This window comes from Streptomyces sp. NPDC053560 (genome assembly GCF_044544605.1).
Classification (GTDB): Bacteria; Actinomycetota; Actinomycetes; order Streptomycetales; family Streptomycetaceae; genus Streptomyces.
Genome location: NZ_JBITXI010000013.1, coordinates 110,848 through 160,242 on the forward strand (window position 1 = coordinate 110,848; position 49,395 = coordinate 160,242).

Annotated in this window: 43 protein-coding genes and 3 pseudogenes (1 of these 46 only partly in view); 26 read left to right on the forward strand and 20 right to left on the reverse strand. The window is 71.7% G+C overall.

The annotated features are described in order from the left end of the window. The 4 genes in view from ACIGQF_RS28905 to sbnA are tightly spaced (at most 52 nt apart) and all read left to right on the forward strand, a layout consistent with a single transcriptional unit that may run on beyond the window. Positions 1-2,713 carry the 3' portion of an amino acid adenylation domain-containing protein gene (locus tag ACIGQF_RS28905; protein WP_399716045.1) on the forward strand. Its footprint begins 539 nt before the window's first position, so only the last 2,713 of its 3,252 coding nucleotides appear in the window; its start codon lies off the left edge, out of view; its stop codon occupies positions 2,711-2,713. A gap of 26 nt (positions 2,714-2,739) precedes the next feature. Beyond that, a complete protein-coding gene (locus tag ACIGQF_RS28910) occupies positions 2,740-3,741 on the forward strand; it encodes a TauD/TfdA family dioxygenase (RefSeq protein ID WP_399716047.1) in 1,002 nt (333 codons plus the stop codon). Continuing rightward, positions 3,738-4,808: a 2,3-diaminopropionate biosynthesis protein SbnB gene (sbnB, locus tag ACIGQF_RS28915; RefSeq protein ID WP_399716050.1), complete on the forward strand. Its 1,071-nt coding sequence runs from the start codon at positions 3,738-3,740 to the stop codon at positions 4,806-4,808. The genes ACIGQF_RS28910 and sbnB overlap by 4 nt, the downstream gene beginning before the upstream one ends. A 52-nt stretch (positions 4,809-4,860) precedes the next feature. After that, positions 4,861-5,847, forward strand: a complete 987-nt coding sequence (gene sbnA, locus ACIGQF_RS28920) for a 2,3-diaminopropionate biosynthesis protein SbnA (protein ID WP_399716053.1) — start codon at positions 4,861-4,863, stop codon at positions 5,845-5,847. 11 nt (positions 5,848-5,858) lie between these two features. Here the strand turns inward: sbnA and ACIGQF_RS28925 are convergent, their stop codons facing one another. Next, entirely contained in the window at positions 5,859-6,824 is a 966-nt protein-coding gene (locus ACIGQF_RS28925; RefSeq protein ID WP_399716057.1) for an EamA family transporter, read from the reverse strand. A 69-nt stretch (positions 6,825-6,893) separates the two neighbouring features. On the opposite strand from ACIGQF_RS28925, the gene ACIGQF_RS28930 reads away from it, so the two are divergent. Continuing rightward, on the forward strand, positions 6,894-7,775 hold the full coding sequence (locus ACIGQF_RS28930) for a LysR family transcriptional regulator (protein WP_399716060.1): 882 nt from the start codon (positions 6,894-6,896) through the stop codon (positions 7,773-7,775). Here ACIGQF_RS28930 and ACIGQF_RS28935 read toward each other — a convergent pair. Together ACIGQF_RS28935 and ACIGQF_RS28940 are read right to left on the reverse strand one after the other, a co-directional pair. Beyond that, entirely contained in the window at positions 7,772-10,906 is a 3,135-nt protein-coding gene (locus ACIGQF_RS28935) for a glycoside hydrolase family 2 TIM barrel-domain containing protein (protein WP_399716062.1), read from the reverse strand. The genes ACIGQF_RS28930 and ACIGQF_RS28935 overlap by 4 nt on opposite strands. A gap of 282 nt (positions 10,907-11,188) precedes the next feature. Next, the gene (locus ACIGQF_RS28940) at positions 11,189-11,728 is read right to left on the reverse strand and encodes a MarR family winged helix-turn-helix transcriptional regulator (protein ID WP_399716065.1); all 540 of its coding nucleotides are present in this window, start codon (positions 11,726-11,728) and stop codon (positions 11,189-11,191) included. Between the two features lie 77 nt (positions 11,729-11,805). On the opposite strand from ACIGQF_RS28940, the gene ACIGQF_RS28945 reads away from it, so the two are divergent. Continuing rightward, positions 11,806-13,113: a multidrug effflux MFS transporter gene (locus ACIGQF_RS28945; protein ID WP_399716067.1), complete on the forward strand. Its 1,308-nt coding sequence runs from the start codon at positions 11,806-11,808 to the stop codon at positions 13,111-13,113. Between the two features lie 52 nt (positions 13,114-13,165). On the opposite strand, the pseudogene ACIGQF_RS28950 reads toward ACIGQF_RS28945, so the two are convergent. After that, a pseudogene (locus ACIGQF_RS28950) lies at positions 13,166-13,525 on the reverse strand (capsule biosynthesis protein CapD); the annotation flags it as partial. A gap of 29 nt (positions 13,526-13,554) precedes the next feature. Next, positions 13,555-14,136: an ankyrin repeat domain-containing protein gene (locus ACIGQF_RS28955; RefSeq protein ID WP_399716493.1), complete on the reverse strand. Its 582-nt coding sequence runs from the start codon at positions 14,134-14,136 to the stop codon at positions 13,555-13,557. Positions 14,137-14,677: 541 nt separating this feature from the next. Here ACIGQF_RS28955 and ACIGQF_RS28960 point away from each other — a divergent pair. Continuing rightward, the gene (locus tag ACIGQF_RS28960) at positions 14,678-15,379 is read left to right on the forward strand and encodes a GntR family transcriptional regulator (protein WP_399716069.1); all 702 of its coding nucleotides are present in this window, start codon (positions 14,678-14,680) and stop codon (positions 15,377-15,379) included. Between the two features lie 58 nt (positions 15,380-15,437). After that, entirely contained in the window at positions 15,438-15,806 is a 369-nt protein-coding gene (locus ACIGQF_RS28965; RefSeq protein ID WP_399716071.1) for a hypothetical protein, read from the forward strand. A gap of 16 nt (positions 15,807-15,822) precedes the next feature. Here ACIGQF_RS28965 and ACIGQF_RS28970 read toward each other — a convergent pair whose 3' ends face one another. Next, positions 15,823-16,380: a heme-binding protein gene (locus ACIGQF_RS28970; protein WP_399716496.1), complete on the reverse strand. Its 558-nt coding sequence runs from the start codon at positions 16,378-16,380 to the stop codon at positions 15,823-15,825. A gap of 291 nt (positions 16,381-16,671) precedes the next feature. On the opposite strand from ACIGQF_RS28970, the gene ACIGQF_RS28975 reads away from it, so the two are divergent. The 3 genes from ACIGQF_RS28975 to ACIGQF_RS28985 all read left to right on the forward strand — a co-directional run bounded on the left by ACIGQF_RS28975 (position 16,672) and on the right by ACIGQF_RS28985 (position 19,989). Beyond that, entirely contained in the window at positions 16,672-17,826 is a 1,155-nt protein-coding gene (locus tag ACIGQF_RS28975) for a sensor histidine kinase (RefSeq protein WP_399716499.1), read from the forward strand. 78 nt (positions 17,827-17,904) lie between these two features. After that, positions 17,905-18,558: a response regulator gene (locus tag ACIGQF_RS28980; protein ID WP_399716074.1), complete on the forward strand. Its 654-nt coding sequence runs from the start codon at positions 17,905-17,907 to the stop codon at positions 18,556-18,558. Positions 18,559-18,717: 159 nt separating this feature from the next. Then, entirely contained in the window at positions 18,718-19,989 is a 1,272-nt protein-coding gene (locus tag ACIGQF_RS28985) for an aminotransferase class I/II-fold pyridoxal phosphate-dependent enzyme (RefSeq protein ID WP_399716076.1), read from the forward strand. Positions 19,990-20,108: 119 nt separating this feature from the next. Here ACIGQF_RS28985 and ACIGQF_RS28990 read toward each other — a convergent pair whose 3' ends face one another. Beyond that, entirely contained in the window at positions 20,109-20,531 is a 423-nt protein-coding gene (locus tag ACIGQF_RS28990) for a MarR family winged helix-turn-helix transcriptional regulator (protein ID WP_399716079.1), read from the reverse strand. Between the two features lie 166 nt (positions 20,532-20,697). Here ACIGQF_RS28990 and eno point away from each other — a divergent pair, with 166 nt between their 5' ends. Further along, positions 20,698-21,981 (forward strand): phosphopyruvate hydratase, encoded by a 1,284-nt coding sequence (gene eno, locus ACIGQF_RS28995; protein WP_399716082.1) that lies wholly within the window; start codon positions 20,698-20,700, stop codon positions 21,979-21,981. A gap of 82 nt (positions 21,982-22,063) precedes the next feature. On the opposite strand, the gene ACIGQF_RS29000 is transcribed toward eno, so the two are convergent. Beyond that, positions 22,064-23,332: an MFS transporter gene (locus ACIGQF_RS29000; RefSeq protein ID WP_399716084.1), complete on the reverse strand. Its 1,269-nt coding sequence runs from the start codon at positions 23,330-23,332 to the stop codon at positions 22,064-22,066. Positions 23,333-23,404: 72 nt separating this feature from the next. Here ACIGQF_RS29000 and ACIGQF_RS29005 point away from each other — a divergent pair, with 72 nt between their 5' ends. After that, the gene (locus ACIGQF_RS29005; protein ID WP_399716087.1) at positions 23,405-24,172 is read left to right on the forward strand and encodes a DeoR/GlpR family DNA-binding transcription regulator; all 768 of its coding nucleotides are present in this window, start codon (positions 23,405-23,407) and stop codon (positions 24,170-24,172) included. Here the strand turns inward: ACIGQF_RS29005 and ACIGQF_RS29010 are convergent. Then, positions 24,099-24,857 carry a YitT family protein gene (locus ACIGQF_RS29010; RefSeq protein ID WP_399716090.1) on the reverse strand — a complete coding sequence of 253 codons (759 nt, stop codon included), beginning with the start codon at positions 24,855-24,857 and terminating at the stop codon, positions 24,099-24,101. The genes ACIGQF_RS29005 and ACIGQF_RS29010 overlap by 74 nt on opposite strands. Positions 24,858-24,967: 110 nt before the next feature. Between ACIGQF_RS29010 and ACIGQF_RS29015 the strand changes: the two genes are divergently transcribed. Beyond that, complete coding sequence (locus ACIGQF_RS29015; RefSeq protein ID WP_399716093.1) at positions 24,968-26,566, forward strand: PLP-dependent aminotransferase family protein; 1,599 nt, start codon at positions 24,968-24,970, stop codon at positions 26,564-26,566. A gap of 67 nt (positions 26,567-26,633) precedes the next feature. On the opposite strand, the gene gndA is transcribed toward ACIGQF_RS29015, so the two are convergent. From gndA to ACIGQF_RS29030, 3 genes are all read right to left on the reverse strand, one after another. Further along, a complete protein-coding gene (gndA, locus tag ACIGQF_RS29020; protein ID WP_399716095.1) occupies positions 26,634-28,088 on the reverse strand; it encodes an NADP-dependent phosphogluconate dehydrogenase in 1,455 nt (484 codons plus the stop codon). Positions 28,089-28,586: 498 nt separating this feature from the next. Further along, positions 28,587-29,840: an SLC13 family permease gene (locus ACIGQF_RS29025; protein WP_399716097.1), complete on the reverse strand. Its 1,254-nt coding sequence runs from the start codon at positions 29,838-29,840 to the stop codon at positions 28,587-28,589. 105 nt (positions 29,841-29,945) lie between these two features. After that, positions 29,946-31,067 (reverse strand): PrpF domain-containing protein, encoded by a 1,122-nt coding sequence (locus ACIGQF_RS29030; RefSeq protein ID WP_399716100.1) that lies wholly within the window; start codon positions 31,065-31,067, stop codon positions 29,946-29,948. A 172-nt stretch (positions 31,068-31,239) separates the two neighbouring features. Here ACIGQF_RS29030 and ACIGQF_RS29035 point away from each other — a divergent pair, with 172 nt between their 5' ends. The 3 genes from ACIGQF_RS29035 to ACIGQF_RS29045 all read left to right on the forward strand — a co-directional run bounded on the left by ACIGQF_RS29035 (position 31,240) and on the right by ACIGQF_RS29045 (position 34,189). Beyond that, positions 31,240-32,193 (forward strand): LysR family transcriptional regulator, encoded by a 954-nt coding sequence (locus tag ACIGQF_RS29035; RefSeq protein ID WP_399716104.1) that lies wholly within the window; start codon positions 31,240-31,242, stop codon positions 32,191-32,193. A gap of 228 nt (positions 32,194-32,421) precedes the next feature. Continuing rightward, entirely contained in the window at positions 32,422-33,216 is a 795-nt protein-coding gene (locus tag ACIGQF_RS29040; RefSeq protein WP_399716107.1) for an SDR family NAD(P)-dependent oxidoreductase, read from the forward strand. 139 nt (positions 33,217-33,355) lie between these two features. Continuing rightward, positions 33,356-34,189, forward strand: a complete 834-nt coding sequence (locus ACIGQF_RS29045) for an aldo/keto reductase (RefSeq protein WP_399716109.1) — start codon at positions 33,356-33,358, stop codon at positions 34,187-34,189. Between the two features lie 29 nt (positions 34,190-34,218). Here ACIGQF_RS29045 and ACIGQF_RS29050 read toward each other — a convergent pair whose 3' ends face one another. Beyond that, positions 34,219-34,734: a hypothetical protein gene (locus ACIGQF_RS29050; protein WP_399716112.1), complete on the reverse strand. Its 516-nt coding sequence runs from the start codon at positions 34,732-34,734 to the stop codon at positions 34,219-34,221. A 122-nt stretch (positions 34,735-34,856) separates the two neighbouring features. Between ACIGQF_RS29050 and ACIGQF_RS29055 the strand changes: the two genes are divergently transcribed. Beyond that, positions 34,857-35,624: a class I SAM-dependent methyltransferase gene (locus tag ACIGQF_RS29055; protein ID WP_399716115.1), complete on the forward strand. Its 768-nt coding sequence runs from the start codon at positions 34,857-34,859 to the stop codon at positions 35,622-35,624. Between the two features lie 42 nt (positions 35,625-35,666). Here the strand turns inward: ACIGQF_RS29055 and ACIGQF_RS29060 are convergent. Then, positions 35,667-36,032, reverse strand: a pseudogene (locus ACIGQF_RS29060) (dihydrofolate reductase family protein); the annotation flags it as partial. Positions 36,033-36,200: 168 nt separating this feature from the next. Continuing rightward, positions 36,201-37,088, reverse strand: a complete 888-nt coding sequence (locus ACIGQF_RS29065) for an MBL fold metallo-hydrolase (protein WP_399716118.1) — start codon at positions 37,086-37,088, stop codon at positions 36,201-36,203. Between the two features lie 278 nt (positions 37,089-37,366). On the opposite strand from ACIGQF_RS29065, the gene ACIGQF_RS29070 reads away from it, so the two are divergent. Genes ACIGQF_RS29070 through ACIGQF_RS29080 form a run of 3 tightly spaced genes read left to right on the forward strand, consistent with a single transcriptional unit; the run spans position 37,367 to position 39,633 of the window. Beyond that, positions 37,367-37,558 (forward strand): hypothetical protein, encoded by a 192-nt coding sequence (locus tag ACIGQF_RS29070; protein ID WP_399716120.1) that lies wholly within the window; start codon positions 37,367-37,369, stop codon positions 37,556-37,558. 5 nt (positions 37,559-37,563) lie between these two features. Beyond that, positions 37,564-39,000 carry an amidase gene (locus tag ACIGQF_RS29075; RefSeq protein ID WP_399716123.1) on the forward strand — a complete coding sequence of 479 codons (1,437 nt, stop codon included), beginning with the start codon at positions 37,564-37,566 and terminating at the stop codon, positions 38,998-39,000. Positions 39,001-39,054: 54 nt separating this feature from the next. Beyond that, positions 39,055-39,633 (forward strand): TetR/AcrR family transcriptional regulator C-terminal ligand-binding domain-containing protein, encoded by a 579-nt coding sequence (locus ACIGQF_RS29080; RefSeq protein ID WP_399716127.1) that lies wholly within the window; start codon positions 39,055-39,057, stop codon positions 39,631-39,633. Positions 39,634-39,711: 78 nt separating this feature from the next. On the opposite strand, the gene ACIGQF_RS29085 is transcribed toward ACIGQF_RS29080, so the two are convergent. Then, complete coding sequence (locus ACIGQF_RS29085; protein ID WP_399716502.1) at positions 39,712-40,365, reverse strand: type III effector protein; 654 nt, start codon at positions 40,363-40,365, stop codon at positions 39,712-39,714. 188 nt (positions 40,366-40,553) lie between these two features. On the opposite strand from ACIGQF_RS29085, the gene ACIGQF_RS29090 reads away from it, so the two are divergent. Next, positions 40,554-40,985 (forward strand): Hsp20/alpha crystallin family protein, encoded by a 432-nt coding sequence (locus ACIGQF_RS29090; protein ID WP_399716132.1) that lies wholly within the window; start codon positions 40,554-40,556, stop codon positions 40,983-40,985. 173 nt (positions 40,986-41,158) lie between these two features. Next, on the forward strand, positions 41,159-41,638 hold the full coding sequence (locus ACIGQF_RS29095) for a DUF2267 domain-containing protein (protein WP_399716505.1): 480 nt from the start codon (positions 41,159-41,161) through the stop codon (positions 41,636-41,638). 48 nt (positions 41,639-41,686) lie between these two features. Here the strand turns inward: ACIGQF_RS29095 and ACIGQF_RS29100 are convergent, their stop codons facing one another. After that, a complete protein-coding gene (locus tag ACIGQF_RS29100) occupies positions 41,687-42,358 on the reverse strand; it encodes a hypothetical protein (RefSeq protein ID WP_399716134.1) in 672 nt (223 codons plus the stop codon). Positions 42,359-42,719: 361 nt separating this feature from the next. Between ACIGQF_RS29100 and ACIGQF_RS29105 the strand changes: the two genes are divergently transcribed. After that, entirely contained in the window at positions 42,720-43,493 is a 774-nt protein-coding gene (locus ACIGQF_RS29105) for a formylglycine-generating enzyme family protein (RefSeq protein ID WP_399716137.1), read from the forward strand. A 7-nt stretch (positions 43,494-43,500) separates the two neighbouring features. Here ACIGQF_RS29105 and ACIGQF_RS29110 read toward each other — a convergent pair whose 3' ends face one another. Then, entirely contained in the window at positions 43,501-44,895 is a 1,395-nt protein-coding gene (locus ACIGQF_RS29110) for an MFS transporter (protein ID WP_399716140.1), read from the reverse strand. A 167-nt stretch (positions 44,896-45,062) separates the two neighbouring features. Here ACIGQF_RS29110 and ACIGQF_RS29115 point away from each other — a divergent pair, with 167 nt between their 5' ends. Then, a complete protein-coding gene (locus ACIGQF_RS29115) occupies positions 45,063-46,526 on the forward strand; it encodes an aromatic amino acid ammonia-lyase (protein WP_399716143.1) in 1,464 nt (487 codons plus the stop codon). A gap of 34 nt (positions 46,527-46,560) precedes the next feature. On the opposite strand, the pseudogene ACIGQF_RS29120 reads toward ACIGQF_RS29115, so the two are convergent. Beyond that, positions 46,561-46,726, reverse strand: a pseudogene (locus ACIGQF_RS29120) (AraC family transcriptional regulator); the annotation flags it as partial. Positions 46,727-46,897: 171 nt separating this feature from the next. Further along, a complete protein-coding gene (locus ACIGQF_RS29125; protein WP_399716146.1) occupies positions 46,898-47,623 on the reverse strand; it encodes a L,D-transpeptidase family protein in 726 nt (241 codons plus the stop codon). A 353-nt stretch (positions 47,624-47,976) separates the two neighbouring features. Here ACIGQF_RS29125 and ACIGQF_RS29130 point away from each other — a divergent pair, with 353 nt between their 5' ends. Continuing rightward, entirely contained in the window at positions 47,977-49,260 is a 1,284-nt protein-coding gene (locus ACIGQF_RS29130; RefSeq protein WP_399716508.1) for an aromatic acid exporter family protein, read from the forward strand. Positions 49,261-49,395: the final 135 nt, after the last annotated feature.

Below are 49,395 nucleotides of genomic sequence, written 5' to 3' on the forward strand. Positions count from 1 at the left end.
CGAGGCGCTGGACGCCGAGTGCGCCACGCGGATCGCCGGCTACCACCGCCGCGCGCTGGCGCTGCTGGCTGCCGGGCCCGACGCCGAGCACGAGCGGCAGAGCCTGCTGTCGGCCGACGAACTCCGCCACCAGATCGACGGGCTCGCCGGTCCGCACCGCGAGCTGCCCGACGCCCGCTTCCACGAGCTGTTCGAGCAGCGAGTCGTCGCTCACCCGGACGCCGTCGCCGCCGTACAGGGCACCCGGCAGTGGACGTACCGCGAGCTGAACGCCCACGCCAACCGGCTGGGCCGTGCCCTGCTGGCCCGCGGGCTGCGCCGCGAGGACGTCGTCGCGGTGGTCACCGAACGCAACCTGGACTGGATGGCCGCCGTTCTGGCGGTCTTCAAGGCCGGCGGCGTCTACCTGCCCATCGAGCCGCACTTCCCGGCGGACCGTATCGCCACCACGCTCACCCGCGCCGAGTGCGGCCTGGTACTGACCGAGCAGGCCAGCACCGGCACCCTCGACGAGGCCCTGACCTCCGTACCCGGCGCCCGCAAAATCTTCATCGACGCCGCGTACGAGGAGGGCCACGCCGAGGACGACCTCGGCATCGCCGTGACACCCGATCAGCTTGCGTACATCTACTTCACCTCGGGCTCGACCGGCGAGCCCAAGGGCGCGATGTGCGAGCACGCCGGCATGCTCAACCACCTGTACGCCAAGATCCATGACCTGGGCGTCGAAGAAGGCCAGGTGGTCGCCCAGACGGCGCCCCAGTGCTTCGACATCTCGCTGTGGCAGCTGGTCTCCGCGCTGCTGGTCGGCGGCCGGACCCTGTTGATCGGGCAGGACGCGGTGCTGGACGTCCAGCGGTTCGTGGAGACCGTCGTCGACAACCGGGTGGGCGTCCTCCAGGTCGTCCCTTCCTACCTCGAAGTGGTGCTCTCCGCGCTGGAGGCGGCGCCCCGCGACCTGCCGGACCTGCGGTGCGTGTCGGTCACCGGCGAGGCACTGAAGAAGGAGCTGGCCCAGCGCTGGTTCACCGCCCAGCCCGGAATCAAGCTGGTCAACGCCTACGGCCTCACCGAGACCTCCGACGACACCAACCACGAGGTGATGGTCGAGGCGCCCGAGGGCGACCGGGTGCCGCTCGGCCCGGCCGTGCACAACGTCCGCGTCTACGTCGTCGACGACCACCTCGCCCCGGTACCGCTCGGCGCCCCAGGCGAGATCGTCTTCTCCGGCGTCTGCGTCGGCCGCGGCTACATCAACGACCCGGAGCGGACCCGCAAGGCGTTCCTGCCCGACCCGCACCGCGCCGGCGAACGGCTCTACCGGAGCGGTGACCGGGGCCGCTGGCAGGCCGAGGGCAAGCTGGAGTTCCTCGGCCGCCGGGACACCCAGGTCAAGATCCGCGGCTTCCGCATCGAGATCGGCGAGATCGAGAACACCCTGCTGCGCACGGACGGCGTACGCGACGGAGCCGTGGTGGTCGCCGAGCGGGCCGACCGCAGCAAGCACCTGGTCGCGTTCTACTCCGGGCGCGAGCTGGCGGTCACGACGCTGCGCCAGGCGCTGGGGGAGTCACTGCCCGGCTACATGGTGCCCGCCGCCTTCCACTGGCTGGAGGCCCTGCCGCTGACCGCCAACAGCAAGATCGACCGGAAGGCGCTCACCGCGCTGGCCGGCCGGCTGGGCGCGGTCGAGGAGGAGTACCACGCGCCGCGCACCGCGACCGAACACAAGCTGGCTGCCGCCTGGTCGGCGGTCCTGGGCATCCCGCAGGACCGGATCGGCCGCCGCGACCACTTCTTCGACCGGGGCGGCACCAGCCTGTCGGCGGTGAAGCTGGCGGTCACCCTCAAGCGCGCCGTCTCCCTGAAGGACGTCACCCGGCACCCCGTCCTGGCCGACCTGGCCGACGTGGTCGACGGCCGCTCCGTACGCCGCGACGGACTGCTGCACGCGCTCGCCGAGCCGAGTGGCGGCACGGCCGGAGCGCTGGTCTGCTTCCCGTACGCCGGCGGCAACGCGGTGAACTTCCAGCCGCTGGCCCGCGCGCTGCGCGACAGCGGACGCGCGGTGTACGCCGTGGAACTGCCCGGACACGACCTGACCGCGACCACCGAGCCGTTCGTACCGCTGGCAGAGGTGGTCGAGCAGACCGTCGGCGAGATCGTCCGGCGCGGCCTGAGCGACGTACTGCTGTGGGGCCACTCCTCGGGCACCGCCTTCGCCGCCGAGACGGCGCGCCGGCTGGAGCGGCGCGGGGTGACCGTACAGCGGCTCTTCCTCGCGGCGCAGCTGCCCGGCGACGCCGCCGTCCGGCAGGCCGCCATGGCCGAACTGACGGCGCTCGGCGACGCGGAGATCGCCGCACGGCTGAGCGCGGAGGGCGGCTACACCGAACTGGAGGAGCTGGACGAACGGCGCGCCGAACACGTCGGCGCCTCCTACCGTCACGACTGCCTCGCCGCGCACCGGTACTTCGCCGGCCTGCTGACCGAACCGCCCGCGGAGAAGCTGGCCGCACCGGTCACCGTGGTGGTGGCCGCCGACGACCCGGTCACGGCCGATGCCCGGGACCGCCACCTCGACTGGCAGCTGCTGGCCGACGATGTCCAGCTGCACGAACTGACCGAGGGGGGCCACTACTTCCTGCGCACCCGCCCGGACCGGGCGGCAGAGGCCGTACAGGCCGCCGCCGCTTTGTTGGCTTCTTCTTGAGAACCGTAACGAAGGGAAAACCTGAAATGTCGTCATTCCCGGCGTCCCTGCTCGACGTGGAGCGGCAGCCAGGAGGGCCCCCGATGCTGTGGGCCGAGACCGAAGGTGACGCGACGAACTGGGTGGCCGAGCACCGCGAGGCGCTGCGCGCCGCCGTTGCCCAGCACGGCTCCCTGCTCGTCCGCGGCCTGGGCTTACGGGACGCTCCCGGGGCCGGAGCCGTCTTTCACCGGCTGGCCGACGGCCTGCTGAGCGAGCGGGAGTCGTTCGCGCCGCGGCGGAAGTACGCCGACGGGGTGTACTCCTCCACCAAATGGCCGCCGCACCAGCAGATGTGCATGCACCACGAGCTCAGTTACACCCTCACCTTCCCCGGCCTGATGATGTTCGCCTGTCTCACCGCGCCCGAGAAGGGCGGGGCAACCGGCGTGGCCGACGCGGCCGCCGTGCTCAAGGCGCTGCCCCGCAAGCTGGTGAAGCGGTTCGAGAAGGAGGGCTGGCTGCTCACCCGCAGTTACAACGAAGAGATCGGCGCGCCCTGGCGGGAGGCCTTCGGTACCGAGGACCGCGCGGAGGTCGAGCGGTACTGCCGTGCGAACGCCATCAGCTTCGCGTGGCAGCAGGACGACGGCCTGCGCACCAGCCAGCGGCGCAGCGCCGTGGTACGCCACCCGGTCACCGGCGAGCGCTGCTGGTTCAACCAGGTCGCCTTCCTGAACGAATGGACCATGGACCCGGACGTGCACGAGTACCTGGTGGGGGACTACGGCGTCGAAGGACTGCCGTTCAACACCCGCTTCGGCGGCGGGGATCCGATCGGAAAGGACATCGTGGAACTGCTCACCGCCCTGTACGAGGAGCACACCGCACGGGAGCCGTGGCAGGCCGGCGATCTGCTGCTGGTGGACAACGTCCGCACCGCGCACAGCCGGGACCCCTTCGAGGGGCCGCGCGAGGTGCTGGTGGCGATGGCCGACGCGGTGCAGCTCGCCGACTGCAAGCCCACGGTCGAGGTGACGGCCCGATGACGACCATCGACTCCGCCGCCGCGCGGTCCGAAGGGAAGGGGCCGACGGGTGTGCCGCCGTTCGCGGTGATCTCCGGTTCCCAGGTCCAGCACGCCCTGCAGGGGCGCGAGCGGCAGATCGTCGACCTGGTGGAGGCCACCTACCGGCTGCACGACGCCGGCGAAACGGTCAACCCGCCCTCGTACTTCCTGCGGTTCCCGGACCGCCCGTCCTCCCGGATCATCGCGCTGCCGGCCTCGGTGGGCGGCCCGGAGCGGGTGGACGGCCTGAAGTGGATCTCCAGCTTCCCCGAGAACGTGGCGGCCGGCATCCCGCGGGCCTCGGCGGTCCTGATCCTGAACGACCACGACACCGGCTACCCGTTCGCATGCCTGGAGAGCTCCATCATCTCCGCCACCCGGACGGCCGCCTCGGCGGCGTCGGCCGCCGACTGGCTCAGCCGCGGCCGGCCGCGTCCGGTACGCGTCGGGTTCTTCGGTACCGGCCTGATCGCCCGCTACATCCACACGTTCCTGGCCGCCACCGGCTGGGACTTCGAGGAGATCGGCGTGCACGACGTGTCCGCCGACAGCGCGGCGGGCTTCCGTACGTATCTGGAACAGTCCGGCACCACCGGTCACATCACCATCCACGACAGCGCCGAGCAGCTGATCCGCCTGAGCGACCTGGTCATCTTCGCCACGGTCGCCGGCCAGCCGCACATCACGGACGTGTCGTGGTTCGCACATCATCCATTGGTGCTGCACGTCTCGCTGCGCGACCTCGCGCCGCAGATCGTGCTCGCCTCTGCAAACATCGTCGACGACGTCGAGCACTGCCTGAAGGCCGACACCTCACCGCACCTGGCCGAACAGCTCTCCGGCAGCAGGGACTTCCTGCACGGGACGCTGGCCGAGGTGATGACGGGGAAGGCGCGGCCGCCGGCGGGCCGCCCGCTGGTCTTCTCGCCGTTCGGACTGGGGGTCCTGGACCTGGCGGTCGGCAAGTACGTCTACGACGAGGTGGTCCGCTCGGGGGAGCTGCACGTCATCGACGGCTTCTTCCACGAGCTGCGCCGGTACGGATGAGCGGCCGGTTCCTACGGCCGCACATGGGGGGTCATCAAATGAGGGGGTCATCGTGCCAGTCATATCCGTTCCCCTGGAGTTCAATGAGGAAGAGCTCTACGTCGACCTGCGGTCGACCTTCGGACAGCCACTGTTCCTGAAGTGCGAGGGCTTCAACTTCGCCGGGTCGATCAAGCTGAAGGCCGCGGCGGAAATGGTCGAGGCCGCGGAGCGCGAGGGTGCGCTGATGCCGGGGTCGGTCCTGGTGGAGTCCTCGTCCGGCAATCTGGGCGTGGCGCTCAGCATGATCGCGGCGAGCAAGGGCTACGGGTTCGTGTGCGTCACCGACCCGCGGTGCAATCTGTCGTCACGGCGGATGATGGAGGCCCTGGGCAGCCAGGTGCACCTCATCGCCGAGCCGGACGCCCACGGCGGCTGGCTGGGCGCGCGGATCGACTACGTACGTGCTCTGTGCGCTTCCGACGAGCGGTACGTCTGGCTGAACCAGTACACCAACCCGGGCAACTGGCGGGCGCACTACCGCACCACCGCACCCGCCATCGCCCGGCAGTTCCCCGATCTGGACGTACTGTTCGTCGGGGCCGGTACCACCGGCACCCTGATGGGCTGCGCGCGCTACTTCTGGGAGTGGCGCCGCAAGGTGCGGGTGATCGCCGTCGACAGCGTCGGCTCGGTCACCTTCGGCGGCCCTCCGGGCCGGCGGATGATCCCGGGCCTGGGCACCAGTGTCCGCCCGGCGCTGCTGGACGAGTCCTACGTGGACGAGGTGATCCAGGTGGAGGAGGCGGACACCGTCCGCGCCTGCCACCGCCTCGCCCGCGCCGGATTCCTGTTCGGCGGCTCCACCGGCACGGTGGTCAGCGGCGCGACCGACTGGCTGGCGCGCCAGGACGACCGTGACCTGACCGCGGTGGCCATCGCCCCTGACCTCGGCGAGCGCTACCTCGACACCATCTATCAGACCAACTGGCTGCAGGACCTCTACGGTGAGGACGTCCTCAGCCCCGACGAGCTGACGGCCGGTACCCGCTCGGCCTGACCACAGCGCCGTCAGGCGCTGACACCGCGATCGCCGGCCCCGCTGCCGCAGGGGGCCGGTGACCGGGTTTCCGGCCGCGGCGAGGTGAGCACACTGATGCCGTTCGCCGCCACGATCGCCCCGATGGCCAGCCAGTCGATCCAGTGCAGTGCCTGGCCCAGCATCACCCAGCCGACCAGTGCGGCGAGCACCGGATTGACACTCATGAAGATTCCGAAGAACCGGGTCGTGACCCGGCGCAGCGCGAACAGGTCGGCCAGCATCGGCACGGCCGAGGAGAGCACTCCGGCCGCCGCCGCGTACGCCACCGCGCCCGCCGTGGGCGGCCGGTGCGCGAGTACGGTGACCCCGACCGGCACGTACAGCAGGGCGGACACGCCCGCCGCCACCGCCGACCCCTCCGTACCCGGCAGCCGGGCACCCACCGTCCGGTTGAGCAGGATGTAGGAGGCCCAGCACACCGCCGCGAGCAGGCCGAGCCCGATGCCCGCGTAGTCCGTAGTCGGCTGGGGGCGGGTCAGCGCGACCACGGCGGCCCCCGCGGCCAGTGCGCACGCGCCGTCGGTGAGGCGGCGGGACGCGGACAGTGCCACCGCCAGCGGGCCGCAGAACTCCAGCGTCACCGCCAGGCCCAGCCCGATCCGGTCGATCGCGGTGTAGAGGGACAGATTCATCGTGGCGAAGGCCACCGCCAGACAGAGCACCGGCCACCACTGCCGCCAGGCGAAGGCCCGCAGCTTCGGCCGGCCCACCGCCAGCAGCAGCACACCGGCCACCCACTGCCGTACGGCCACCACACCGGCCGGGCCGATGACGGGGAAGGCCATGGCGGCGGTCGCGGCGCCGACCTGGTTGGCCAGCCCGCTGCCGGTCATCAGCGCCGCTCCCACCAGGCGGTCCGGCCCGGAGGGCGACGGCGCCGCACCGCTCCCGGCGGTGGCGCGTGACAGCTCCTCTGCACTGCGGCTCAGCGTCATGCACCGCAGCATGAGCCGCCCGCCCGCATACGCAAAATGCATGCGAGGAGTCATCTATACGCTGGGCTCATGGATATGGAACTGCGCCACCTGCGGTGCCTCGTGGCCATCGTCGACGCCGGGAGCTTCACCGACGCCGCCATCGACCTCGGGATCTCCCAGGCCGCCGTGTCCCGCAACCTCAGCGCGCTCGAAGGCGTCCTCGGGGTGCAACTGCTCCACCGCACCAGCCGGAACGTCACCCCCACCACCGCCGGCGTGCAGGTGCTGGCCCGCGCACGCCAGCTGCTCGCCGACGCCGACAACCTCCTGCGCGAGGCCACCACCGGCCACACCCGGCTGCGCATCGGCCACGCCTGGTCGGCGATGGGCCGGCACACCACCGCGTACCAGCGCCGCTGGGCCGCCCTGCACCCCGACATCGAGCTGCACCTCATCCGCACCAATTCGCCCACCGGCGGCCTGGCCGAAGGGTTGTGCGACCTGGCGGTGGTACGCAAGCCCCTCGACGCCGACCGCTTCGCCAGTGCCGCCGTCGGCGAGGAGCGGCGCTACTGCGCGCTGGCGGCGGACGATCCATGGGCGGCCCGCCGCTCCGTCCCGCTGGCCGACGCCGCCACGCGCACCGTGCTCGCCGACCGGCGTACCGGCACCACGACCGCCGAGCTGTGGCCGGCGGACGGCCGTCCCGTCATCGAGTACACCCGGGACGTCGACGACTGGCTCGCGGCGATCGCCGCCGGGCGGGGCATCGGCATCACCCCGGAGAGCACGGCCGGCCAGTACCGCCGCGACGGCGTCGTCTTCCGCCCGCTGCGGCACGCCCCGCCCGTCACCGTCCACCTCATATGGCGGCGCCACGACCCTCACCCGGCCACGCACGCCGCGGTCGCCCTGCTGGCGGACCTCTACCGGGAGGGGCGGACCCGCAGGGCGCGGCGCGCCGGCTAGGGCGCGCCGGTGGCGGTGAGGCGGACGATGCGCAGGGATCCGTTCTCCTTCCCGGGGTGACGGCTCGTCAGGTCGAGTCTGATCCGCGTCGTCCGCACCGCATCGAACGTGACACGGGTGGGGGAGTCCGAGGCGTCCGCCCAGTCGATACGGACGCGGTCCGCCGGCACGTACTCCCTGCCGTCCCAGTAGCTGACGGTGAGCGAGGCGGGCAGTGCGTAGGTGTCGTCGTCCGTCGTGAACGACACCTCGACGCCGGCCACCTCGCGGCGGCGCGACCAGGTCACCGCCACCCAGTCCGCGGCGCGCGCGGCACTGACGGCCGGCAGCAGGCCGGTCGCCGCCATGAGGTAGTGGTTCGACCAGCCGCTGCCCGGGTCACCGTCGAGCATCCGCGCGGGCACGGTGTCCGGCGCGCCGGAGAAGCTCGCGTCCGCGGCCGGAGCGCCGGAGGCGGCCTCGCGTACACCGGTCACCGCGGCCGCTGTCGGCACCGTGACCCCGGCCGCGCCCGCCCGCCGTCCCGTGACGGAGATCCGGGCCGAGGCGGAGTGCAGCCCGTCCGCCCGCGCGGTGACCGTGACCGCGGAGGCGCCGTCGGCCGGCCGTACGATCGCGAGGGCCTTGCCATGGAAGGCGGTCCGTACGGCCGAGCCGTAGTTCTCGGCGCTCTCCTGCTGCCCGTTGTCGACGCCCAGCAGATGGCCGCCGGTCACCCGGAAGGTCAGGGCGTGGTCGGCGCCGGGTACGAGGACGCCCCGGGAGTCGGTCACCTCGGCCGTGACGAAGACCAGGCCGCTCCCGTCGGCGGCCACCTCCTTGTGGTCCGGCGTCAGCCGCACCGCCGCGGGCTCGCCCGCGGTGCGCAGCGTGTCGCGGGCGACCTCACGCCCGTCGCGCCGTGCCACCGCCACGAGCTTGCCCGGCTCGAAAGGCACCCGCCAGGTGAGGTGGAGCCGGCCCGCGCTGCCGTTGGGGCTGGTGTAGCTGCCCGGGTACGGGCCCGAGGTGACGGTCTTGTCGTCCCCGGTGGCCTCGGTCGTCTCCAGGTACTCGCGCCCGTCCGCCGTCTTCTTGCGGTCGAAGCGGCGGGCACCCACCGAGCGGCCGTTGAGGAACAGTTCCACGCTGTCCGCGTTGGTGTAAGCCCACACCGTCACCACGTCCTTGGGGTGGTGCCCGGTCCAGTCCATGGGGACCAGATGCACCATCGGCGTCCGGCTCCACTGGCTGCGGAACAGCGAGAACTGGTCCTTGGGGAACCCCGCGGTGTCGACGGCGCCGAAGAACGAGGACTTCACGGGGAAGACATCGTCGTACGGCGTCGGCTCACCGATGTAGTCGATGCCGGTCCACAGGAACTGACCGCCGAAGAACTCCCGGTCGCGGTCCTTCTTCAGGGCGTACTCGCCGCTCATCGTCCACGACTCCAGGTTGTTGTCGTACGACGAGGCACCGCGGCGGCCGGGCGTGTAGTTCTCCCCGGTGTTGAGCTGTCCCGGGCTCTCGTACACCCCGCGGGTCGACGTGCTCGACGAGCTCTCGGACTCGAAGAAGAAGGTGTCCGGGTACTTCGCGTGCAGCGCGTCGAGGGAGGCGGCCGTGTTGTAGTTGAGCCCGACGCCGTCCAGCATGCGCAGGATGCGGTCCTGCGGTGAACCGTCCTTCGGCACACTGCGGTACTTGTCCGAGCCGATCACCACGGCCCGTGTGGTGTCGACCGACCGCACGGCCGCGATCAGCCGCTCGGCCATCCCCACCCCGGCCTCGCTCGTACTGTCCGGGATCTCGTTGCCGATCGACCACATCACCACGGCGGGCGAGTTCTTGGCCGCGTGCACCATCTCCTTGATGTCGGCGTCGCTGTGCTCGTCGAAGAAGCGGCCGTAGTCGTACGGGTTCTTCGGCGTGCGCCAGCAGTCGAACGCCTCGACCTGCAGCATGATCCCCAGCTCCGCGCAGAGCGCGACCACCTGGGGTGCCGGCGGATTGTGCGAGGTCCGCAGCGCGTTGACGCCCATCTCGCGCATCAGCTCCAACTGCCGTCGGGCCGCGGCCGGATGGAAGGCGGCGCCCAGCGCCCCCAGGTCGTGGTGGAGATTGACGCCCTGGAGCTTCATCCGCTCCCCGTTGAGCGCGAAGCCGTGTTCGGGGTCGAAGGTGGTCCACCGCAGCCCGAACGGCGTGCTCGTCTCGTCGACGGTCCGGCCGCCGACGCTGATCCGGGTGTCCACGGTGTAGAGGTAAGGCCGCCGCACCGACCAGAGCCGGGGCTTGTCGATGCGCAGATCCAGCGAGGTCGTCGACGGGTCACCGCCGAGCGTGGCGGGGGCCGACGCCGACGTGATCCGCCGCCCGTCCGCGTCCCGAACCGTCGCCGTGACCTCCGCACGTACGGTCTTCCCCGCCGCGCCGACGGCGGCCACCGCCACGTGGACCGCTCCACGGCCCGCCGCGACGTGCCGCGCCAGGTCCGGGGTGGTGACCGTGACCCCGTGCCGGACGATGTGCACGGGATCGGTGACGACCAGCCGTACGTCCCGGTGGATGCCGCTGCCGGAGTACCAACGGCTGCTGGGCACCTGGTTGCGCGCCCGCACGGAGAGGGTGTTCGCCGTTTTGCCGTCGGTGTGCGCCAGGTCGGTGACGTCCACGGCGAACCCGGTGTAGCCGTACGGGTGGGTGGCGGCCCGCCGGCCGTTGAAGTGCACCTGCGCGTCCATGTACACGCCGTCGAATTCGACGGAGATCCGCTTCCCCGCCGTCCTCGCGGGCAGCGTGAAGGACTTGGTGTACCAGCCGAGCCCGCCGGGGAGGTAGCCGGAACCGGCGGTGGTGCGGTCGTCCTTGACGGGGTCCAGGCCGATGCTCCAGTCGTGCGGCACGTCCACCTCGTGCCAGGCCGGATCGTCGTCGGCGGGCCGGGGCGCCTCCTCGCCGGTGGTGTTGACGAGCGCGAACCGCCACCCGTGGCGGAGGCCGGTCTCCCGCCGCGCGCCCAGCGCCTCGTCCGCCACCGGTTCCGCCCGGCCGGCCGCCGAGGCCGTGGGACCCATCGCCAGTTGTGCACCGAGGACTCCGCCGAAGGAGGCGCCGGCTCCGCCCAGAACCGCGCGTCGTGAGATGGCCATGTGTGCCTTCCGGTGATCCGTGAGAGTGACGGGGCAGCCGAACGCGCTGAGTCTGTCGACTCCTGTTGATATATGTCAATGAACAAAACAAAACTGTTCAACTAGCCGCAGGCGGAAGCGGTTCACGCCGGTCTCGGACTCCTCCCGCGGGAACCCACCGCAACAACTCCGCCCGCCGGGTGAAGTCGAAGGAGGCCGCCACGCCGACCCGCTGCCGCCCGGCCGTGCTCGCTTCTTCCGCGCCGTCTCGCATGACATCGAGGCCAGGGAGGGCGGCGCCGATCACTCGGGGGGAGCGGTCCCGGTGTCGTTCGCCGGGGCGATGGGGCCCTCGGACAGCCGGCGCTCCATGACCCCGGCGAGCAGCGCCAGCGCGTCCACGACCCGGGCCCGGTCCTCGCCGAGCCCCGTGAGCAGCTCGGCCTCCACGGCGAGCTGGCGCGGGAAGAGGCCGTCGATGGCTTCCTTGCCCGCGGGGGTGACGGTGACGAGCGCGGCCCGGCGGTCGGCCGGGTTGGGCGCGCGCTCGATGAAGCCGCGCTTCTCCAGCTTGGCGAGGGCCTTGCTCATGCCGGCCCGGGAGATGCCCATGTTGTCGGCGAGGCGGCGGGCGATGGCCGGCTCGTCCGCGTACCGCAGCGGCACCAGCACGTCCAGCTCGGGGTTGGTGAGCGGGGCCCCGTCGTAGAGCGGCTCCACCGCCTCGTCGAAGAGGGCGACGATCCGCTTGAGCAGCGCCACCACCTCCATGGGAGAGGTGTCCAGGCCGGGGTTGTGCGCGGACCACTGCTCGCGGACCACGGACGGGGGGAGGGGCAGCACGGACGCACTCCTTTGGGGACGGGCTTGGTAAGCCGGAGAACTTTGTAAACCGGTGAACTATTGGTTACCTTTCTTGAATGGTATCCCCGGCTCCCCCTTCCCGTACCTCCGGCGCGCCCCCGCGCGCTGCCGACGCGGCCGCTGCCGCCGATCTCGACGGGCCGCCGCGCAAGCGCGCGGGCGCACTGATCGCGGTCCTCGGCGCGCTCACCGGCATCGCCCCGCTCGCCACCGACATGTACGTACCGGGCTTCCCGTCCATGGGCGAGTCCCTGCACGCGAGCAGCTCCGCCGTCCAGCTCACCATGACCGCGTTCCTCGCCGGCCTCGTCGTCGGGCAGGTGCTGGTGGGCCCGATCAGCGACGGCCTCGGGCGGCGCGGACTCCTCATCCGGGGCGGCATTGGCTTCACCGTGCTCTCCCTGGCCTGCGCCGTCGCACCCAACGTCGAGGTGCTGACCGCGGCCCGGTTCCTGCAAGGAGTGTGCGGCGCCGCGGGCATGGTGCTGGCCCGCGCGGTCCTCACCGACCGCTTCCACGGCCCGGACATACCGCGGTACTTCGCCCTGCTCTCCCAGATCCTCGGCGTCGCACCCGTCGCGGCGCCCGTCGTCGGCGGCGCCATCCTGTCCGTCTCCACCTGGCGCGCCGTCTTCGTCGTCCTGGCCGTCATCGGCGCGGTCCTGCTGCTCTCCGTGCTGGCCAAGGTCCCGGAGTCGCTGCCGCCCGAGCGCCGCCACAGCGGCGGCATCGGCGGCACCTTCCGCGCGATGGGCACGCTGCTGGGCAACCGCGCGTTCATGGGGTACGTGCTCGTCCTCGGCTTCAGCGCGGCGGCCCTGTTCGCCTACATCAGCGGGTCGAGCTTCGTCTTCGAGAACCTCTACGGCGTCTCCGCCACGGTCTACTCGCTGATCTTCGCGTGCAACGCCATCGCCATGCTGATCGCCGGCGCGGTCTTCGGGAAGCTGGCCCGCCGCCACGTCCCCCTGAACACCCTGCTCACCGCGGGAGTCTGCCTCTCGGTACTGGGCGCCCTGGCGCAGGTCCTGCTGCTGGCCACGGTAGGCGGCACCCTGGCCGGCACCTGGATCTGCCTCTTCCTGACGCTGGGCGGCGTCGGTATGACGTTCCCCGCGACGATGAGCCTCGGCCAGACGCTGGGCCGCGCGGCACCCGGCGCGGCCTCCGCCCTCCTCGGCGGCCTGCAGTTCCTCTTCGGCGCGGCGGCCTCGCCGCTGGTGGGCGCCTTCGGCGAGGGCAGCTCCGCCCCGATGGCCGTCATCATGCTGAGCGCCCTGGCCGCGGCGGCCCTCTGCCTGATCGCCCTCGTCCGCCCGTGGCAACGCCACGGCGAAGCCACGGGCGGCGAGCCCACGGGCTGAGCCGGCCGATTCCGGGTGCCCCGCCGCAAGCCGGTACGGCGTCGCCGGTGCCTCAGCGGAAGGCGTCGGCGTTCTCCGCGACCCACTGGCGGAACGTCCTGGCCGGGGCCCCGGTGACCCGCGACACCGTGTCGCGCACCCGCAGCAACTCCTCGTTCATGTCCCCACCGGTCACGTCGAGCACCGCATCCGCCGACTCGTCGCCCATGAACGCGGCCAGCTGTCGGTGCGCCTCGGCCCGGCCGGCCTCGACGACCGGCACCTCCCGCCCCAGCACCGCGCCGGTCGCCGCCACCTGCTGCCGGGCCGTCACCCGCTCGGGACCGGTCAGCGCGTACGTCCGGCCGCGGTGCCCCGGCTCGGCCAGCGCCACCCGTGCCACCGACGCGATGTCCGCCGGTGTGACCGGCGGACCGTCGCGCGCATGGTGCCCGCACCGTGTCAGCCGTGCGCGGGCAGCAGGCGCGCGAGGGCCGTGAAGCCACGGTCCTCGGCATGCTGCCGGGCGGTCACTCCCTTCTTGTCGGCGAGGCCGGGATCGGCTCCCGCGTCCAGGAGCAGCTCGACCACCCGCTGGTGGTTCCGGCCGCCGTCACCGAGGATGACCGCTTCCAGCAGGGCGGTCCAGCCGAGGCTGTTGACGTGGTCGACGTCGATACGGATGTCGGGGTTGGTCAGCACTTCGCGCACGTAGTCGGCATGACCGCGTTCGGACGCCGGTATCAGGGAGGTGCCGCCGTAGCGATTGACCAGGGTGTAATCGGGCTCGGCCGCCGCCAGCACCCGTGCCATCTTCACACTGCCGGTCACCCCCGTCACCAGCCACGGGGTGTCGTGCCGCCAGTCCAGTGCGTCGGGGTCCGCGCCCGCCTCGACCAGCGCCTCGGCCGCTTCGATGTGATCCCCGGTCGCGGCGAGCAGCAGTGGTGTGCGGCGCTTGGCGTCGCGCGCTTCCACGCGGGCACCGCGGTCGAGGGCCGCGCGTACGGCCGGCGCGTCGCCCGCCCGGGCGGCCTTGAGCAGCGCGCGGTCGGCGGCCGGGCCGGGAGACCGCCGGGGCGAAGCGGAGTCGCCGGACGACGGAGAGGTGCCCGCGGCCGTCGGCTTGTGATGCCCCGCCGTGTCGTCCTCGGGCGGCGACGCGCACCCCGCGAGCAGCGCCAACCCACTGAGCAGGACGCCGGCAGCGACGGCGGAACGGCGCTTGCGCTCTCCCCCTGCGATGCGCTTTGTCATCCCTGTCCCAGTCCCAGTCCCAGTCCCTGTCCCTCGGTGCATGGTGCGGTGCGCCTCCTTGGCGGTGGTCTTGGCGGTGGATCGATCCGGATCGATGCGGATCGTTTCGGTGTGGTGCGGTGCGGTCATCCTTGATCCCTCCGCCCTTGTCGTGGATCGGCGGAGCGGCTGGTCGTGCCTCGCGTAGGGAGGACGGCCGGGTCGGCCGATCGGCTGATGTGCACAGGGGCCCGTACGCTCACGGTGTGCCGCGGGCGGCATATCGTTGCGGGGTGACCGGCTCGGGGGAAGAGGCAGCCGGGTACCGCGAAGGGCGAGGGATACGAACGTGGCGGCACGAACCGGCCGGCGGGCCGACGACGAACGGCCGGCAGCGGCGGAGCCCGAACGCGTCCCCTTGAGCGAACGCGCGCGCGACGCCATCCGCGAGCGTGTCATCGACGGCCGTTACCCGCAGGGTGCCCGTGTGGTGGAGCGTGAAGTGGCGGAGGAACTGCGCATGTCGCGGGTCCCGGTGCGGGAGGCGCTGCGCGGGCTGGTCGCCGAGGGCCTGCTGGAGCTGCTGCCGCACAGCGGCGTACGGGTGCGGCGGCTGGACCGTACGGACGTGGAGCATCTCTACGAGGTGTGGGAGCCGCTGGCCATTCAGGCGTCGCGGCTGGCTGCCCGCCGGGTGGCGAGCGCGGCACCGGACGAGCCGCCGCCGCTGGCGGGGCTGCGGTCAGCTCTGGAACGGGCGGAGACGGCGGCGGCCGGCGGGGAACCGGGGCTGGAGGTGGTGGCCAACACCGCGTTCCACGACGGGATCGTGGCGCTGTCGGGCAATCCTTTGCTGGCGCGCACGATGGCGCGGCTCAGCTGGCAGCTGCGGCTGCTGTTCGGGCTCAACTCGGAGCCGGACCATATGCGCGTGCAGCACCGCGCCATGTACGAGCGGATCGCCGCCGGAGATGCGGACGCCGCGGCGGCGCTGACGCTCGTCCACGTACGGGACAGCCGGACGGCCGCCCTCCGCGCCGTCTCGGTGTGAGCGGCCTCCCCGCGACGATGTCCGCCATCCGGCAGCCGATGCCCGCACCGCGTCAGCCATGGATGCCATCGATGACGCCACCAAGCACCCGGCAATCGAGCTGCCGCACTGGGCGCGGGCCCACCTCACGCCGCAGCAGCGTGCCGCGGCCACGGTCTGCGCCTCAGGGGAACACTGCCCCATGCGTTCCGCCGCGCACGGCCGACTCGGCCTGGGCCGCATCGGTTACGTCCACTCCGCGGCCCAACTCGCCGACTGGCTGGCGGAGTTGAATGTACCGGCCGGCCCGGTACGGTGCCTCCCCATCGAGGACGTCGTACCCGCCCTGCCGGTCCAGGGGCCCGCACCCGGCCTGGCCGACCGGATGCGCGAACTGCATCACCGCTTCCAGGCCATGCGGCGTACGGGCCCGCAGGCCGCCGGCTGACGCCGACGGCGTCCGCCTACTTGGCGATGGCGGCGGCTCCGGCCTTGGCGAACTTCTCGTCCAGGTCGCCGCTGGGCGCCCCCGCGACACCGATGCCCGCCACCGGGGCGCCCTTCGCGGCGACGGGGGCGCCGCCCGCGAGGAACAGCGTCCCGGGGATGTCCTTGAGCGTCGGCGCGGACTCCAGGCGCTTGGCCAGCTCGGAGGTGGGCGCGTTCCAGGAGACCGCGGTGAAGGCCTTCTTTTCGGCCGCCTCGTAGGACTGCGGGCCCGCACCGTCACCGCGCAGGGTGACCAGGGTGTTGCCGTTGCGGTCGACGACCGCGACGGACACCCGCTGGTTCTCCTTCTTCGCGGCCTTCAGCGCGCCCTGCGCCGCCTGCACGGCGGTGTCGATGCCCAGGTGGGTGGAGTTGACCAGCCCACCGCTGTTCGCCTCGGTCTTCGCGGCGGCACCGGCCTGGTCGGCGGCGGGGGAGGCCTGGGCCGAGACGGCACCGGCCGTACCGGCGACCAGCGCGGCGGCGACGGCCGTACCGGCGACCAGACGGGTGCGCTTCGAGACCTTCTTCACGTGCTTCATGAGAACGACTCCAGAGTGTGGTGTGTGATGTCCGGTGACGTGATCCATCCTGGTTCCGGGACCGGCGGCAGGGCGTCGGCCCACCGGCTCCACACACCGGGCGGACCGGACGACGCCGGGGTCATCCGATCGGTTGACCCCGCAGCCGCCCCCGCGGGGTCACCCTGGACGTACGGCACGTCCGCGCGGGCGTGGAACCTGCTGGAAGGAGACCCGGAGGTGGCGGTACCGCACCGGCAGCACACCGTGGCCGATCCCGACGCGGGCTGGCTCGGCACCGTCATGCACGCCGCGTTCTTCGTGCTGCTCGGCGCCTCGCTGGTCCGGTTCCTGGTCCGGCACCCGGGAGAGCCGCGCACGCCGTGGATCATCGCGCTGTCGGCCGTACTGGCCGTGCTGTACGTCCTCGTACCGGCGCTGCGGGGCCGGTTCACGCCCCGCCGCCCGACTCGGCTGACCTGGCTGACCCTGGTCGTCGGGGTCTGGGTGGTACTGGTGGTGCTCGCGCCGAGCTTCGCGTGGTGCGCGGTGCCGCTGCTGTACACGGGGCTGCGTACGCTGCCGCCGCGCGCCGCAGTCGCCCTGGTCGCGCTGCTCACCGTCTTCGTCGTCGCTGCCCAGTTGAAGCTGGCCGGCTGGGCCGACCCGAACCTGCTGCTCGCGCCGCCGGCCGTGGCCGCTGTCGCCACCGCCGTCTTCGTCCACATGCAGCGGCAGTCGGCCCGCCAGCGCGCCCTGATCGACGATCTCGTCCGTACGCGGCGCGACCTGGCCGCCACCGAACGCCGCGAAGGCACCCTCGCCGAGCGTCAGCGGCTCGCCATGGAGATCCACGACACGCTCGCCCAGGGCCTCTCCAGCCAGCGCATGCTCCTCCAGGCCGCCGACCGGATCTGGCTCTCGGACACGGAACAGGCCCGCGGTCATGTCCGTTCGGCCGCCGCTGTGGCCGAACGGAACCTCGCCGAGGCCCGGCGCTTCGTCCACGACCTGGCACCGGCCGACCTGGCCGACGGCGGTTCCCTCACCGAAGCGCTGCGCACGCTCGCCACCCGGGAGAGCACGGACGCGCTGACCGTACGCTGCCACATCGAAGGCACGCCCACCGCGCTGTCCGACCGGGTCGAGGCGACCGTGCTGCGCATCGCCCAGGGCGCCCTGGCCAACGTCCGCGAGCATGCCCGTGCGACGACCGCCACTCTCACCCTGACCTGCCTGGACGACCAGATCGTGCTCGACATCGCGGACGACGGCCGCGGCTTCGACCCCGGCACCACCCCCGAGTCCGCCGCAGGCCGCCACGACCTGCGGGGGCACGGCCTGCCCGCCATCCGCGCCCGGCTGCGCCAGGCGGGCGGCACCCTGACCATCGAGTCGGCCCCCGGCGAGGGCACCGTCCTCTCCGCCTCGATCCCGCTGAACCCCGTGGCCCCCTGACCCCTGCCCCCTGCCCCCTGCCCCCTGCCCCCTGGCCCTTGGCCCTTGGCCCTTGGCACCTGAACCTCCGGAGCACCCGTGAGTACGTCGCCCTCCGCCATCCCGGCCCCCGTACGGTTGCTGATCTGCGACGACCACGCCGTCGTACGCGCCGGGCTGCTCGCGCTCCTGGGCAGCGCGCCGGACATCGAGGTCGTCGGCGAGGCCGGGAGCGGCGAGGAGGCGGTCGCGCTGGCCGCGAAGCTCGTACCGGACGTGGTCCTCATGGACCTCCAGCTCAGGCCCGGCATCGACGGCGTCGAGGCCACCCGTCGCATCACGGCCCTGCAGGACGGCGCCCCGTACGTGCTGGTGCTCACCACCTACGACACCGACGCGGACATCACCCGCGCCATCGAGGCCGGGGCCACCGGCTATCTGCTCAAGGCCGAGCGGCCCGAGGAACTGTTCGCGGCGATCCACTCCGCCGCGCAGGGCCGCACCGCGCTGTCGCCGCCCGTCGCGGGCCGGGTCATGGCCCGCATGCGCAGCCCGCGCCCCACCCTCACCGCACGCGAGCTGGACATCCTCGGCCAGCTCGCCCACGGCCTGGGCAATCGCGACATCGCACGCACCTTGTTCATCAGCGAGGCCACGGTGAAGACGCATCTGGGCCGCATCTACGACAAGCTCGGCGTCGACACCCGGGCCGGTGCGGTCGCGGTCGCCAAGGAACAGCGCCTGCTGCCCTGAGCCGCGGGAGCGCCCCGGCACTCCGATTGCCGGTCACCGGACATCGTGCGGGTGACGGCCGCCACGGCCGCCCGCCGTCCGGCTTTGTATCCTCGGCAGGCGTCATCCGCCGAAGATCACGCACCGTGAGCAAGCGCGCCACCCGGGAGAGGACACCGTATGACCACCGAGCTCAGCCCCGACGCCCTGACCGGACTTCTCGACCGGGCCCGACAGGACTACCAGGACCTCGTCGGACGCGGGCTCTCGCTCGACCTCACCCGCGGCAAGCCCGCGCCGGAGCAGCTCGACCTCGCCGAGGGCCTGCTCAGCCTGCCCGGCAGCGGACGGCACACCGCGGCCGACGGCACGGACGTACGCAACTACGGCGGCCTGCAGGGCCTGCCGGAGCTGCGTGAGATATTCGCCGAGGTGCTGCGGGTGCCGGCCGCGCAGCTGCTCGCGCTCGGCAACTCCAGCCTGGAACTGATGCACGACTGCCTCGTGCACGCCCTGCTGGGTGTGGTCCCCGGTGCGGAGTCGCGGTGGGCGGACCAGGAGCGCATCGCGTTCCTGTGCCCGGTGCCCGGTTACGACCGGCACTTCTCGCTCTGCGAGCGGTTCGGGATCGACATGATCACGGTGCCGATGACGCCCGAGGGCCCGGACATGGACGTCGTGGAGCGGCTCGTCGCCGAGGACCCGGCGGTCAAGGGCATCTGGTGCGTACCGAAGTACAGCAACCCCACCGGTGACAGCTACAGCGACGCGACCGTGGCCCGGCTCGCCGCCATGCCGACCGCGGCCCCCGACTTCCGGATCTTCTGGGACAACGCGTACGCCGCGCACCACCTCACCGACGAACCCGTCGAGATCGCCGACCTGCTCGCGGCCTGCGCCGAGGCCGGCAACCCCGACCGGGCCTTCGTCTTCGGCTCCACCTCGAAGATCACCGCGGCGGGCGCGGGCGTCGCCTTCTTCGGCTCGTCGCCGGAGAACGTGCGGTGGCTCCTGGCCAACAACTCCAAGCGGTCGATCGGCCCGGACAAGATCAACCAGCTGCGCCATGTGCTGTTCCTGCGCGACGCCGACGGGGTGCGGGCCCACATGGAGCGCCAGCGCGCGCTGCTCCAGCCCAAGTTCGAGGCGGTCGCGCGGATCCTGGAAGCCGAGCTCGGCGGCACGGGCCTCGCGACCTGGACGTCCCCCAAGGGCGGCTACTTCGTGACCCTCGAAGTCCCGGACGGCTGCGCCAAGGAAATCGTACGCCGCGCCGCCGAGGCCGGCATCGTGCTGACCCCGGCCGGCGCCACTCACCCGTACGGGAATGACCCGCGCGACGCGGTCATCCGGATCGCTCCCAGCTACCCGAGCCCGGCCGAACTGGAGCAGGCGATCGAAGGTCTCGCCACCTGCGTCCGCCTGGTCGGCTACGAGCAGCGCGCAGCCTGAGCCGTTCCCACCACTGGCGGCGGTCCTGCGGGGCTGCGTCCTCCACAGTCCTGCGGGGCTGCGTCCTTCGGAGGACGCAGCCCCGCAGCTCATTTCGGCCAGGGAGCGTGACCGGCGCGCTAGTGCGCCGCGAGCCTCTCCACCAGCCCGATTCCCCGGGCGAGCAACTCCCGCTCTTCGCCGGTGAGCTCCGCGTCAATGGCGCGCGCAAGCCAGTCCGCCCGGCGTCCCCGCTCCTCCTCCAGCAGTGTCCGCCCCGCCGGGGAGAGCTCGACCAGGCTCTTGCGGCCGTCGGTCGGATGCGCCCGGCGCGTGATCAGCCCCTGCTCCATGAGCAGTCCAACGGCTCGGGCCATGGACTGCGGGCGTACCCGCTGATCGGCCGCCAGTTCGCTCGTCGTCATCGCACCGCTGCGGTCCAGCGCGCCCAGGACGGCCACCTGGCCGAGCGGCATCTGGTCCTCCAGCTTCACGCGCCGGGTGAGCTTTCCCATCGCGGTGCGCAGTTCGGCCGCGACGGCGGCGGATTCCGGAAGAGGCATACCGAATTTTAACGCAGCACGGCTGCACAGCAGAACTGCGCAGCAAGACTGAACAGCATAACTAAACAGCACAACTGCACAGCATTGCTGTAGAGTGCGCTGCGCCGGGTTCCGCGCCACCGTCGCCGCAGCCGAATTCCGGCATGCGACAACGGGAAGGGCTCCCATGACAGCCATCACCTCCGTCACCGGCCGCAGCGTCCTCGACAGCAGGGGCAACCCCACCGTCGAAGTGGATGTGGAACTGGCGGACGGATCCATCGGCCGGGCCGCGGTCCCCTCCGGCGCTTCGACCGGCGCCCGCGAGGCCGTCGAACTCCGCGACGGCGACCCCGCCCGCTGGCACGGCAAGGGCGTCGACCAGGCGGTACGCCACGTCAACACGGAGCTCGCAGCCGCCGTCACCGGTCGCGAGGCCGAGGACCAGGCCGACCTCGACGCCGTGCTCGTCGCCGCGGACGGCACCCCTACCAAGTCCCGGCTCGGCGCCAACGCGATCCTCGGGGTCTCCCTGGCCACCGCCAAGGCCGCGGCCGCAGCCCACCGCCTGCCGCTCTACCGTTACCTCGGCGGCTCCGGCGCCCGGCTGCTGCCCGTACCGATGATGAACATCGTCAACGGGGGCGCGCACGCCGACAATCCCCTGGACTTCCAGGAATTCATGATCGTCCCGATCGGCGCGGAGACCTTCGCCGAGGCCGTGCGGATGGGGTCCGAGATCTTCCACACCCTGCGCCGCGACCTCCTCGCCGCCGGGCACTCCACGGGCGTGGGCGACGAGGGCGGCTTCGCACCCGCCCTGCGTACCGCCGAGGAGGCCCTCGACTTCGTGGTGGCCGCAGTCGAGCGCACGGGCTACCGGCCGGGCACGGACATCGGTCTGGTCATGGACCCGGCGTCGTCCGAGTTCTTCCGCGAGGGCGTGTACGACTACAGCGGGGAAGGAGTACGGCGCACGCCCGCCGAGAACGCCGACTACCTGGCCAAGCTGATCGACGCGTACCCCATCGTGTCGATCGAGGACCCGATGGCCGAGGACGACCTGACGGGGTGGCGGGACCTGACCGCACGGGTCGGCGCGCGCTGCCAGCTCACCGGCGACGACGTGTTCTGCACGAACGAGACCCTCCTGCGTGAGGGCATAGGCTCCGGCGTCGCCAACTCGGTCCTGGTGAAGGTCAATCAGATCGGCACCCTGACGGAGGCCCTGGCCACCGTCAACACCGCCCACCGCGCCGGCTACACCGTCGTCATGTCGCACCGCTCGGGAGAGACGGAGGACACGACGATCGCGGACCTGGCGGTGGCCACGGGCTGCGGCCAGATCAAGACCGGATCACTGTCTCGCTCCGACCGCACCGCCAAGTACAACCAACTCATCCGTATCGAGGAGCAGTTGGGTTACAGTGCCCAGTACGCGGGTGCGGAGGCACTGCGACTGCGCCGCTAGCGCCTGTCCGGCGGCGGAGTGCGCGAATCCGTGCTTCGTCATCTCCGTGCTTCGCCGTTGACGGAGGCCGACGCGGTGGTGGTCACGCCGCGTCGGCCTGCGCGTGGACGGCTGCCGGGGTCTGGGCCGGAGTGCGCAGTACGGTGGCCGTGCAGGCGGCGACCGCGCACAGGGCGGCGGGCAGCAGGAACGTGAGGTTGAGCGGGGCGAGATGGGTCAGTGGCCCGATGACCGCGGGCCCGGCGAGCATGCCGAGGTAGCCGAGTCCGGCCACGCGCGAGACGTTCACCCCGGCCGCGTCCTGGTCGGCGTGGCCCGCCGCGCTGAACAGCTGTGGGATGCAGCCGGACAGCCCGGTCCCGAAGACGGCCCAGCCCACCAGCGCGAGCGGCACCCACGGCGAGAGCGCCGCCACCGTCAGGCCGATCCCGCCGAGCGCGGCGCCGTAGCGGAGCACGGCCACCGCGCCGAACCGGCCCGCCACCCGGTCGGCGAGGAACCGGCCGACGGTCATGGCGGTGGCGAAGGCACCGTACGCGAAGGCCGCGGTGGCAGCCGGCGCGTCCAGCACGTCCTTGAGGTGCAGCACGCTCCAGTCGTTGGCCACCCCTTCGCAGAGCATCAGCATCAGCGCGAGCACGGCCATGAACCAGATGCGCCGCGGCGTCCGGGCGCGGCGTACCGTACCGGCGTTCGTAGCCGCCTCGGTGCCGGAAGCTATCCGAGCAGGGCCAGCCCCAGCGTCCGAAGTCGTCCCGGCAGGGTCCGCTCCGGCGGCGTCATGGCTGTTGCGCTCCGGCCGCAGCAGTCCGCCGGTCGCGGCGCCGGCCGCGACGACACCGAACAGTGCGGCCCCGCCGAGGGTGGCCGCGGGGCTCCAGTCCCAGCTCAGCGTGCGGGCGCCGATGAGCGCCGCGAGGACGCCGCCGATGGAGAAGGTGGCGTGGAAGGCGGACATCACGGGGCGGCCGTACCCCCGCTCGACCTGCACGGCATGCGCGTTCATGCTCACGTCGAGGCAGCCGTTGCCGAGCCCGAGCAGCAGCAGGGCGCCGGCGAGCGCCCAGGCGCTGCCGGCCAGGCCCGGCAGGACGACTGCCGCGCTGCACAGGGCGGCGCTGAGCGGTACGACCGTCCGCGCGCCGAGCCGGTCGGTGAGCGGTCCGGCTATCTGCATGCCCGCGAAGGCTCCCAGGCCGAGCAGGAGCAGGAGCCAGCCCAGCACCGCGTGGCTGATCCCCGTCCGCTGCTCGATCGTGGGGATGTGGACGATCCACATCCCCAGGAGAAAGCCGTTCAGGGCGAAGTAGACGAAGGTGGCCACTCGGCCGTACCGCAGAGATCTCTCCATGCGGCGAACATATCGAACAAACGCAATGTTCGTAAGCTTGCTTTACGAACAACTTAGTTGTTCTATCGTGGGGTGGCAACGACAGCGAGCACAGACCGGCTGAGGCGCATCACCGAGGCCGTACGCGAGGCGGGCCGGATGGGCGTCGCCGAACTGGCCGAGCTGACCGGCGCGTCGGAGATGACCATCCGCCGCGACCTGGAAGCACTGGCCGGCCAAGGCGTCCTGGAGCGCTTCCGCGGCGGCGCGCGCAGTCTGCTGCTGCGCGGCGAGGAGCCGCCGTTCGCACTACGGGCCCAGGAGGGCATCGCCGCCAAGAGGCGCATCGCCGCCGCCGTCGCCGACCTGCTCACCGATGGCGAGTCCGTCGTCCTCGACAGCGGCACCACCTGCCTGGAGGTCGCCCGCGTACTGGCATCCCGACGGCTGACCGTGCTGCCGCTGTCCCTGCATGCGGTGAACGCGCTGACCGGCGCGCCACGCCTGACCCTGCTCGTCCCCGGCGGCCGCCCCAGACCGGGCGAGCTGGCACTGACCGGCCCCCTGACCGAGGCATCACTCGCCGCCCTCCGCTTCGACACCGCGGTCATCGGCTGCTGCGGCCTGACCGTGGCGACCGGCCTGACCGCCTACGACCTGGAGGACGCCGCGGTCAAGCGCACCGCGATCGCCTCGGCCCGCCGCGTCATCGCCGTCGCCGAGGCGGACAAGCTCTCCCGCACGGCCCTCGCCCTCGTCGCACCCGCCTCCGCCCTGCACACCGTCATCACCGACGAGTCGGCACCGGACGAGGAGACGGACGCCCTGACCGCCGCGGGCGTGACGGTACAGAAGGTGTGACCGCGCCCCGGTATGCAGAAGGTGTGACCGCACCTCGGTACGCGACCCACGGCACGCAGAACTGCGTGACCGTCCCGACCACGCACGCGTACAGCACCGTCCCCGCGCCCACGGTCCCGCCGAGCAGCCAGCCCACCGCGAGCACGGTGACCTCCATCAGGGTGCGGACCAGCCGCAGGGAACGCCCGGTCATGGCGGCGGTGCCGGTCATCAGCCCGTCCCGCGGTCCCGGGCCGAGGCGCGCCCCGACGTAGACGGCCACGGACAGCCCGTTGAGGAGCACGCCGCCGACCAGCAGCGCGATCCGGGCCGGCAGCCCGAGGTGCTGGGGGAGGAGCAGGAGCCCGAGGTCGGCGGAGCCCGCCAGCACGACGATGTTGGCAACCGTGCCGAATGTCGGCCGCAGCCCGAGCGGAATCCACAACACCAGCACGAGAAAGCCCAGTACGGCACTGACCGTGCCGAAGCTCAGGGACGTACGCTCCGCCAGCCCCTCGTACAGCACGCTCCACGGATTGACGCCCAACGAGGCCCGCACCAGCACCGAGAGGCTGAAGCCGTAGAGGGCGAGGCCGACGAACAGCTGAGTCAGCCGCCGCAACGGCCGCTCGCGGAGGGAGAGATAGGTGAGCGGGGGCAGATCCCCCTGCTGTCCCCGTCCCCGTACCTGTCGCTGCCGTGCCATGCCCGTCGCCTCCGCAATGCATTCATGTGCCGCGCCCTCGTGGCCGGCCGTTGCGGGCAACTCTGTACAGTGATCGGCTCGGTTCCCATGGCCAATCCCGGAAGAATGGTATGGCTGACGCGTCTCCGCCCTCCCAGGCATCTGCTGATGCGCCCGCGCATCAGCACACCAATGGCAGCAAGCACACCAATGGCACCCATGCCACCGCGCACCGGAACACCCCTCCCCGGACGTACCCTCGCGCGGACACGGCGGGGCGCGCTGACCGCGTCCTCGGCGGCCGACGGCTCGCCGCGATGCTGCCCGACCCGGCGGGAGCCCGGCCCGTCTACCGCCACCTCGCCCGGGCGATCGGTGCGCTGATCCTGGACGGACACATCGCACTGCACGTGAGACTCCCCGCCGAACGCGAACTGGCCGCCGCCCTGAACGTCAGCCGGCCCACCGTCACCGCCGTGTACGACCTGCTGCGCGAAGACGGCTACGCACACAGTCGGCAGGGCTCCGGTACCTGGACAACACTGCCGGAAGGCCATATGCCCAGCGGTGTCACCCGCCTCCTCGGGTCGCGGGAGGCCGCGATCGACCTGGCCAGGGCCGCCCCCGGCCTGCCCGAGGAGACGATCGTCGAGGCTCTCGCCCGCGTCGCACCCCGCATGGCCGCGCATGTGCACACACCCGGCTACCACCCCTACGGGCTACCGGAACTGCGCGCCGCCATCGCCGAGCGCTACGTCCGACGGGGCCTGCCCACCCTGCCCGAACAGATCCTGGTGACCGCCGGCGCGCAGCACGCCCTCACCCTCGCCCTCGGCCTCCTCTGCCGCCCCGGCGACCGTGTCATGACCGAGAACCCCTCCTACCCGAACGCCCTGGACGCCATGGGCCGTGCCGGGCTGCGTACCGTGTCCGTCCCCGTGACCGACACCGGCTGGGACGTCGAAATCGTCGAATCGACCTTCCGCCGCACGGTCCCTCGACTCGCCTATCTGATCCCCGACTTCCACAACCCGACCGGCTGCCTCATGCCCGAGCACGAACGCGTCCGGGCCGTGCGCGCCGCGGAACGCTCCGGCGCCTGGCTGGTCATCGACGAGACCCTGACCGACCTCGCCCTGGACGGGCCGGCGCCGCCGCCTTTCGCCACGCACGCCGTACCGGGCTCCGGGGCAGGCCGGCTGATCACCATCGGCTCGATGAGCAAGACCCACTGGGCCGGCCTGCGCATCGGCTGGCTGCGCGCGCCCGCCGGGCTCGTCACCGAACTCGCCGGTCAGCGGGTCGCCACCGACATGGGCGGCTCGGTCCTGGACCAACTCCTCGCCCTGGACCTGCTCGACCGGGCCGATGGGCTTCTGCCGGACCGCCTCCAGCAGCTCCGGGACCAACGAGCCGCTCTGGCAGAGGCGTTGACCCGACACCTCCCGCAGTGGCGCTGGCACCTGCCGCCAGGTGGCCTGTCGCTCTGGGCAGACCTGGGCGACCCCATCGCCACGGCCCTCGCCGAGCAGGCGTGGGAACACGGCGTACGCATCGAGAGCGGGGCTCACTTCGCCACGGACCCAGGCCTCTTCGAACAACGCCTCCGCATTCCCTACACCGCACCGCCGGACACCCTCCGCGAGGCCGTACACCGCCTGGCCACCGCCCTCCCCGCCGCCCAGGACCGGCCTGCTTCCTCCCGCCGGCGCCCCCACTGGATCGCCTGAGACTCTGTGGGCCGCGCGCTGGGCGTTACTTCCCCCGCCCGTCGGCCGTCCGGCCGCGTACTCGACCTCAGTGGCCGGAGCCCCCGACTTCGATTTCGGTGCGGTCGCCGGACCAGAGGGTGTGGAACGTGCCGTCCTTGTCGACGCGCTTGTAGGTGTGGGCGCCGAAGAAGTCGCGCTGGGCCTGTACGAGGGCGGCGGGGAGGCGCTTGGTCGCCAGCGAGTCGTAGTAGCTGAGCGCGGCGCTGAAGCCCGGGATCGGTACGCCGGAGAGGGCGGCCGTCGCGACGACGCGACGCCAGGCGGACTCGCCGTCGGCCACGGCCCGTGCGAAGTAGGGGGCCTCGAGCAGAGTGGCGATGTCCGGGTTCTCGTCGTACGCCTCGGCGATGCGGTTGAGGAACCGGGCGCGAATGATGCAGCCGCCCCGCCAGATCTTGGCGATGCTGTCCTTGTGGATGTCCCAGCCGTACTTCTCCGCGCCGGCGATGATGGCATCGAAGCCCTGCGCGTAGGCGACGACCTTGGAGGAGTAGAGCGCCTTGGCCACGTCGTCGGCGAAGGAGGAGTCGACACTCTGCGCTTCCGGCCGCGAGGTGACGACCCGCTGCACCGCTTCGCGCTGTGCCGGCTTGGCGGAGACGGAGCGGGCGAAGACGGCTTCGGCGATGCCGCCCACCGGAATGCCCAGGTCGAGCGCGTTCTGCACCGTCCACACGCCGGTGCCTTTCGAACCGGCCTGGTCGAGCACGATGTCGACGAACGGCTTACCCGTGGCGGGGTCGACCTGACGCAGCACCTCAGCGGTGATCTCGATGAGGTACGACTCCAGCGAGCCGCTGTTCCACTCGGCGAAGACGTCCGCGATGGCGGCCGGCTGAAGGCCGCCGACCGTGCGCAGAAGGTCGTACGCCTCGGCGATCAACTGCATGTCGGCGTATTCGATGCCGTTGTGAATCATCTTCACGAAGTGGCCGGCACCGTCGGTCCCTACGTGGGTCACGCAGGGCTCGCCCTCGGCGACGGCCGCGATCGAGGCGAGGATGGGCCCGAGCGTCCGGTAGGACTCCTCCGAGCCACCTGGCATGATCGACGGGCCCTTGAGCGCGCCCTCCTCGCCACCGGAGATGCCGGCCCCGACGAAGTGAATGCCGGTGGGTGCGATCCGCTTCTCCCGGGCGATGGTGTCGTGGAAGTTCGCGTTGCCGCCGTCCACGATGATGTCGCCGGGTTCGAAGCGTTCGGCGAGCTGGTCGATCACCGCGTCCGTGCCCGCCCCGGCCTTCACCATGATGATCGCGGTGCGTGGCGTCGCCAGCGACGCGACGAAGTCGTCGATCGACTCACCGGCGACGAATCCAGCCTCAGGGTGCTCGGCGAGCAGTTCTTCGGTACGGGCGTAGGTACGGTTGTAAACTGCGACGGTGTTGCCCTCGCGGGAGGCGAGGTTGCGAGCCAGGTTCGAACCCATCACCGCCAGTCCGACGACGCCGATATTGGCTACCGATGTGTGCGTGTCCATGTGGGCCTCTCTCGTTCGGACAGTGCGCGGAGCGCCTTCCCGACGGCCCGACTGCCTGACGGCCACGTCGAGGTGCGCCGATGCCGACGGTGACACCGGGCCCATCCTTGCCGAGTGCCGTGAGCGGGTCGAGTCGGCTCGCCAGCGACGAGCTACTGGAACGGCAGCACCTCCATGGGACGAAGGACGCCGGCTCCCGAGAAGGGTTTCTGCCGGCGAGCCTTGTCGGCAGGGCTGAGGGTGAGGTCGGCCCGGATGATGCCGTACCGGGTTTCCTGCTCGCAGGCGGTGTCTCTCAGGTTGTCGGGCTGTGAGGCCGGCGTTGCCAGCTGTCACGAGGTGAGGGTGAGGCAGGGGAGGCCGACGCTCCGGTCACCGCGGAACCTGAAGCCACCAGGGGGACCTGGGCCCGCCCGAAGAACCTGAAGCCGCCTGCCCGACATACCGGCCGTCCTGCTGTCGCTCTGACCAGGGGAGGACCAGGCCCCATGACCGGCGTTATGACCAGGGAAGGACCAGCGCTCCCCACGCAACGACGGGACCGAGTGCGACGATGCCGCCGGTGTAGCTGATGATCTGGCGGTAGAAGCGGCGGGTGTCGATGCCGCGGGCGTTGCTGAGGACGAGGGCGCCGTTGGTGGAGAAGGGTGAGGTGTCGACGATCGTGGTGGACACCGCGAGCGCCGCGATCAGACCGGCCGCGCTGAGGTGGCTGGAGAGCAGCAGTGGGACGGCGAGGGGAATGATCGCGGTCAGGATTGCGGTGGAGGAGGCGAAGGCCGAGGTGATGGCCACGGTGAAACACAGCACCAGGGCCACGAGGAGGGGGGCACCGAGGCCGGCGGCGTGGTGGGAGATGTCTTCGATGATGCCGGCCTTCTCCAGCATCGCGATGTACGTCATCATGCCCGCCACCAGCAACAACGTGGACCAGCTGATGCCGTCCACGGCCTTCTCCTGCCGCTTCATGTCCACCAGTGCCAGCAGTGCGCCGGCCACCAGGGCCAGGAAGCCGATCTCCAGCCGGAAGCCGAGTGCGCCGACCACCAGGGCGAGCAGACAGCCGAGGGTGAGCCACTGACGCCAGTCGGGTCTGCCGAATACGGCGGGGGTTTCGCCGTCGGCCGTCTCGTCCGCCGTCGTGGCCATCGGGGCGGGGCGCTTGGCGAGGAGCACGTACGTGAGGAGCGACAGCAGCAGGTTGATCACGAAGCTGGCGGCGAACAGCGTCACGGGCGAGACGTGCAGCGTTGTGTTGTCGACCAGACCCAGGACGAGGGCACCGGAGACGGCGAGGGGGGAGAAGGCGCCCGCGTGCCCGCCGCTGATCACCATCATCCCGGCCACCAGCGGGTTGATTCTGTAGCGATGGGCGAAGTCCATCGCGATGGGTACGAGGAGCGCGACGGCGGCCGGGGTGAACGTGCCGAACGCCGTGAGCGTCGCGGCCACCAGGAACAACACCCACGGAATGAGCGCCACCTTGCCGCGTACCAGCCGCACGCCCGCCGCGACGAGCCAGTCGATGGTGCCGTTGCGGCGAGCGACGGAGAAGAGGTACGTGACTCCGACGATGGTCACGAAGAGTTCGACCGGGAAGCCCTCGAAGATCTCGTCCTCGGTGAGGCCGAGCGAGACGGTGCCGACGGCGAAGGTGGCGACGAAGGCGAGGATGCCCAGGTTGATCGGCAGGATGGTGCCGACCACGAACATCACCAGCAGCGCGCCTATGGAGATCACTTCAGCAGACATCATTGTCCTTGGTGCGGTGGGGACAGGATGGCGCGCCCCGAGGGCGCGAGGTTACCCCGGGGCGGAGGAGTGTGAACAGGCCCCGGAGGCGGGAGACGTCCCGGTTCAGGCTGCTTGTTGCCGTCCTGGTTCCGGTACGTAGATACGGGCGTCGGCGAGCAGGCGTGCCGCCCGCTGCACGGTGACGCGGCCCGGCAGGCCGTCCCGCAGATCCGAGCAGCGCACCGCTATCACACCGGCGGGGGTGCCCAGGCGAAGCCACTCACCGGCAGTGCGGCCCGCGGCCCGGGAGACCACGGAGTCCTCCCGCAGGCCGGCGGCCGCGACGGCGACGGCCGAGGTCAGGCCGATCGCGGGGTGCGGGGCGTTCATGGTGAGCATGCGCACGGAGACGTCGTAGTCCTGGGCAGCGACGCGTTCGCCGAGCGTGGTGGTGTACGCGACCGGCCGGCCGACCAGCCCCACCTTGGGAACCGCGTCGCCGGGTTCCTCGCCCGGCTTGAGCAGTCCCATCAGCGGTGCGGCCGCGTGCCGGACGGTGCGCAGCCAGGGCGCGTCCGTACGCATCTGCTCCAAGGTCTCTGAGCCGGTGCGTGCGGCGCTGGTGGCCTCGACGAGAACGACCGGCGCCCCGGCGTCCACCATGCTCACCAGAACCGGGTCAGCGGCCCCGACTCGCAGTTCCTGTGCGGCCAGTCCGGTGGGCAGCAGGGATCCGGTGGTACGGCCCGCCGGGTCGCGGAAGGTGAGGCCGACCGCGACACCACCGGCGCGGGTGCCCGGTACGGTCTGCTCGCCGAAGTCGTGCGCCACACCCCCAGTGGTGTCCACGAGCCCTTCGAGCACCGCGCCGGTGTTCATGTTGCGCATCACCACACGAGTCCGGTCCCCGGTGATCGGCACCAGGCCCTTCGCGACCGCGTACAGGGCGACGCCGGTCGCGCAGTTGCCGCAGTTGCTCGTCCACTCCACCGAGCCGGTGCCGATGCCGACCTGGGCGAAGAGGTAGTCGATGTCGGTTCCGGGGGCGGGCGAGGCGCTGACGATCGCGGCCTTGGAGGTGGTGGGGGTGGCCCCGCCGACCCCGTCGAGTTCCACCGGATCGGTGGCGCCGTAGGCGGCGACCAGCAGTTTCTCCAGGGCGCCGAGTTCGGCGGGGACATGGACCTGGTGGAACAGCCAGCACTTGCTGGTGCCACCGCGGACCAGGGTCGCGGGAGTGTGCACGTCTGATGCTCTTTCTCGGTCAACGCGGGCGCTGGGGAGGGCCGGAGAACGGTTACGGGCGCATTGCCAACCGGTGAACCGCTCCGGGGAATGCGAAGACCTTCGCAGAGGTGCGACTTGCGCACAATGGCAGTCAACTTCACCAGGGTTTAGCTCAGCTAAACTCAGCGCCATGCTGAACGTGCGCCATCTCCTGCTGCTCACCGAGGCCGCCGAACGCGGCTCCCTCACTGCCGCAGCCGAGGCGATGGGCATGACCACCTCCGCCGCCTCCCAGCAGATGTCCCTGCTGGAGCGCGAGGCCGGGCAGCCACTGATCGAGCGGCTGCCCCGTGGCATCCGCCCCACCCCGGCCGGCTCCGCCCTGGCCGAACGCGGGCAGGCCATCCGCCGCGAGCTGCGCGCCGCCCAGGCCGACTTGGAGTCGTTCGCCGACCTCGACCGGGGCACACTGCGGCTCGGTTCCTTCCCCACCGCGAGTGCCTCGCTCCTGCCGCTCGCACTCACCCGCTTCCGCCGCCAGTACGCCGAGGTACGCATCGAAGTGCGCGCGGGCGTTCTGTCCGAGCTGTGCGAGATGCTGCACACCGGCGAGGTGGAACAGGCGCTGCTGTGGGACTACGACTGGAACCGCCTCGAAGACCCGGCGCTCGCCCTCACTCACCTGCTCGACGACCCCACAGTGCTGGTGGTCCCCGCGGACTCGCCCCTGCGCACTCACCCTTCCGTGCGCCTGAGCGACCTGGCCGACCAGGAATGGATCATTCGGGCCGACAACCACCCTGTCGCCGACGTACTGCGCCGCAGCTGCCGCCAGGCCGGGTTCGAGCCGCGCATCGCCTACGCGTCGCACGACTACCAGGAGGCGCAGGCCATGGTGGCCGCCGGGCTGGGCATCGCACTCGCGCCCCGACTCGCCCTCACCAGCCGCCGCAGTGACGTCCGCCTGCTCCCCTTCGCCTCCGACGTGCCCGCCCCCACCCGCCGCATCCTGCTCGCCCACGCCCAGACCCGGCCCACCACCCCGCCCGCCCAGGCGATGACCCGTGTCCTGCGCGTGGTGGCACAGCGCTTCGCCTCCTCGGGCCTGCACCGTGCCCAGCTCGGAGCGGTCCGACGGGGCTGAGCGGGTCGTCAACCGCCTTCGTTTCCCGGTAACCGGGACGGTCAGGGCTGCGCTCGTCGTGGCCGCGCCCTTACTCGCGGCGCCCTTCCGCCCTTGTGCATGCCTTGTGGGCCCACGGCCAAGAGAATGCGTTAGCGTGTTACCTGCGTTCGCAATAATTGCATGCGCGTGTTAAATCTTGAGGTGGCGCATCCGAACCAGGGCGCGTGTCGAAGGAAGGGTTGTCCCATGCATATCGATCTGTCCGGCCGTACCGTGATCGTCACTGGCTCCACCGCGGGCATCGGCCGTGCCATCGCCGTGGCCGCCGCCCGCGCCGGCGCCGCGGTCGCCGTCAACGGCCGTGACGAGAGCCGCACCGCCCAGGCGGCTCAGGAGATCGCCAAGGAGACCGGCTCCGACCGGGTACGCGCGGTGGCCGCCGACGTGTCCACCGTCGAAGGCACCGATGCCCTGATCGAGGCGGTCCCCGACTGCGACGTACTGGTCAACAACACCGGCATCTTCTCCGCCACCCCCGTCTTCGAGATCCCCGACGCCGAATGGCAGCGGTTCTTCGAGGTCAACGTGCTCAGTGGCATCCGGCTGGCCCGCCACTACGCACCGCGGATGGCCGAGCGGGGCTGGGGCCGGGTGCTGTTCATCTCCAGCGAGTCGGCGGTCATGACGCCGACCGAGATGGTCCACTACGGCATGACCAAGACCGCCCAGCTCGCCGTCTCGCGCGGTATGGCGCAGGAGCTGGCTGGTACCGGCGTCACCGTCAACTCCGTCCTGCCCGGCCCCACGCTGACCCCCGGCGTCGAGGAGTTCATCGCCGACCGGGTCGGCCCCGGCACCTCCTTCGCGGAGGCCGAGGCCGCCTTCATCCGGCAGGAGCGGCCCACCTCGCTCCTCGGCCGCCTCATCCGGCCCGAGGAAGTGGCCGCGCTGGCCGTGTATGCGGCATCCGAGCACGCTTCCGCGACCACCGGCGCGGCGCTGCGCGTCGACGGCGGCGTGGCACCGACCCTGATCCCCTGACGAGCCGGCAGATTCCCTGCCGAGCCCGCACCGACGAGCCCGTAACGACGAGCCGGCCCTCCAGGGCCCGTACCGGCAAACCCGTACCGACCTGCACGGACGGCGACCGACCACCGTGCGAAAGGACTGCACCCCCCTCATGAACCCCTCGACATCGATTCCGAACGTGACGCTGAACAACGGTGTGGCCATGCCGCAGCTGGGCTTCGGTGTCTTCCAGGTCCCCGACGACGAGACCACCGCCGCCGTCACCAGCGCCCTGGAGGCCGGCTACCGCAGCATCGACACCGCCGCCGTCTACGGCAACGAAACCGGCGTCGGCCGCGCGCTGGCCTCCTCCGGCATCGCCCGCGAGGACCTCTTCGTCACCACCAAGCTGTGGAACGACGACCAGGGTTACGACGCCACGCTGGCCGCCTTCGACGCCTCGCTGGCCAAGCTGGGCCTGGACCACGTCGACCTGTACCTGATCCACTGGCCGACCCCGGCCCGCGACCGGTACCTCGACACCTGGCGCGCCTTCGAGAAGCTGCTCGCCGACGGCCGCACCCGTGCCATCGGCGTGTCGAACTTCCAGCCCGCGCACCTGCAGCGGCTGCTGGACGCCTCCGGCATCGTCCCGGTGGTCAACCAGATCGAGCTCCACCCGGGGCTGCAGCAGAGCGAACTGCGCGCCTTCCACGCCGAGCACGGCATCGCCACCGAGGCCTGGAGCCCGCTCGCGCAGGGCGCGCTGCTGAAAGACGAGGCCATCACGGCCATCGCGGAACGGCACGGCAAGACGCCCGCCCAGGTCGTGCTGCGCTGGCACCTGCAGATCGGCAACGTCGTGATCCCCAAGTCGGTCACCCCGGCCCGCATCCGCGAGAACCTCGACGTCTTCGACTTCGCCCTGAGCGACGCGGACATCGACGCCATCACCGCCCTCGACCAGGGCATGCGAACGGGCCCCGACCCCGACACCCTCAACTGACCGGGTGCCGCCGCCCCCGGGTGTCTCGTTCAGGAGGTGCCCGGTGGGCGGGTGTCCGGGGTCAGGGTGGTGATCAGGCGGCGTACCTCTCGTAGGGATACGTCGGTGTGCGGTACGTGGGCGAGGACGACTGTGAGGGCGTCCTGGAGGAGGGGTACCAGTCGCCCGGTCCGGAGGGCGGGGGCGGCGCGGTGGAGGAGGGCGCGTACCGCCGACTCCGTCCAGTGGCATCCGTTCAGGGACTCGGCGAACCGGTGCTCCTCCGGGAGCGGTACCCACTGCCCCGCGGCGAAGTCGGCCCGCAGGGCGGTGGCCCCGCGGTTCAGGCCCCGCCAGCTCCAGTCCGCACCGCCCAGCTCCGGCCGGTCGCGGCCCGGCCGCGTCTCCTGGCAGAAGCGGCACAGCCACACCGTGCGCTCGGGGCCGATCGCGGGCTGGAGCGCCACCGCGAGTTCGGGCAGGGCGGGCGTGGGCTCGGGGCAGAGGTGGCAGGGCAGCGCGACGGGTACGGGGTACCGCTGTTCATGGTCGACAGAGAGGGTCACAGCTGCTCAACGCCCGTTCGAATGGGTCGTGACGTGAGCGGGCGGAAGGTTTACGTTTTTTGCCCGATCTTTTCCGTCCGGATGGCGGGGCCTGCCTCGCGGGCCCTCGCCAGAATGAACGGATGACCGCCACCTCACGTGCCCACTCGTTCAACGCGGCCGCCGCGCAGTACGGCGAGAATCGCCCCTCCTATCCGGCCGCCCTCCTGGACACGGTGGAAGAACTCGCGGGGCGTCCCCTCGCGGGCTCTCGCGTCGCCGATGTCGGCGCGGGCACCGGCATCGCCACCGCCCTGCTGCGCGAGCGCGGCGCCGAGGTGGTGGCCGTGGAGCCCGGCGACGGCATGGCCGCCGAATTCGCCAGGATGCTCCCCGGCGTACCGATCGTCCGGGGCGACGGCAACGCACTGCCTCTCACCGAAGCCTCCCGCGACCTCATCACCTATGCGCAGTCCTGGCACTGGACCGACCCCGACCGTTCCGTCCCCGAGGCGCTGCGCGTCCTGCGGCCGGACGGCGCGCTCGCCGTCTGGTGGAACCTCGGCGATACGGACGTCCCGTGGATCGGCGAGCAGCGGGACCGTATCGCGCGCCACTGCGGAGTGGAGCCGCCCTCGGCGGCGCGCCCCGACGACAGCCGCGCCGCCCGGCTCGCCGGACTCGGCCGGCCGGGGCTCCGCTTCGCGCGCCGCCGGCTGCGGTGGACCCGCACCGTTCCGCTGGAGACCCACCTCGCCAACGTCACCAGCCACTCGGCGTTCCTCGTCCTCGGCGAGGCGGTCACCCGGGCCTTCCTCGCCGAAGAACGCACGCGTCTGCGCGAACTCTTCCCGGACGGCACGGTGGAGGAGTCCTACCTGGTCGATCTGCTGGTGGCGGCGCGCTCCTGAGCCGTACGCCGGTTCGCTCCCGCGTGGTGAGGCCGCCGGGCCCCTCAGCTCCCGGCTGCGGGCGAGGGCGTCGTCGCCCGGGATGAGCGTGGTGTTGTGCCATGTCAGTTCGTCGTCGCCGAGCGTGCGGGACACGACGTACTTCGGAATGGCGTTCATCCGGTCGGCGAACGGGTCACCGGCTCGCTCGGGCCATGCCCCGGCCATCGTCTGCCACGTACGGCGCCCGAACAGCAGCGCCTCGGCCCTGCCCATCGCCGTGTCGATCGCGCCGCCCATCACCTCCGGGTCGAAGAACGGGTGCGACCAGCCGCCGTGGGCGAACCCGCCGTCGACGTCCTCCTTCGGGCCGCCCGGCGCCTGCACGATGCCGTCCAGGCTCATGAACTCACTGACCACGATGCGCATCGGACCACTCGCTCCTCTGTCTCGCGCCGGGTGCGGTGACGGACCGGACTGTCCGCCGTACTGGCCCGGTGCGTTCTCCACCCGCCCATCATTGCGCTCTTGCGCGGCCGGGGCGTGGAGGAGGGGCGCGGAGTCCGGAGCCGTACCTTGGCGATGTCCCGCGGCGTCCTACTCCGCGGGTGCCGGGTCGAGGCGGTAGCCGGCTCCGTCGGGGCGGAGGTAGCCGGCGGTGGGCGGCGGGAAGTGGCTGCCGAGGACGAGCGTGCCGGTTCCGGCGAGCGAGGCGAGCAGGTCACGGCGGGTGGCGACGGCCCGTGCCGGGTCGATGTCGACGCAGCTGGACAGGTCGGGGCGGCCGAACTGGACGGGGTGGTGGACACAGTCACCCGTGATCAGAGCCGACTGCCCGGCGTCGCTCAGCCGGACGGCGACCTGGCCGGGAGTGTGCCCCGGGGTGGGGACGAGGGTGACGCCGGGGGCGATGCCCGCTCCGGTGGCGGGGACGTCGACCGGGTCCAGCAGGCCGTGTTCGTACACCGGATGGACGGAGTCGCGGAACATCTGGCGGCGTGCCGCGTCCAGTTCGGCGGCCGACCAGTACGCCCACTCGTCGCGCGCCACCACGTACCGGGCGTGCGGGAACGTGGGCACCCACGCCCCTTCGTCTTCGTCGTACCGGGTGTTCCAGCCCACGTGGTCGGTGTGCAGGTGGGTGAGGACGACGAGGTCGATGGAGTCGGGCGGGAAGCCCGCCGCCTCAAGCCGGGTGAGGTAGTCGGTGTTCAGGTGGTTCCAGGCGGGGTTGGCGCGGTCCTTGCCGTTGCCGATGCCGGTGTCGACGAGGATGCGCAGACCGCCCGCGCGTACCGCGAAGGAGTGGCTGGCGAGGCGCAGCCCGTGATCGGGCCGGGCGAAGTCGGGGCGCAGCCAGGGGGCCGCGGCGACCACGTCCGGGGTGGCGCCGGGGAGCAGCCAGGGGCCGGTCTCGGGCGGCAGTTCGGTCTCGTCGATGCGGTGGACGGTGATGTCGCCGATGGTCCAGACGGGGGCGGGCATGCGGCTCCTCGGGTCGGGCGCCTTAAAGCGCAAAAGTTGCGTTAACGGTAGACTCGCGGAGCCGCTAACGCAAACAGTTTGCGTTAGTGCTCCGTGGCGTCCTACTGTCCGTACGGCGGACGATCCCGGACGATCCAAGACGGACGTACCGGCACCGCTCCGTTCTCCCGTTCGCCCCGTCGGCGCTGCCCAGTTGCTGCGGCGCGATGCCCTTCTGCTCGACGCCCTTCCGTCCGACGCCCTTTCCGTACGAACCCCGAAAAGGACCCGAATCAGCCATGTCCCTTCCTCCCCACACCCCGCGGACAGCCGCCGAGGCGGCCGAGCGCGCGGGAATCCCGCTGCGTGACGACCGGCACGCCGCCGTCGCCGCCACGGCCGACCACATCCTGGCCGTGGTCGGCCGCCTCCGGGAGCTCGACCTCGCGGACGTACCGCCCGCCGCCGTCTACCGCCCCGAAGGGCGGTGAGCGCCGTGCAGCCCTACGAGCTCTCCCTCACCGAGGCGGCCGGCGCGATCGGCGACCGACGCCTCTCTCCGGTGGAACTGACCGACTCCCTCCTGGCTCGCATCGAGGCGACGGAGCCGCTGGTGAGCGCCTACGCGGCCGTCACGGCGGAGTCGGCGCGCGAGCAGGCCGCCGCCGCGGAACGCGAAATCGCCGCCGGGCGGTACCGCGGCCCGCTGCACGGCATCCCGATGGCCCTCAAGGATCTGATCGACACCGCGGGCGTGGTCACCGCCTCCGGTTCCGCGGTACGCGCCGGCCGGGTGCCGGACCGGGACGCCACCGTCGCCGCGCGGCTGAAGCAGGCGGGCGCGGTGCTGCTCGGCAAGTCGCACACGCACGAGTTCGCCTACGGGCTGACGACGCCTCAGACCCGTAACCCGTGGGCACCGGACCGGGTGCCGGGCGGCTCCAGCGGCGGATCGGCCGCCGCGGTGGCCGCGGGGTCGGCGACCTTCGCGCTGGGCACGGACACCGGCGGCTCGATCCGGGTCCCCGCCGCGCTCACCGGCGCCGTCGGGCTCAAGCCGACGTACGGAACGGTGCCCCGGGACGGGGTGGCCGCGCTGTCCTGGTCCCTGGACCACGTCGGCCCGATCACCCGCACGGTGCGGGACGCCGGGCTGGTGCTGGCGGCCATCGCCGACCCCGGCCCGGACGGGCAGGGGCGCGGGGGCGACGGCACCAACGGCCACGGCGCGCACCGCGCCCACGGCGAGCCGGATCTGCGTGGCGTCCGCGTGGGCGTCCCCGTCGACTACTTCTTCGACCGTGTGGATCCCCAGGTGGAGGCCGCCGTCCGCACCGCGCTGGACCGCATGGCCGGCCTCGGCGCGACCCTGGTGGACGTGGCCGTCCCGCTGCACCGCTACATCCAGGCCGCCCACTGGGGACTGATGGTGCCCGAGGCGACCGCCTACCACGCCACGGAGCTGGGCGGCGCACCCGAGCTGTACGGGGACGACGTACGGGTACTGCTGGAAGCGGGCGCACTGCTGCCGGCCGTCGACCACATCCGCGCGCAGCAGGCCCGCACGTTGATGCGGCGGGAGTGGGAAGGGGTGCTGCGTCAGGTGGACCTGATCGCGGCGCCGTCCGTGCCGGCCACCGCGGCGTCGGTCGGGCAGCAGGCGTTCACCTGGCCGGACGGCACGGTCGAGGGGGTGGCCGATACGTACGTACGGTTCAGCTCGCCCGCGAACGTCACCGGGCTGCCCGCACTGTCGCTGCCGGTGGGCGCCGACAGCGCAGGGCTGCCGATCGGTATGCAGCTGATCGGGCGGCCGTACGGCGAAGCGGCGCTGCTGGACGCGGCGGACGCGTACGAGCGGGCCTTCGGTCCGGCCCCGTTGGCGGACGTGGTGGGTCACGCGCTGGTCGGCGGCCCGCCCGGCCCCGCGTGAGGTGCGCCCACTCTTGAAGCAAAGATTCAGCGTTAAGGTGGTTAAGGTGAGGGGATGGGAGCAAAGCCGAAGAGCCGCCCGGGCGGGCGCAGCGCGCGCGTACAGGAGTCGGTGCACCGGGCCGTACGGGAACTGGAAGCCGAACGCGGCCGCGCCGAGCTGACCGTCCCGCTGATCGCGGCGCGCGCCGAGGTCACTCCCTCGACGATCTACCGGCGCTGGGGAGACCTCCAGGTGCTGCTGTCCGATGTGGCGGTGGAGCGGCTGCGCCCGGAAGGGCCGCCCGCCGACCACGGCAGCCTGGCGGCGGATCTGGAGACCTGGTCGGTGGAGTGGCTGGAGGAGATGTCCTCGGCGGCCGGGCGCGCCTACATCCAGGACGCGGTGGCCGGGGACCGGGAGGGCGGCAACGCGGGACAGTGCTCGGCGTACGCCGCCGAGCAGGTCGCCGTACTCCTCGACCGCGCCGCCGGTCGAGGGGAGTCCGCGCCCGATGTGGAAACGGTCCTCGACCATCTGGTGGCGCCGATGATGTACCGCATCCTCTTCCGGCCCGGCCTGTTGGACGCCGCCTACGCCCGCGGCCTGGCCCGGACTCTCCTCGCCCGTTTCAACACGGCCCCCGGGAAGTAACGACAACCGCGCGACCCCGCTTCCCGGTACGGGCGGCGGGAGCGCCGGCCTGCCGCCACAGCCGCCGCGCCGGGCTTCTCAGCCGTTGCCGCGTCGGCTGTTGCTGTCGTCGCGCAGCTGATCGGTGTGCGTGGTCAGCCTGTCGATACGGGCGGCGAGGTCGGGATGGCGCCGCTGGAGGTGTGGCCGGGCCGCGGTGAGCGGGGCGAGGAGGGCGGCCGGGTCGTCGTGCGCGAGGGCCTGGTTCAGGCGCGCCAGGGGAGCGCGGGAGGCAGCCGGGAGGCCGCTGAGGGCAGTGACCTGGCCGGCCAGGCTGCGCAGGTCGGCGGCGTGGTGGCGGGCCCAGGCGGCAACACTGCGGTCGGCCGCGCGGCGGTCGCGGGTGGCCTGGACGCGCTGTTCGCCGGTGGTGCCGGCGGGGCCGGGGCGCTGCCGCAGATAACGGCGTTCGGCGGCCTGGCGGCTGGCGACGCCGAGTGGCTCGGCGAGGTCGGCCCAGCTGGCGCCCGCCTGCCGGGCCGTCTCGATCAGTCCGGTCTCCCAGCCGGCGAGCTGTTCGCGTACCTGGCGCAGCAACAGCAGGGCGGCCAGTGCCCGTTCCGGTCCGTCGGCGGGGGAGGGGGGCGGTTCGGTGTCGTTGTGCTGGGCGGTGTGGACGGCGTCCTCGATGGCCTCCAGTGCCGCCGCGGCGGCGAGGAAGGAGGCGGGGCTGGTGTGATCGGCGGGGGACATGACCTTCTCGTTCTCCTCGGCGGCACCCTCGTCGGCTGCCCCGGCCGGCATCTTCCACGGCCGGGGCAGTTGCAGATGTCGTCCCCTAGACGACATTCACTTTGTCATCGTTCCGATGACATGCTACAACGGTGTCAGGTGAAGCGCATTGGCAGAGACTGCCTGGGCCTTCTGGAGGTGTATCCCACATGTTGATGCGCACCGATCCCTTCCGTGAGTTCGACCGGCTCGCCCAGCACCTGATGGGTTCCGGTACGTGGTCACGCCCGGCGCCGATGCCGATGGACGCGTACCGCGAGGACGGCGCGTACGTAGTGGCGTTCGATCTGCCCGGAGTGGCGCCGGAGGCCATCGATATCGACGTCGAACGCAACGTGCTGACCGTCAAGGCCGAGCGCCGGCCGGTGGCGGACGGGGACAAGGTCCGGATGGACGTATCCGAACGGCCGCTGGGCGTCTTCTCCCGCCGGCTGCTCCTGGCCGACACCCTCGACACCGCGCGCATCACGGCCGATTACGACGCGGGGGTGCTGACCCTGCGCATCCCGGTCACCGAGCGCGCCGAGCCCCGCAAGGTCACCGTCCGCAGCGGTTCGGTGGACAAGCAGCTCTCCCGCTGAGCCGCCGGGGCCCGGAGCGGCGTTCTGTGCCGGGCCGCTCCCGGCCGGGCGACCGGCGGGCGCCTCCGCACATCGAGGCGCATCAACTCGCCCACAGCGGTAACACGTCGGCAGACAACAGCAGACAACAGCAGACAACGGACGGAAACATGAGAAAGGCGCCTGCGACAGCGATGCACTCCCAGCCCGCCCCGGCCCGGCGCAACACGGTGATGACCTATCAGCTGATGCTGGAGAAGGTCCGGTACGAAGGTGCCTATCCGACCCGGGAACGCGCCGAGGAAGCCGTCCAGGCCGTACTCGCCGCACTGGGCCGGCAGCTGACCGGCGACGAACGCGTCGAACTGGCCGCGCGCCTGCCTCTGGAGGCCGCCGTCACCTTCACGGGCCAGATCCCGTCCCCGCAACCGCTCACCGGCTGGGGCTTCGTCAAGGACCTCGCCGCCCGTACCGGCGGCAGCCCGGCCACCACCCGGTGGGACACCGGGGCCGTCCTCACGACGGTGGCCGCTCTCGCGGGCCGCGATCTCCTCGCCCGCATTCTGGTCCATCTCCCCTCCGGATACGCCCCGTTGTTCGGACGCCCCGAGATTCCCCAGGCGTCCAAGGTCCCCGCGGCCGCGCCCCGTACGGCCGAGCCTCAGGCGGCCTGAGCCCCCGCCGGACCAGGGCTGCCGGCCCCCTCTCGGCAGCCCGTAGGCTCACAGGTCGGTGAGCCGGCCGTGCAGTACGGCATCGGCGGTTTCCAGCAACGACCGGTCGTGGCGGAAGGCGTGGGCGCGCAGCCGTAGCCAGGCGTGTTCGAGGGGGACGCCGCCGAGCCGTCCGGTGAGCACGTCGGCGGCCCGATGGGCCGCGCCGAAGGGCAGGTCCAACTGGTCCGAGAGCCAGGAATGCTGCCGCAGTACGGCATGTGCGGCGGCGTCGGCGAGGGCGTCGGCGCCGCTGAGCTGTTGTGGAGCCATGATGCCCGGTGCTCTCCGGTGGCCGCTGAGCGCGCCGATCCTGATGGCCCCGATGCGCAGGGGAAAGGCGAAGACCGCACCCACCCCCAGGTCGCGGATGTCGGGTGCCAGGCCGGTCCAGCGCGAGGCGGCCAGGTCGGTCAGGTCCGGAGCCAGGACCGTCATGCCGTGCTGGGCGGCGTCCGGGCTGGGCCCCTGCCCGTGTACGAGCTGAAGGTCCTCCAGTGGTTCGGTCAGCGGGCCATGGACGCGCATCGGCTCCGGCAGGCCCGTATCGGTGGTGAGCAGCAGCGCCAGACCGTCCAGCCCCAGAACGTCGGCACACGCGTGCAGCGGCAGCCGGCCGGCGCTGATCTCGTGCAGACAGTCGGCCATCGCCAGGTCCGCAACCGAGTATCCCTCTGCCACTGTTGTCTCTCCGTCGTCTGCCACCGGCCACGGTCGCCGGCGGGTGCCTGGACGGGCCGCCGGTACTGCCGGTGGATGACGACAGTCCGATGTACGGCCCGAGTGGCCTGTGACATCAAGCCGGTGCTGTGTCGGAGGGCTGCGGACGGCCGTTGGGGCCGGGCAGCGCGGTACGCGGCCTGCGGAGCGGAACGGCTCCCACAGTCCGGTACGAGGCGAGGGCCGGCTGCTTTCCCAACCGAAGTGGCCCTGCCGTGCCGGATCAGGAGATCATGACACGCGGCCGGTGGGAACACCGACGCACCGGAACGGCGGGATGCGCTCCACCGACGAGTGGAGTTCGAGCGGACGGAGTCTGTTCATGGGGGAGCAGGTGGGGGACGAGCTGGTCGCTGTCCCGCCGGGCGGGGTGACGCTGTCGGACCGGCGTACGGAGCGCACCTGGTCGGTCGGGCTCGCGCCGTACCGGATCGCGGCGTTCCCCGTGACCCAGGGGCTGTATGCGGAGGTCACCGGCGCGCGGCCCGGCAGCGCTCAGGGGGACCGGCTGCCCGTGGAGGGCGTCTCCTGGTGGGACGCGGTCCGCTTCTGCAACGCGCTGTCCCGGCGCGACGGGTTCGCGCCCGCCTACCGCATCCAGGGCACCGGCGGCGGCACCGAGTGCGAATGGGAAGCGTCCGCCGACGGGTACCGGCTGCCGACCGAGGCCGAGTGGGAGCACGCCTGCCGCGCCGGGACGAGCGGCCCGCACTACGGACCGCTCGACGAGATCGCCTGGTACCGCGGCAACTCCCAGGAACGCCTGCACGAGGTGGGCGGCAAGCGCCCCAACGAGTGGGGCCTGCACGACATGCTCGGCAATGTGTGGAACTGGTGCTGGGACCTCTACGACCCCGAGGTCTACGGCACGTACCGGGTGCTGCGTGGCGGCGGCTGGTTCGACGAGCACTGGAGCTGCCGGGCCTCGGCGCGGCGCCGCAGCCACCCGAGTTACCAGGTGGACGACGTGGGGTTCCGCGTCGCACGGTCCTTCGGCGACGACCGGGGGCAGACACCCGATGAGGGACACGCAGGCGGCGGGGGACAGGCACCCGGCCGGGGAGGGCGCACCGGTCCGGCGCGCCCTCCGGTGTGAGCCGGGTTCAGTCCAGGGCCGCTCCGCTCGTCTCCGGGGCCCACATCACGGAGATCACCGCGCCGATCACCAGGATGGCGGTGAGCGCCATCATGGTCGGCGCGAATCCGAACGAGCCGAGGCTGACCGGCAGCAGGAACGTGCCCACGGCGGAGCCCACACGGCTCATGCCGTTCAGCAGGCCGACGCCCGAGCTGCGCAGCTCGGTGGGGAACAGCTCGGGCGGGTAGACCTGGTCGAGGTTGGTCGCCGCCGACATGGTGAAGGTGAAGACCAGGAACAGCGGGAAGAGCAGTGCGGCCGGCGCGTCCGGCCAGATGCCCATCGGTGCGAGCGACAGCGCGAGCACGATGAACGAGCCGATGGTGAGCCGCCGCCGGGTCAGCTTGGCCACCAGCCACAGTCCGACGACCCCGCCGAGCAGCAGGAACGAGTTGAGCAGGGCCTCGCTGAGGAAGCCGGAGCCATTGAGCTGGATCTTGACCAGGACCAGCGGGAGGAAGGTGTAGATCGCGAAGTACGGGATCACCTGGCAGTTGTAGAACAGCACGCCGAACGCGGTGTTGCGCCAGTGCTCGGCGCCGAACAGCTCGCGGTAGGAGGCCCGCCTCTCCGCGGTGTGCTGCTGCTGTGCCGCGAACGCGTCGAAGTCGATGTGGCTGCCGACGTACCGGTTGACCACCTCCCGGGCCTCGGCGGTCCGGCCCTTGCTGAGCAGCCAGCGCGGCGATTCGGGCGTGCCCAGACGCAACAGCAGGACCGCGATGGCGGGCACGGCGCTGCTCGCCAGCAGCCATCGCCAGGAGTCGCCGCCGAGGCCGATGAGGTACGTGCCGAAGAAGAAGGCGGCGATGTAGCCGACGGTCCACATACAGGTCAGCGAGGCGAGCAGGCCGCCACGGAAGCGGCGCGGTACGAACTCGGCGACGAGGGTGGGGCCGAGCGCGTAGTCGGCGCCGATGCCGAAGCCGATCAGGAGCCGCAGGACGAACAGCTCCACGGGACCGGTGACGAAGAACTGAAGCACGGAGGCGACGGCGATCAGCAGGAAATCGAGCATGTAGAGCCGCTGCCGCCCCATGCGGTCGGCGGCCCAGCCGATGGCGATGCTGCCGGCGAAGATGCCGATGAGGGCCGAGGCGCCCATCAGCCCCTGCCACATGGAGCCGAGGTGCATCTGCGGAGCCATGGCGGTGAGCGCGATGCCGATGATGCCCAGTTGGTAGCCGTCGGAGAAGTTCGCGCCGAACGTCAGCGCGGTGATCTTCAGATGGAAGCGGTTGAGGGGGACGTCGTCGAAGGTGTCGGTCGCCGTGGCGCCGGCCGGTGCGGTTGGGGGATCAGCGGCGGACTCGGCGGCTTCGGGATCGGCGGCTGGGATGAGGGTCCGGTCGTCCGGCATGGCTCGACAAGCTCTCCGATCAGGGGGACGCCGCGGCTCCGGCGGCGTCGGGCGGGATGGAGGGACAGGCCGCCGAAAGCGACCTGTGGGAACTGCTCTTGCCAAGGAAGCGAATGAAGAGTTTCATGCACCCTGCGCAATGAATAAGTTCTTGTCAAGGGAGCTTCATGCCGGACCGCACGACCCTCAGCACTTCCCTCCGCATCAACGGTACCGCCCTGACCTGCGCCGACATCGTCCGCGTCGCGCGGAAGGGCGTCCCGGTGCACTTGGCCGACGACGCCCTCAAGCGCGCCGGGCGCGCGTACGAGATCGCTCGCGACAGCGGCGCCAAGCGAGCCGTGTACGGACGCACCACCGGCGTCGGAGCCAACCGGCATGCCGTGGTCGCAGCCGACTCCGCCGACCAGCACGGCCTCCGTCTGCTACGCAGTCACGCCGGCGGCAGCGGGGAGCCGCTGCCGGACGACGTCGTACGCGCGGGGCTCCTCGTCCGCCTCAACCAACTGGCCGCGGCGGGCAGCGGCGTACACCCCCGGCTGCTCCGCGCGCTCGAAACCGCACTGCGCGAGGACGCACTGCCCTCGGTGCACGCCCGCGGCGCCATCGGCACCGGCGACCTCACCACCCTCGCCGAGATCGCGCTGACCCTCGCCGGCGAACGGCCCTGGGCGGGGCGGTCACTGGACCCGGTGCCCATCAGCCCCGGCGACGCCCTCGCCTTCATCTCCAGCAACGCCGTCACCCTCGCGGAATCCGTCCTCGCCTGGCACGATCTGCGGCGGCTGCTGCGCGCGAGCCATGTGATCACCGCCCTCTCCTACCGTGCGCTCGGTGGCTCGCCCGAGGCCTTCTCCGAGGTGGTGCACGCCGCCCGGCCGCATCACGGATCGCTGTACTGCGCCGCCGAGATGCGCCGCATCCTCGGCCTCGGCACCGACGCGCCCGCCGGTCGGCGCCTCCAGGACCCCTTCGGACTGCGGGCCTTCCCGCAGGTCCATGGACCGGCCCTGGACGCGGCCGACACACTGGAACGGGTACTGGCCATCGACGTCAACGCTGCAGCCGAGAACCCGCTGATCGACATCGACGCCGAGCAGATTCACCACCACGGGCAGTTCTCCACCGCCTATCTCGCGCTCGCGCTGGACGGCCTGCGTGCCGCGCTGCACCATGCCGCCGAACTGTCGGCGGCGCGCCTGAGCGACCTGGTCGAGCCCGATCTCACGGGCCTGTCACCGTTCCTGGCCGCCGGCCCCGCGGGCAGCTCCGGCATCATGATCCTGGAGTACGTCGCGCACGACGCGCTCGGCCGGCTCCGGCACGCCGCGGCTCCGGTCACGCTCGGCACCGCGGTGATCTCGCGCGGCCTGGAGGACCACGCCAGCTTCTCCACCCAGGCGGTCCGCACCACCACTTCGGCCGTCGCCGCCTACCGCACGGTCCTGGCCTGCGAACTCATCGGAGCGGTACGGGCGTTGCGTCTCTCCGGCGAGGACCTGCCGACCGCCCCCGTGGGCAGCGCCTTCGCGGCGGCCGCCGAGCGACTGCCGTACGTCGAGGAGGACCACCCCCTCAGCGGCGAGATCGAGGCGGCCGAGGCCCTGATCGGGGACTTCTCGGAGTTCTGAACACCGTCGTCGTGGCCGCCATCGTTCCGACCGACTACAGGGTGCCGCGGTGGCGCGTACCGGGCGTATGGCCGAAGGCGCGGCGGAAGACATCGATGAAGGCGCTGGTCGAGGACCAGCCGCAGCCGGGTCCGCCTCTGCGGGAACGTCATGCCCGGCTCGTCCCGGAAGAGCCGGCTGAGCATACGCCGGCCGGCACCCCGTCACCCGCCTCGACCTCACCCCGCTGAACACCGCGACATGCCGGTGGCCGGTGCGCGGGACCGCCCGGCCCTCCTCGCCCTCCCGACACGCTCGTGGGCCGCCCCGGAACACCGGGACGGCCCACAGTACGGCCCACGGGACGAGGCCCGCGGGCTACCGGCCGGTCCTCACGTCCTGGCCTTGCGCCCGTACACGTAGACCTCGTCGCCGTTCCGCAGCAGCTTCCAGTAGCTCTTGGCGTCCGCGGTCCGCATGTTGACGCAGCCGTGCGAACCCGGCGCCGACCACACACTGCCGTCGATGGCGTGGAACGCCTCGCCGCCGTCGAAGAACTGGCTGTACGGCATCGGCACGTCGTAGAGCGTGGAGACGTGGTCCTTGTGCCGCCAGTAGACGCGGTGCAGTCCGGTGCGCGTCTCGTGCTTGTTGCGTCCCGTACGCACCGGGACCGGACCCTTGACGAGCTTGCGGCCGTCCTGGATCCAGCTGATCTGCCGGGTCAGGTCCACACAGGCGATCCGCCCCTTGTTCACCGGGCAGTGCCCTGCCCGGTTGGGGTTCTTGCCGGCCGCCTTCTGCTTCTTCACCAGCTTCATGACGTCCCAGGTCACCGGCCCGGCATACCCGTACTGCGGGTAAATGCCGTGTGCCCGCTGGAAATCACGGATCGCCCGGCAGTCACCGACCGACTGTCTGCCGTCCGCCTTCCGGCCGAGGAATCTCTCGGCCTGCTTCTGGTACGGCCCTTGCAGCCCACCGCACCACGACCCGGAGGCCGCCTGCGCGGAGGCCGCGGGCAGCCCCACCACCAGCAGCGGCGACAGCACTCCGGCCGCCGCCGCGTACGCGATGCCCCGCCGTCCGCGAGGTATTCGACTCTTCGTACGTGCCATGGATCACCACTCTCGTCTCGACACCTGCCAGGCGTCCCCCAACGAATGACTGCGACGGCTGAGGCCATGCAGACCTCATGAGCCACCGCACATTCACATTAGATGTCCATCGCCCAGCAAAAGCGCCAATTACCGAACATGGAGCCCCAATTGACCCACCGAGCCCGGACAGGCACACGAGGCACGTACGCCCCGACGGCACGTTGACAGGAGCCCTGCCGATGAGCGTCCTCGGATGTCGAGTAGGCCACATGGCGCAGTGATCAGGGGTGCCCTTGGTACGGCCGGGTACCGGGGGTCAATGAACTACTGAGGACCGCGGGCCGACGTCGGGAAAGGGTCGGTCCGTGGGGATGCCCGGAGGGAGCAGACCGCTGAAGAACACGGAGACGAGGGGCACGACGGGGACCGGGGAGGCGACCGGGCGGACCGGTCGGCAGGCGGCGTCACGACGGCAGACGGCCGACCTGGGCCGGATCGCGCGCATCCGGCAGTGGTGGGGGAGAGCCGTCGGCTCGGCGGGACACGAGCGGCACACCGTGCTGCTCATCGGCAAGAGCACACTGGCCGCCACGGTCGCCTGGGTGATCTCCTACAACCTGCTCAACGCGCAGTCGCCCGCCTTCGCGCCCTTCTCCGCCGTGCTGATCATGCAGGTCACGGTCTACCAGTCGGTCGTGCAGTCCCTGCGGTACGTGGGCGCCGTGACGGCCGGTGTGGCCATCCAGGCCGCGTTGGGTTTCCTGGCAGGACCCGACGTGCTGACGTTCGCCCTGGTCGCCGCCGTCGCACTGATCATCGGCCGCTGGCCGGCGCTGGGCGCGCAGCGCTCCCAGGTCGCCACCGCGGCCTTCTTCGCCTTCTCCACCTACTCCGCCGCCACGTCCAACACCGAGAAGCTGACCCAGCTCGGGCAGATCATCCTGCTCGTGCTCATCGGCTGCGGCGTCGGTGTGCTGGTGAACCTCGCGGTGTTCCCGCCGATGCGGTACCGCAGTGCCGAGTACGGCATCCGCACGCTCGCGCACGCCCTGTGCGACCTGGTCAGCGATGTCTTCCCCGCGCTGCGCGACGGCGACCTGGACCGGGAGCGCACCGAGCAGTGGCGGTCCCGGGCGGCGCGGGCCGAGGGGCTGATCACCCAGGCGAGGTCGGGGCTGCGCACGGCGCAGGAGAGCCAGTACTACAACCCCCGGCGCCTGCTGCGGCGCTACCGGAACCCCAGTTCTTTCGAGGGGTACGCGTCGGTGATGGAGGCGCTGGAGCGGACCTTGTACCAGATGGCCTCACTGACCCGCAGCCTCGACCGCTGGCGCGAGGACCGTGAGGGCACCCAGCATGCGGAGGGCAGCGGCTTCCGTACGTGCTACGCCCGGTTCCTGGAGTCCATCTCCGCCATTGCCTCGGTGCTGGCGGGGCTGGAGGAGGAGTCGCTGGCAGACCAGTCGAGCGAGCTGTGCCGCCTGGCGGACGAAGCCCAGCGGTGCCGCGAGCAGGTGGCCGAAGAGGCCGAGCGGCAGGGGCTGCCGCTCACCGACCCGGAACGCCCCTACGGCGTTCTGGTCGTCGAAGCCACCCGCCTGATGGAGGAGTTCCAGCACACCTGCGACGTGATCCAGCACCAGGTCGACCACTGAGGCGGCCGGCAGCCGAGGCAGGACGTGTGACATACGGCGCCGGGGGGGGGGGCCGCGCGCCCCGGGGGGGGGGGGGGGGGGGCGCCCCCGGGCCGCGGCCCCCCGGGCCCCCCCCCCCCCAGCGGTGTTGAGGGA

Coding starts and splice junctions, on each gene's coding strand:
- ACIGQF_RS28910 (WP_399716047.1), top strand. CDS start 2,740: ATGTCGTCATTCCCGGCGTCCCTGCTCGACGTGGAGCGGCAGCCAGGA.
- sbnB (WP_399716050.1), top strand. CDS start 3,738: ATGACGACCATCGACTCCGCCGCCGCGCGGTCCGAAGGGAAGGGGCCG.
- ACIGQF_RS28925 (WP_399716057.1), bottom strand. CDS start 6,824: ATGACGCTGAGCCGCAGTGCAGAGGAGCTGTCACGCGCCACCGCCGGG.
- ACIGQF_RS28930 (WP_399716060.1), top strand. CDS start 6,894: ATGGATATGGAACTGCGCCACCTGCGGTGCCTCGTGGCCATCGTCGAC.
- ACIGQF_RS28935 (WP_399716062.1), bottom strand. CDS start 10,906: ATGGCCATCTCACGACGCGCGGTTCTGGGCGGAGCCGGCGCCTCCTTC.
- ACIGQF_RS28945 (WP_399716067.1), top strand. CDS start 11,806: ATGGTATCCCCGGCTCCCCCTTCCCGTACCTCCGGCGCGCCCCCGCGC.
- ACIGQF_RS28965 (WP_399716071.1), top strand. CDS start 15,438: ATGGATGCCATCGATGACGCCACCAAGCACCCGGCAATCGAGCTGCCG.
- ACIGQF_RS28975 (WP_399716499.1), top strand. CDS start 16,672: ATGCACGCCGCGTTCTTCGTGCTGCTCGGCGCCTCGCTGGTCCGGTTC.
- ACIGQF_RS28985 (WP_399716076.1), top strand. CDS start 18,718: ATGACCACCGAGCTCAGCCCCGACGCCCTGACCGGACTTCTCGACCGG.
- ACIGQF_RS28990 (WP_399716079.1), bottom strand. CDS start 20,531: ATGCCTCTTCCGGAATCCGCCGCCGTCGCGGCCGAACTGCGCACCGCG.
- eno (WP_399716082.1), top strand. CDS start 20,698: ATGACAGCCATCACCTCCGTCACCGGCCGCAGCGTCCTCGACAGCAGG.
- ACIGQF_RS29000 (WP_399716084.1), bottom strand. CDS start 23,332: ATGGAGAGATCTCTGCGGTACGGCCGAGTGGCCACCTTCGTCTACTTC.
- ACIGQF_RS29010 (WP_399716090.1), bottom strand. CDS start 24,857: ATGGCACGGCAGCGACAGGTACGGGGACGGGGACAGCAGGGGGATCTG.
- ACIGQF_RS29015 (WP_399716093.1), top strand. CDS start 24,968: ATGGCTGACGCGTCTCCGCCCTCCCAGGCATCTGCTGATGCGCCCGCG.
- gndA (WP_399716095.1), bottom strand. CDS start 28,088: ATGGACACGCACACATCGGTAGCCAATATCGGCGTCGTCGGACTGGCG.
- ACIGQF_RS29025 (WP_399716097.1), bottom strand. CDS start 29,840: ATGTCTGCTGAAGTGATCTCCATAGGCGCGCTGCTGGTGATGTTCGTG.
- ACIGQF_RS29035 (WP_399716104.1), top strand. CDS start 31,240: ATGCTGAACGTGCGCCATCTCCTGCTGCTCACCGAGGCCGCCGAACGC.
- ACIGQF_RS29040 (WP_399716107.1), top strand. CDS start 32,422: ATGCATATCGATCTGTCCGGCCGTACCGTGATCGTCACTGGCTCCACC.
- ACIGQF_RS29045 (WP_399716109.1), top strand. CDS start 33,356: ATGAACCCCTCGACATCGATTCCGAACGTGACGCTGAACAACGGTGTG.
- ACIGQF_RS29055 (WP_399716115.1), top strand. CDS start 34,857: ATGACCGCCACCTCACGTGCCCACTCGTTCAACGCGGCCGCCGCGCAG.
- ACIGQF_RS29065 (WP_399716118.1), bottom strand. CDS start 37,088: ATGCCCGCCCCCGTCTGGACCATCGGCGACATCACCGTCCACCGCATC.
- ACIGQF_RS29070 (WP_399716120.1), top strand. CDS start 37,367: ATGTCCCTTCCTCCCCACACCCCGCGGACAGCCGCCGAGGCGGCCGAG.
- ACIGQF_RS29080 (WP_399716127.1), top strand. CDS start 39,055: ATGGGAGCAAAGCCGAAGAGCCGCCCGGGCGGGCGCAGCGCGCGCGTA.
- ACIGQF_RS29085 (WP_399716502.1), bottom strand. CDS start 40,365: ATGTCCCCCGCCGATCACACCAGCCCCGCCTCCTTCCTCGCCGCCGCG.
- ACIGQF_RS29090 (WP_399716132.1), top strand. CDS start 40,554: ATGTTGATGCGCACCGATCCCTTCCGTGAGTTCGACCGGCTCGCCCAG.
- ACIGQF_RS29095 (WP_399716505.1), top strand. CDS start 41,159: ATGCACTCCCAGCCCGCCCCGGCCCGGCGCAACACGGTGATGACCTAT.
- ACIGQF_RS29105 (WP_399716137.1), top strand. CDS start 42,720: ATGGGGGAGCAGGTGGGGGACGAGCTGGTCGCTGTCCCGCCGGGCGGG.
- ACIGQF_RS29110 (WP_399716140.1), bottom strand. CDS start 44,895: ATGCCGGACGACCGGACCCTCATCCCAGCCGCCGATCCCGAAGCCGCC.
- ACIGQF_RS29115 (WP_399716143.1), top strand. CDS start 45,063: ATGCCGGACCGCACGACCCTCAGCACTTCCCTCCGCATCAACGGTACC.
- ACIGQF_RS29125 (WP_399716146.1), bottom strand. CDS start 47,623: ATGGCACGTACGAAGAGTCGAATACCTCGCGGACGGCGGGGCATCGCG.
- ACIGQF_RS29130 (WP_399716508.1), top strand. CDS start 47,977: ATGCCCGGAGGGAGCAGACCGCTGAAGAACACGGAGACGAGGGGCACG.